Here is a 55502-nt window from a genome sequence, read left to right on the forward strand (position 1 = left end):
ACTCACCCATCCGCCGCTAACATTCAAAGAAGCAAGCTTCAATAAATGTTCGCTCGACTTGCATGTATTAGGCATGCCGCCAGCGTTCGTCCTGAGCCAGGATCAAACTCTCCATAATAGAGAAACTTGAATAGCTCAAATTTCATTTGCTGACTTCGAATCCGAAGATTCGTTTTTGTTTCGAATTAACGAAACGTTATATCTTGACGTTTTGCTGTTCAGTTTTCAAGGTTCATTATATAAGTAAGAACTTCACTTACATATTCGCTTCTGCGTTACCGTCTCGCAACAGCAACTCTTATATCATACCAAACTTGTTTATCCATGTCAACAACTATTTACAATTTCTTTTTCGTTGTTTCTATGGTGAATTTGGCGACATTCATAACTATAACAGGCATGAAACTATAATGCAACACTTTTTTAATACTTTTTTAACATGTTTGTATTACATTACATAAGAAAGCGTGCGAAACCTTAGTTGTTACGGCTTCGCACGTTGGTTTTCACTTTATTAAAACTTACTAAAAGCACTTGCATCTAACAGTTTCGCTTGCGATGAAATGCATTTTTTGTTCAAATTACAGTTCGAGTGCATTGATTGTTTCATCATTACGTTTGATTTAACTCTTTAATGAAGTTAGTCTCTCGGACGCATTTGCGGGAATAGAAGAATGTCCCGGATTGATGGTGCATTCGTTAGCAACATAACTAGACGGTCAATTCCGATCCCGAGTCCTCCCGTTGGCGGTAACCCGTACTCCAATGCTTCAATAAAGTCGTCATCCATATCATGCGCCTCATCGTTTCCTTGTTCCTTTTCCACAAGTTGCGCTTCAAAACGTTGACGTTGATCGATTGGATCATTAAGTTCGGTGAAGGCGTTCGCATGTTCACGACGTACGATAAATAATTCGAATCGGTCCGTGAAACGCTCATCCTTAGGATTCTTTTTCGCAAGCGGGGAAATCTCTACTGGATGCCCGTAGATAAATGTTGGTTGCACCAACTCTTCTTCTACCTTTTGCTCAAAGAATTCATTTAGTACATGACCAACTTCCATCATCACCGTCACTTCAACGCCATGCTCTTTCGCAAGAGCGTGTGCTTCTTCTTTCGTCATTTCTTTCCAGAAATCTACACCCGTATACTCTTTAACAGCATCCGCCATATGAAGTCTTTTCCAGCCCGGCGCTAAATTTATGACATCTTCTCCATAGGTAACTTCTGTAGTGCCAAGTACATCTTGGGCGATATGTGCAATTAAATTTTCTGTAAGAGCCATTATGTCTTCATAATCAGCGTACGCTTCATATAGTTCAATCATTGTAAATTCAGGGTTGTGACGAGTTGAAGTTCCTTCGTTACGGAACACACGTCCAATTTCGTATACTTTCTCAAGACCGCCTACGATTAAACGCTTTAAATGAAGCTCAATTGCGATTCTCATATAAAGTGTCATGTCTAGTGAATTATGGTGAGTAATGAACGGTCGAGCTGAAGCACCACCCGCGATTGCGTGCAACATTGGCGTCTCAACTTCGAGGAATCCTTGATCATCAAGGTAGCGTCGCATCGATTGAATGATTTTACTACGCAAGATGAATGTTTCTTTACTGCCTTCTGTTGAAATTAAATCTAAATAGCGCTGGCGATATCGTTGTTCTATATCCTGCAAACCATGGAATTTCTCAGGCAAAGGGCGAAGGGCCTTTGTGAGGAAGGTAAATTCTTTTACCTTGATTGATAGTTCGCCGACATTTGTTTTGAAGATTGTTCCGGCAACACCGATAATATCGCCGAGGTCAGTACTTGTATATAGTTTGTATGCCTCTTCTCCGATAGCATCTTGCCGTACATAGATTTGAATTTGGCCGCCTAAATCTTGAAGGTGGGCAAATCCTGCTTTTCCTTTTCCACGCTTTGTCATTATACGTCCCGCAATTTTCACTTCATATGAAGCTTCTTCTAATTCTTCTTTCGTGAAGCCATCATACTTTTTACGAATATCCTCAGATAAATGCGTTCGTTCAAATTTCGAACCGAACGGATCGAGTCCGCTTTCCCTTATATCCAACATCTTCTGTCGTCTCACCAGAAGTTGGTCGTTTAGTTCATCGAGATTAGACATTTCATTCACTCCTCCGATAATTTACATTCTTACATTACATGTTTTGATTATATCCCTATTGTACACAAAGAAAAGAGCTACCACAATTCGCGGCAGCTCAAACCTTTAGAATTAGACAGCACTTCCAGCAAGTTCTGCCTGCTCACGCTCCATCACTTCTTCTGCGAAACTGTTCAAAAGACTTCTTAAATCACTTGCAGTCTCTGTTCCATTAATTAATTTCCGAACTTTGGCATTGCCTCGAATGCTTTTCAAATACCACGATGCATGTTTGCGCATTTCTCGCACAGCCACGGATTCACCTTTTAAAGCCATTAGTCGTTCAAAATGAAGTAAACAAACATCAATTTTCTCGCGTGCATTCGGTTCTTCCATTAATTCGCCTGTTTCAAGAAAACGCACTGTACGGTAGATCATCCAAGGATTTCCGAGTGCAGCTCGTCCAATCATGACGCCATCGACATTTGTCTGTTCCAACATTTCTTTCGCATCTTGCGGAGTGTTGACGTCGCCGTTCCCGATTATAGGGATCGAGACTGCTTCTTTCATTTGTCGGATAATATCCCAGTTCGCTTTTCCTTCATACATTTGCAAACGTGTGCGACCGTGAACCGCTACTGCCGAACCGCCAGCACTTTCGACTGCTTTCGCATTTTCAACAGCAAAGATATGTTCGTCGTCCCAACCAATACGCATTTTAACGCTTACTGGTTTATCGACGTTGTCGACAACTGCTGAAACCATTTCATGAATTTTATTCGGGTCCAGAAGCCACTTCGCGCCGGCTTCGCATCGAATGATTTTATTGACAGGGCACCCCATATTAATATCGATGATATCCGCCGCCGTATGCTTATCGACATACTGCGCCGCTTGAACAAGCGTATCTTTTTCGCCTCCGAAAATTTGCAGAGACAATGGATATTCGCGCTCATCGATATGAAGCATGCTCATTGTTCTATCGTTTTTGAAGACAATCCCTTTATCGCTGATCATTTCTGCGTAAACAAGACCCGCCCCGAATTCTTTGACTGTCAGACGAAACGCTGAATTACAAATTCCAGCCATCGGTGCGAGAACAACACGATTGTCCATCGTAATATCGCCGATTTTAAATGGTCTTTCTTTAATATCGTTCATTATATTTCCTTCTTTCGATTGCATCGATATGAAGCTATATAGTTCGGAGACAATTTTTTATCGAATAAATTCTTCGACCCCGTTCACTTTTTGCCTAAGTAAAACACCTGGTTCATTGACTGCCGCCTCATTTGAATAAAATCGACCGGTCACTGGATGAACGGCTTCCGGTGCGATTTCAAGAAGCGGTATAAGTACAAATGCCCGTTCATGCATTCGCGGATGCGGAATGATCAAGTTCTCCGCTTTAATATTGTCGTTATTATAGAGCAATATGTCAAGGTCTACTATTCTTGGACCCCACCTTACTGTGCGGACACGGCCTAATTCTTGTTCAATCTCTTGACAAACGATTAACAAGTCATAGGCGTCTAACGAAGTTCTTACTTCAATGACTATATTTAAGAAGTCCGCTTGATCCGTATACCCAACTGGCGCTGTTTCATAAACGGATGACACCGACAAAACCGACACTCCACCATGCGAATGAAGGGCATGCACTGCGCCTTTCAAATGGAGTAAACGCTCGCCGATATTTGATCCGATCGAGATGAATGCACTGTTCACTTGAAATTTCCTCGTGTAATATCTACAGAAACGGATGCATAATGTCCGGCAATCGGCGGGTCAGGTTTAATGAGAACTACACGCACTCCCGTTACTTTATTCGAATAACAGTTTAATAGATTTCCCGCGATATTTTCTGCGACTGCTTCAATTAGTTTTTTGGGCTCACCTTCTACGATTTCCTTACAAAGCTGATAAACTTCTGCGTAATTCACCGTCTTATCCAGGTCATCGGTTTTCCCCGCTTCTTCAAGGTTGGTCGCGAGCGATACTGTCACACGAAAACGTTGACCGAGCTCTGTCTCTTCCGGCAATGCGCCGTGGTAACCGTAAAACTCCATTTCGTTCAAATGAATATAATCCAATTGGCATTCTCCTATCCCTTATATGTAGACTTACCTGTTAATACATCCATCATTTTAACTGCACGCCCAATTTCTTTTACATCGTGAACTCGTATGATATGGCAACCTCTTTCGATCCCATAACAAACCGTTGCACTTGTTCCTTCAAGACGTTCTTCAACAGGCAAATCTAAAACATTGCCAATCATTGATTTCCGCGAAGTTCCAAGTAATTGTGGGTAGCCTAAATCAGCGATCTTCTGTAGTCCCTGCATGACCGCTATATTTTGTTCCGTATCTTTTGCAAATCCGATACCAGGGTCTAACCAAATGTTTTCCTTAGCGACTCCTGCATTCTTTGCAATGTCAATGCTTTCAATCAAGTCAGCAATTACTTCATCCATTAACGGATCTTTATAATCCACTTGCTCTCGATTATGCATTAATATGATTGGTGAGTTGTGGAAAGCAGCAACCTTCGCAATTTCCTGTTCGCGTTTCGCACCCCAAATATCATTAATAATGTGCGCGCCGGCTTTCATTGCCGCATCCGCAACCGCTGCTTTATATGTATCGATTGAAACTCCGCAATTTAACTCACGAGTGATTGCCTCGATAATTGGCACAGTTCTCTCAAGCTCTTCTTCAATTGAAACGGGTTCGTGTCCTGGACGGGTTGATTCACCGCCGATATCGATAATTTTCGCGCCGTTTCGTATCATTTCTTCTGCATGCTTAAGGGCACTATCAACTCGTCCGTACTTTCCGCCATCGGAAAATGAATCAGGTGTCACGTTTAATATTCCCATAACCACCGTTTCTGTTCGGAAGTCAATTTCGATTTCTCCGAAACGGTAGATTGCTTTGGCATTTGCTAATTCCATTAGTCGATTCCTTCTTTCATATTTTCAATGGCTCCACTATATAAGTTGCGCAATTTTTGATAATAAGCTCCAGTTGCTCCCGGTAATGATTTACCCCCGATACTGGCTAATGGCACAATTTCTTGAATTGAGTTTGTGACGAATAATTCGTCTGCCGCTTCAACGTCTTTTAAGGTGTAAAACCCTTCATTCACGCTAATTCCATCCTTTTCAGCGATTTCCATAACGAATGCTCGGGTTGTTCCGGGTAAAATTCCTGTTTCAATCGCTGGCGTGAATAGCTCTCCATCTTTTATCCAAAACACATTGGACGTCACGCCTTCCGCGACAAAACCGTCTTTGTTAAGAAACAATCCTTCATGTTCTCTTAATGAAGGGAGCTCGAGTCTTCCACGGACGTTGTTGAGGAAGTTATGTGATTTATGGCGAATGGCACTTTCCGGATTATTGCGTATTGTATCCAGCCAAACACCCTTTTTTTCAGTGCCAGCAGCAGTTTCGGGTAATTCTTTTCTAAATAGAATAACAGTCGGTGCTGTATACGATGAAGGTGCAAGGCCGATATCGTGAACCCCCGCCGATACATTCAGCCGAAAATAACCATCTGAACCGCCAGCGGCATCATTTAGCTTCTCAACAGCAGCTATTATATTCTCATTTTCATAGGGCATCGAAATCTGGTATTCGGAGAGCGAAGTTTTTAACCGATCCATATGCGCTTGAAATAAAAACAAATTGCCGTTATATGTACGAAACGTTTCAAAAAAACCGACGCCGTATAAAAATCCGTGATCGAAAGGAGAGATTTTCAAATCTTCAGCTTGCACAAATTCACCGTTCATCCAGCACAACATCAGCTAGACCTCCTTTATTTTTCAGCCATCGCTTTCGCTTGCCATAGCGCTTTTCCTTTTGCTAACGACTCGATATATTCTTTTTTCGGGATCGAATCTGCTACTAGTCCAGCGCCTGCTTGAATATGCACGACTCCATCTTTAATAAAAGCCGTGCGAATGACTACGTTTAATTCAAAATCTCCATTGAAACCGAACCAGCCAATCGATCCTGTGTATAAACCTCTTCGCTCCGGCTCGAGTTCTTCGATAATCTCCATTGTGCGCAGTTTCGGTGCACCTGTAATTGTGCCGCCGGGAAAAACGCCTTTAATAATATCGGCATTTGACAGTTTCTCATCTGCTACTCCGCGAACATTCGATACGAGGTGCATGACATGAGAATAGCGTTCAACGGCCATGAATTCGTTTGTTTCTACTGTGCCAGAACTGCATACTCGTTCTAAATCTTCTTTTTCCAACTCTACAAGCATGAGATGTTCGCCTTTTTCTTTATCATCCGATAAAAGGTCCTGTTCGAAGGCGGCATCTTCATCCGATGTCGTCCCTCTCGGTCTCGTACCGCCAATTGGGCGCGTATTCAACTCATTTCCGCGTTTTTTCAACAGTAATTCCGGCGAACTTGATACAACCGAAAATTCAGGCGCGCCGATTGAGGCCATATATGGTGACGGGTTGACAGAACGAAGCGCTTCGTACATCGCAAGCGGATGAGCGTTTAACGCTTTCGATTGCCGAACTGAAAGATTCACCTGGATTACATCGCCTTTTGCAATGTATTTTTGTACGTCTTCCACCATTTTCTCAAATTGCGGACCTGTCACAGATACTTCTAGATTATCTGACGGTTCTGCTTCGCATGTTGCGAATTCAACTTTAAATTCAGCTGCTTCCATCCATTTAGCCATAACATCTGCGGGATTTATCCCGCTTCCTGGAAGCGTTATGAAATAGGCTGTTTCTTTATGGATATCAAAAACTGCCCACTCATCGAATAGATAAAAGAATAAATCTGGTGTTTTTAAGATATCTATCGCGTCATTCGGTATCGCTTCATACCTTCGAACGTAGTCATAGCTTATAAATCCCGCTACACCGCCTTGAAATTCGGGGAGCTCTGGAATGAAATCCACTTCATAATCAACAACAAACTGAGTGAGGAGTTCCAGCGGGTCTCCTTGTTTAATTTCTTCGGTGCCATCTCGCCATGTTATTTTTAAATTGTCGCCTTCTAACGCTTGAAATGTTGCCATTGGATTAATTCCAGCAATTGATAAGTTGCCGCCGCGTCCGCTTTCCAGAAGGACGTGTTCCTCATTTTTATGTGCAAGTTGTTTATAAGCCGTGAAGAACTGATCTTTAGTCATTGTTTTAGCCGTGTAGGCCGGTACATGTTGTGTCATATTCTGCTTTCCTCCTGGTACCGATTGATACTCCTATCTTAACGCACATTTCTTGTTTTGTGCATAAAAAAAGAAGGAGTGCATGTGCTCCTTCTTCCTGTGACTTATTGGTCTTCGAATTGATAAAGCGGTGTACTTAAGTACCGTTCTCCGTTTGATGGAAGAATGGCGACTACTTTCTTTCCTTTTCCAAGCTTTTTTGCGACTTGAAGGGCTGCAAAAATAGCAGCTCCAGAGGAAACGCCTCCGAGAATTCCTTCTTCTCTTGCCGCGCGTCTCGCCGTTTCGTATGATTCATCATTTGTTACGAGTATTATTTCATCGTAAATGTCTGTATCAAGCACCTTTGGCACAAAACCTGCGCCAATTCCTTGAATTTTATGTGGACCCGGTTTTCCGCCAGACAAAACAGGAGAGTCTGTCGGTTCAACAGCTACAATTTTCACATCGGGAAAACGTTCTTTTAATACGCCTCCTGCACCGGTAATTGTACCACCCGTTCCAATTCCCGAAATAAACGCATCTACACGGTCCAGCGCATCTGCAATTTCAGGACCAGTCGTTAGACGGTGAATTTCAGGATTCGCTTCATTGTTGAATTGTTGAGGCATGAACCAGTCGTTTTCTTTTGCCAGTTCTTCTGCTTTTCCAATAGCGCCTTTCATGCCTTCAGCGCCTGGCGTCAATACCAGATCTGCACCATATGCACGTAATAGGTTTCGGCGTTCGGTACTCATCGTATCCGGCATGACTAAAACTGCTTTGTAACCTTTGGCCGCTGCAATCATCGCCAAACCAATTCCAGTATTGCCGCTTGTCGGTTCGATAATTGTGCCGTTTTTTTGTAACTCTCCAGATCTTTCAGCTGCTTCAATCATAGCAAGTGCAATTCGATCCTTTACGCTAGAGCCCGGGTTAAAATACTCCAACTTCAAATAAACATCTGCGTCATCGGAACCTGTCATTCGATTCATTTTAACGAGTGGCGTTTTCCCAACTAAATCCGCAACGGAATTTCCTACGATAGTCATAGTACCCTCTCCCAATCCCTACTATTTTGATATGCTTTATGATATTAATCCTACTACTATAGTGTGCATGGTGTCAAATGTTTTATCTACCTATTTCTTCCCCTTTCTTCGAGTATGTAATCCCTGAAACAACAAAAACCATCTAGTAGATGGTTTTGTTAGTTTAGTAGTTTTTATTCGCGGTAAAACCAGCTTGTGTCGAATTCCTTCCAAAACGATTCAATGCTGACTGTTTCAGTTAGTTGTTCCATTGCTAGTTTACGTTTGATATATTCTTTTACTTCCTTTAATTTAAATGTCTTCCCTTTTATGATGTCATTTACTTGTATAATCGCAAAGTTTCCATTTGAAAGGGAGATGACACCACTCGTTGTATTCGGTTTTAACGAGGATGCTGACTTAATGACAGCCGAATCAATAGAATCTTTTTCTTCACTGATATACCCAAGATCGCCACCGAGACTTGCAGATGATGCATCAATTGAACGTTCTCTCGCCAATATATTAAAGCTCGAGCCTTCAGCTAATTCATTTAGTGCATTCTCAGCCTCTTCTTTTGATGAAAGAACTATAATTGCGGTTCGGTACGCATTCACTGTGTTGTACAACGAGGCATTGTTATGATAATTTGCTTTTATCGCCTCATCACTAACAACAATATCTTTTGTCAGTATTTTTTCTAATACAATCGAGGTGCTGATTTTTTCTCGTTCTTTTTCGGTAGTCATACCCGTGAATATTTGATCGTCTACCGAATGAATTAGCGCAAGTTCCAAGTCAATTTCTTTATCGGAAACTTTTATATCATACTTTTTCGCCGCGGCTTCCATCACTTTGTTGTTCACAAGTTCCAATAGAGTTTCACGACCGATTTTTTCTTCCATTGCGGCCATCCAGGTTTCGCGCTTAATCGACTTGCCATCAACTGAAGCAACTACTTCTCCAGTTTCCCACGACTTATCCGTTACTTTCCATGCGATGAACCATAGCAAATTACTGAATAACAGAATACCAATTACAATCAAAAGAGGTTTTGCTTTTAATCTTCTCGTTCCCTTTTTTGCTTGCTCTTCTTTATGGCCGCGATTGTATTTCATGGATGAACCCTTCTAAATCCTCTTTATCATAAACATAAGACTCTAAGCAAAAATGACAGTTTGCTTCGGCCTGGCCGTCTTCTTCAATCATTTCGCGAATTTCTTTTTCACCGAGACCAATAATCGCATCGCCAAAACGCTCTTTTGAACAATTGCATTTGAATGCAACATCCATTTTATCGAGGATTTCTACATTTTCAGCGCCAAGCACCGTATGCAATACTTCTTCAGGTGCGAGTCCTTTATCAATCATTTTCGATATCGGTTCCATGGTCGCGATTCGTTCTTCCAAGATATCAATTGTTTCATCAGTTGCACCTGGCATAACCTGAATGATAAATCCACCTGCCGCTTTTATTGTCTTATCCGGATTAACGAGTACGCCTAGCGCAACTGCAGACGGAACTTGTTCGGATGTGACAAAATACTCCGTAAAGTCTTCGGCAATTTCACCAGAAACAATAGGAACTTGGCCTGTAAAGAATTCACGCAGTCCCAAATCCTTCACGACCGTTAGCATTCCCGAAGTCCCAACTGCTCGTTTGACATCAAGTTTGCCCGATTCATTCAATTCAAAGTGAACAGCGGGATTTGTTGCGTAGCCGCGTACTTCACCATGAGCATTAGAATCGATCACCATCGGGCCAATGGGTCCATCACCTTCAATTTTTATCGTTAATTTATCTTCACCTTTTAACATCGCACCCATCATGACCGCCGCCGACATCGAGCGACCGAGGGCTGCACTTGCTGTAGGCCAAATATCATGACGTGTTTGCACTTCAGAAATTGTATCTGTCGAACGGACAGCATATGCCCGGATTGTTCCATCAAACGCTAATGCTTTTACTAAATAATCTTTCATTACGATCTGCTCCTTTAAAATCGGTTTAATATCTTATATGTTTCGTTGATAAATTAGGTGCAGTCCCTTAAGTGTCAAGAAATTATCGACTACATCAATTACCGTTGTTTCGCTAGCTATCAGATCAGCTAAACCTCCCGTTGCAATAACAGTAGGCTCTTCTTTACTTTGTGCTTTTATGCGGGCAACAATACCTTCAACTTGTCCGACATAACCGAATACAATTCCTGCCTGCATTGCGGTGACTGTATTTTTCCCGATTACGTTGTCAGGACGCGTTAATTCAATTCTCGGCAGTTTAGAAGCGCGGTCAAATAAGGCCTCCATCGATATGCCAATACCGGGCGCGATTGCCCCGCCCATATAGCCCCCATCGCTATTTACATAACAATATGTCGTTGCCGTTCCAAAATCGACTATTATTAGAGGGCTTCCATATTCCTCGATGGCTGCAACAGCATTCACGATTCGATCTGCACCTACTTCGCGCGGGTTTTCGTATTTAATGTTCAATCCTGTTTTTATCCCTGGGCCAACAATGAGCGGTTTTAGGTTGAAATATTTACTGCACATTTGTTCAAGAGGAAACATTACTGGCGGCACAACGGACGAAATGATAATTCCATGAATATCTTCAAACGTTAAGCCGACATGCGTAAAGAGCGATTTTACTTGCATCGCATATTCATCTTCTGTTTTTTGCCGGTATGTTTCCATGCGCCAATGGTATTTGAGTTTTCCTTGGTCATAAACACCGAGGACGATATTTGTATTTCCTGTATCCATCACTAAGATCATTTTTAAGTTCCTCGCTAACTTCGACATTTTTCAACATATCATACCACAAACAGAAGAATAAAAAAAAGCTGACCGCTTCAAAAAGGGCCAGCTTTATTTTTAATCTCTTCGTTTTTCGTCAAATGGATTTGGCGGGCTTTCATACTCCCGTTCTTTTGGCAAATTGGCAATTGACGGATCTGACGGTGCGCCTACTGAGTCTGAGATGACATTGTTATCTTCTTTGTCAGTTGACTCCGTTTTATTTTGTTCTTTTCCATTATTGTCATATGGACGATCTGGTAATGTCCCATGATCTTTCAAATGGTTGATTTGCTCAGCGTCAAGTGTTTCTACTTCTAGAAGAGTTGTAGCAATTAAATCAAGCAATGCACGATTTTCTGTCAGTATTTTCTTCGTACGCTCATATTCTTCTTTAACTATGCGTTGCATTTCTTGATCGATTTCATAAGCAATCGACTCGGAGTAGTTCTGTTCAGAACTAAAGTCTCTTCCAAGGAACACTTGACCTTGTGATTGACCGAACTGTAGCGGGCCGAGTTTTTCGCTCATTCCGTACTCCGTCACCATTGACCTTGCAATTCCTGTGGCACGTTGGAAGTCATTATGCGCACCGGTCGAAACTTCGCCGAGTGCAATTTCTTCTGCAACACGTCCGCCGAGAAGTCCGGAAATCTTATCAAGCAGTTCCGGCTTCGTCATAAAGTAACGATCTTCTTTCGGAAGCATGACGGCATAACCGCCAGCTTGGCCTCGAGGTACAATCGTGACTTTATGCACAATATCCGCTTCATCAAGCATGAGTCCGACAACGACGTGTCCTGCTTCGTGGAATGCGACAATATTTCTTTCTTTATCAGAGATGACACGGCTTGTTTTAGCAGGACCAGCAATTACTCGATCCGTTGCTTCATCAATATCCGACATGTCAATTTTCTTTTTATCGCGTCTTGCAGCGACCAGTGCAGCCTCGTTCAACAAGTTTTCTAAATCCGCTCCAGAGAAACCTGGTGTACGTTGAGCAAGTGCTTTTATGTTCACCGTATCGTCCAATGGCTTATTTCGCGCGTGAACTCGGAGAACTGCTTCTCTTCCTTTTACATCTGGACGACCAACTGTAATTTGCCTGTCAAACCGACCCGGACGCAGAAGTGCTGGGTCTAAAATGTCTGGGCGGTTCGTAGCTGCAATGATAATGATTCCTTCGTTTTCGCCGAAACCATCCATTTCAACAAGTAATTGGTTAAGCGTTTGTTCACGTTCATCATGTCCGCCGCCAAGTCCCGCGCCACGTTGACGTCCAACCGCGTCAATTTCATCTATAAAAATAATACACGGGGCATTCTTTTTCGCATTTTCGAATAAATCACGTACACGCGATGCTCCGACCCCAACAAACATCTCAACGAAATCAGAACCTGATATTGAGAAGAATGGTACGCCAGCTTCACCTGCAACTGCACGCGCAAGTAATGTTTTACCTGTTCCTGGCGGTCCTACAAGGAGAATCCCTTGCGGTATGCGTGCGCCGACTTCGATAAACTTACGCGCATCTTTAAGGAAATCAACAACTTCAACAAGTTCTGCTTTTTCCTCATCTGCTCCCGCAACGTCATCGAAACTAACTTTCTCTTTATCATCCGTATGAAGCTTCGCCTTACTTTTACCAAAATTCATTACTTTACCGCCGCCGCCGCCCTGCGACTGATTCAACAGGAAGAAGAACAGAATAATAATAATGATAAATGGAACGAGTCCGGTGAAAAATGATACGAGTGCGCTCGTCTCCGGTGCTTTTAAATATTCGATCTTAACAGACGTCGATGCTGCAACCTCATCAATATAATTTAGCAGTGTTTCATGTGACTGCGGAATATTCGTTATAAAGGTTTCGCCTTCTTCATAACCTTTCATCTCACCTTTAACTTCATAGATGAGTTGGTCAGGCTGAATTGTTGCGCTTTTTACTTTTCCTTCTTCAAGTGCCTGCCGAAATTCATTGTATGTTATCGGCTTTACTTTCGGGTTTGTTTTATTCAGTGAACCAAATATCCCCATAAGAGCCAGGAAGATTAGTCCATATAGTAGAAAGTATCGAAGTATTCGATTCATCCCTAGGCCTCCTCATTTCATTAAACAGAAAACTATTGTAAATCTTACCATAAGTAATCTTCAATCTACAAAGAAAACGCCTTATAATTGTTACGCAAAAAAAGCTTTCCTTTACCCCCTATTTGGGGGAGATTCGGAAAGCTTCAAAAAGAATAAATTTCTTTTTTCAATACTCCGATATAAGATAGATTTCTATATTTCTCCATGTAATCTAAACCGTACCCTACTACGAAAGCGTCCGGAACATTAAAACCGATATAATCAGCTTCCAGATCCACTTTCCGTCCAGTTGGCTTGTCGAGTAGCGTGACGATTTTTATGGAGTTTGCTTTTCGATATTTCATCAGGTCAACGAGATAGCTCAATGTTTTTCCACTATCAATAATATCTTCAATGATTAATACATCTCGCCCTTCGACGCTCGTATTTAAATCTTTCACGATTTTCACTTCGCCAGATGATACAGTCGCGTTCCCGTAACTTGAAACGTCCATAAAATCAAGTTCGATATAAGCATCGATGCGTTTGATAAGGTCACTCATGAATGGGAGAGCGCCTTTTAGCACGCCAATCGCGAGCGGAAACTTATCTTGGTATTCTTCCGTAAGCGCGGCACCTAGCTCATCAATCTTTTGTTGTATTTCTTCTTCCGTAATCAGTACTTCTTCAATGTCTTTGGCGAGCATCGAAATTCCTCCTCAGTAATGGAATTATAATTCCCTAAAATAAATATGTACCGGCTCGTCGTTAGCCTGTTTTTGGAAAACGAGGCGCCGTAACGCAAACCTGGCACTGCACATACTTCATCATTATTCGTAACGATAACCGGCAACTCGTCGCGTAAAGACAATTTCACTTTTTCATCGATAAACAACCTTGATAACCGTTTAGGATTCGCCATGCCTGCTAACAACATCCGGTCGCCTTCTTTTCTTTGCCTGACCGAAAGTGGCAATGAATCATCGAGCACATTAAAATACCTGATTTCCTTAGCCTGCTCGAGAATATCCGGTCGTGCCTCATCGATCTCCGCCCAATATATCCAACCATTATTTAACCAATCCGTTTTTTCACCTTGTGGCATGATTTTTATCATCGCAGAGGGATTTGACAGGCTATCTTCTTTCACAAATGTTAACTTGTCATATTCTCTAACAAACCGATAACCTAATGGGAGATGAATCGAGACGTTTCCATCCTCGGAATTGAGATGATGTAACAACTGTTCGATGAGTGTATATTTATAACGAACGAGGACTTTATTATTATCATAAAGATAATCTAATAGTAGTTTAATCATTCGCCTTTGTAAAGCAGTTGGCATGCTTCCAAATGATTGTTTGCTTATTGTGGGCAGACCTTCTTCTGTAAACCCAATAATCTTGCCTAATTGTTCTTCCGCCGACGCCCATAGAAATGCCTCGTCCTCTTGTAGATTCCCGACCATTGCGGCAACTCTTTCGGGAGCTTTTGGATTTTCTTGAATTATATGAGGAATAACATCTCTTCTGAAGCGATTGCGCATATAAGCATCGCTTTTATTGCTAGGGTCTTCGGAAAATTGCACGTCGTTTTCTTTTACATACGCATAGAGCGTTTCTTTTATTGCAGGGAGAAAAGGACGAATGAGCATACCTTCGCCTATTTCCCTTTTAATCGGGATTCCTGAAGGTACTGAACCCTTCGTCAGTTGCATTAAAACCGTCTCTAGTTGATCTTCCGCGTGATGTGCCGTAGCCAATACATTATATTCTTTTAAACGCAGCGTTTCTTCGAAAAAATCATATCTTCCTGCACGACATACCGCTTGCACATTTCCTCCTTCATTTTCAAGGATTTTAGGCACTGGCACCTGTCCTCCGTAGAAAGGAACCTTGAGTCGTCTGCATAGATCGCTAACTAAGTCGCCTTCTAAAGCCGATTCTTTTCCTCGTAGCATATGGTCTACATGGACGGCAGCAACTTCGATAGCTAGTTTCTCGCGATGCACTGCAAGAAAGTGGAGAAGTGCAATCGAATCCACCCCTCCTGAACATGCAACAAGTACGCGATCTTGTGCTTTTAAGAGACGGTTCTCATTAATAAATTGAAGAATCGTATCACTAAAACTTTCCAACACTCCACCTACTTTCAGCTATCATCGAGCAGCAACCTGCGAATAGGGGGTAAAACTCGACCATTCAGGAAGAACGTGGTCGATTTTCATAACCAGCACTGTTCGATCGTCTTCGACGGCTTTAAACCGTCTTTCTAATTCATTGACGATTCGGTTGGCCACATCATCGCAATGCAAATGTCCGTATTTCCCAAGTATACCGTAAAGCGCCTTTTCTTGTAACTCGAGAGAAACATCTCCCTGGAACATTCCATCTGTCATCATTACTAACATATCACCCGCTTTTAGTTTTACTTGTTTAGCTTTGACGGAAAATGACGGGAGAAAGCCAACCGGGACAGACATGCTATCAATTCTGAAATACTCATCTCCACGTTTAATATAAGTGCTCATGGAGCCTGCTTTCCATGCCCATAACTTTCCTTCTTGCAAATCAATCAAAGCAAGATCAATTGTTGCGTACATATCGTCCAACCCATTTAATGACATCATGTAATGAAGTGTATGCATTGCAGTTTCAGGGTCCATTTTACGATTAAGACATTCTCTCATCAACCGAATCACTTTTCGACTTTCACGATAAGCATTAATGTCTTGCCCCATGCCATCTGAAAGAAGAACCGCGGCTAACCCTTCATGAATTTGAAATACCTCATAGGCATCCCCGGCACGAAATGATTTTTCACCAGATGTTGCAACGATTCCGTAATCAAAGGAATATCGAACTGCTGATGTCAGCGTGACGCGAATATGCGTAAACGGTTCATGTTTTACAACAGATTTAAGAACTTGAAAAGGTTCTTCATACATATTCTCTAAAATAGGCAAAATCAAGCGTTCAGCGACCATGGTGTCGGTTTCGAAATCCGATTTTGTTTCTGGAAGACTGAAAACGATTTTACGCGCCCCTCGTTCTTCTGATATAACGTCTATTTGAAAATGTTCAATTCCTTGTCGATCCAATTGTTTTCCCAATTCTTCTTCCGCTGTTATATGAACGGACAAATCACCTTTTATCTCCTTCATCAGTTTATCTAGATGGGTACTTAAATCTCTTAATTGAAGCGCAAGCATTTTCCTGCCATGTTGCAATTGCCCGCTCAACAGTCGATTTGCTGATGTTTCTTCTAATTCAACGGCAAGCCCAGCAAAGCGAATACATTTATATTTCATTTTTTCTTCAACGCGATGGCGAGCAGACTTTTTCGTTAGCGAATAGGACGCCTCCCACTCACCAATTAGCCGTGCCATATCAGCCTCGTCGCTTTCCCAACACTTCGAATAGCGGAAACAAGAGTTGCAAACAGATGGCGTTTTTATTTCTATATTATTCGAATTTCCATTTCCCAATTCTCTTTCTTCGACAAGCGACGACATAAACTCCGTAAACTGCTGAAAATCATTCAGTTGTTCATCAAGTCGTTCAGAAACCCACTCCTGTCTTTTCTTTGAATTATCGATAACTTCCGGGAACAGCGTTTTTTTGAGCGGTTGTGTTTTGCTCGTCGGAATTAACAAAAAGATCATTGTAGCCAGTCCGATGGTATAAAAATGTGTACTATCAATCGGTAAGGTCAGGTCGTACAAGTAGAAAAAGAGTGAAACAAATCCGCCGCCAACAGCAATCCCAAGTTTTCCAAATCGCTTTAGCGCGCCTGAGAAAAATCCAGTCATACCATATACCGCAATCATTCCGGCGAACGACAATTCCGCGATTCCTATAATCGCTGCAATTATCATTGCCACCGTCGTTGAAAATAAAAGTCCACCCGTAGAGGCAGCTAGAAGTATCGTTAAATGAATGAGAACCCCCGCGATTGAAATATAACCAATCACTACTCCTTTCATGCCAGTTAACGCCATCGCTCCGATCACACAAGCAGCGCCTAATCGTTCATTTGACCATTGTCCAAAAAAAATACGGTTCTCCGGCGGAAAAGCGACAAATAAAAAGAATGTCATAAATAAGGCTAGAATCACTTCATAACCGATCACCAGCTGAATCTCCAGTGGTATCTGACCTACATACATGATTAACTGCCAGCCGAACTGGACTAGAAGAATACATAAGGCAACAGTTAGTTGTACATATTTTCGGGAAATCTGATACCGAATAACAGTGGTGAAAAGTCCAAGTTGGAATAAATGAATAACCGCTTGTCCAATCCCCAGAAATGCACTCCCCGCCATTCCCCCGATAAAGACCCAGATTAAATATTTCCTGAAACGCGCAGCCGCCAATGCCCAAACTGGCAAGAAAAAAGGAACCGCCGCATCGAACAACACTGCCTGTGCCAAGAAAAATGAACCGAATAAAAATAGGGTCGCCATCATGATTTGCGTTTTTCTTTTCTTAAGTTCCTCAACATTCATCCTCACTGCCTGAGTAATTGGTCTTTCAATATTACCTGCTAACTTCATTTTCCATCCCCCCTATGCCGACGTATGTTTGAGTATACATAGGTAATGGAAAAGAATTTGTCTGTTCATGGCAGCAAAATAGAGAAACTTTTCGACTCTTTCCGAACTCTTTTTCTATTTCAACGCGTCTTGACATTTATCCCCGGGACAGGTAAGATACAAGATGTTGTGAAAAAAGGCGGCGTAGCTCAGCTGGCTAGAGCGTCCGGTTCATACCCGTAAGGTCGTGGGTTCGACTCCCTCCGCCGCCATTAAAGAAAAATCGGCGAACTTAGCCGAATTTTCTACCCTAAAGCACTTGTCGAAACGAAGTTTCGACATTGAGGCATATTTTCGAGGCACTTATCGAAAATAGTCCTGCCGGAAAAGATTTTACGCGTCTACCAAAAAAAATCTTAATAAAACGCCAATCACACATCTCACCAAGGCCCCTTGGTCAAGCGGTTAAGACACCGCCCTTTCACGGCGGTATCACGGGTTCGAATCCCGTAGGGGTCATAAAAGAAATTTGAAACGCAAAAAAGCACTTGAACGCATACTTTGCGTTCATAGTTTCCACCTTAAACCTCTTGTCAAAACAAAGTTTTGACCCTGAGGCATATTTTCGAGGATCCTATCGAAAATAGCACTGCCGGAAAAACCTTGTACATTCTACTCTCCCCGTAGCGTAATGTATCGAACAAATTGACAGACATATTCTAAAAACCATCAACGCGACCTCCAGAATCAAATGGAAGTCGCGTTGTTTTTCATTTAACGATAACAAAAAGTGGCATATCAGATAGAATCTAACACGCCACTAACATATATGAATCATTTTTCTTATTGTAAAAAAGCTAGCAAGTTACCCTCTTCTTGCACCTCGACCGCCGCGTTTAGATTCTGTTGCCCGTTTCAAAGTTGATAGACGCTCTTCACTATCTTTCATGAAACGTGCCATTTTCTGTTCGAAGTTTTCCGGACGAACAGCGCTTGGGCGTCCTCCACCACCTGGACGTCCTCCTTGGCGTGGGCGTTGCGGACGTTGTGGGCGTTCAGATTCTGGTTTTGCTCGTCTGATCGACAATCCAATTTTACCATCTGCCCCAACATTCATCACTTTTACTTCAACCATATCGCCGACTTTAAAATGTTCGTTAATGTCCTTAACATAGCTGTCCGCGACTTCACTAATGTGAACAAGGCCTGTCGAACCGTTCGGCAGTTCAACGAACGCTCCGAAATTTGTAATCCCCGTTACCTTACCCTGTAACTTGCTATCTACTTCTATTGACATAAAAAAAATGCTCCTCCTTAAGATTTAAGCGGGCTTCGCAAAAAGCCTTCCAACCATATTCACAAGTCCTGAAAATAAACAATATACTACCTTCTACTATAACGAATAAAAAAAAGAGTGTCAATAAGACTACTCTTTTTCCTCTGTTTTCTTTTTATCTTCAGCTTTTTGATTTGGCATTGAAAAAATAATTTCATTTTTATCGGATAGAAAATATTCTTGCCTTGCAAGTTTGGCGATATACTCATCATCTTCTAGTTTTGCCAGTTGGTTCATCAACATTTCTTGTTCGTCTTCTATTTCCTTTAATTCGGCAAGCATTTCAGCTTTTTCTTGTTCTTTTAACGCCAAAATCTTTTTCTGTTCAAAAAACGAATGCGTTAAATACCCGAGAATTAAGAGTGCAGCAACCGCGAAAACTGTTAATCTACGATACAAACGGATCTTGCGTGCTTTCTTCCGATCAATTTTTTGCTGAAGGGATTGGACATATTCTTTATTAATGGCAGCGATTGTAGCAGGTGATTTTCTATTTTGTTTTTGTACCATGTCCAGCACTTCCTTTCCAAATAGAACCCACTTCGATAGTCCATCGATTATATATCATTTCTCTTGACTTTTAAAGAGCTTTCTTTGAAACCGATGGAATATTGCAAACAGGGGACTAAATAGAAAGTCAATAATCCTGATGAAGAGACGAATAACCCATGCAATAATCATAAAAATTCCACGGATTATAAACCCCAAAGGCTTTAAAAATAAAATTAATAGAATTCTCCCGAAAAAGCGGAAAGGTTTATGAAAAAAACTGGCGTACAAAAGTATTCCGCTCAGTTGGGCAAATGGATCATAAATGCGCCACTCGCCGTCCCGGACGACATATAAAACATAAAATGACCAACATCCAACCACTACCCAACCAATCACTTCAAGTAGCACCGCACGCCTTCGAATAATCGACTTTTTCCCGGCGTGCGATGTTCCAGTACCAATCATATCAATGAATCCAGCCGCCACAATGCCCGTTCCAATCATTGCCAGGAGGCTAAGAAACTGTACGGATAAACTCATCCAAATAATTTATGGAGGAAATTCCGCGATTCTGATTCATTCTCATCGTATTGAATAAGACCGACTGTCCCCTCCAACGTAAGAAGACCCTTGTCGACATCTAGATGTACGATGCGCAATTCCTCACCACGTATTTGCAGGAGCCCTTGAGATGTTCGAACGAGAAACTCTTCATGGTCAAATCGGTCGATAGACTTTACCGAGGTTAAGTCCATCCTTTTACGATTGCGCATTGTTACAACATGATCACCTGATGGAATTGTATACGTTGGACTGTCTGTTTGAATATGCATATGCTTCCCCCTTTGCTTGTACGTTCACAGCATCTTATGCAACGGGATAAAAAAACATACCAATCTACAGACTTACTTACCTGAATTTGTTATTGACTGTTGTTCACAAGTTCTGCGATTAATTCCTCATCCAAACCACGTATCTCTACATCTGTTATGATACCATCCGGATTTATGATATACGTTGTCGGATAGGCCATGACTTGATATAGCTTCATCACATCACCAGCTTCATCCAATAAGATTGGAAAGGTTAGTTCGAGTTCGTCGACAAACCCCTGTACTTTTCCAATCTTGTCGCCTCCGCCTCTTTCCGTTTTCGTCATATTTACGGCAAGTATTTCTACATTCTCAGAATCCTTATTTTCCTCGTAGTAATTCTCCATGTACGGCATTTCAACCCTGCAAGGCGGGCACCAGGATGCCCAGAAATTAAGAATGACTGTCTTCCCTTTATAATCCGATAAACTTACAGTCTCGCCAGTTAATGTGGTCAGTTTAAAGTCCGGCGCTAACTTATTTTTATCAAGGCCAGACTCGGTATCTATATTTTCGTCTATTAGATCGCTTGGAAGATCTTCTATTAATCCGCTTGGGTACTCTTCTAGGTCATTTGAATGGTTTTTCGCACCAAAATTCATGTTTATCATGATAACAATCATAGAAACAATAATTAAAACTGAAATAACCATTCCGATAACTCTAAATTTCCTCATATTACTCAACTACCTTTTCCTCTAACAAAGTATACATTGACTCGGCTTCATCTTTTTTCGTCGTATTTTTAAGCATGTCGACTTTTACAGTGACTATTTTTTGTCCGAAGCGAATAGCTACTTCATCGCCTTCTTTCAAGGTTGAGGATGCTTTCGCGACTTGACCGTTTATCTCGATTCTGCCTTGGTCGGCAACTTGTTTCGCCAATGTTCTTCGTCTGATTAACCGAGAAACCTTTAAAAATTTATCTATCCTCATTATTCTCTTCCCTCCTTTTTGCTAATTGCCAAAATGACTCAAGTTCATCTAATGTATAGTCGACAAAATTCCCCCGATCTTTTAGTACGCATTTTTCAACATAATTGAAACGAGATTTGAATTTTTGATTTGCATGAATCATCGCTTCCTCTGGTGAGAGCTTTAAAAATCTAGCAAGGTTGACAAGCGTAAAAAGAACGTCTCCGAGTTCATCGGTTTGGCTACTTTTCGTTCCACTTTTTATTTCCGCACGGAACTCTTGCCATTCCTCTTCAAATTTTTCAATTGCTCCTTCAATATCCGGCCAATCAAATCCAACCTTTGCCGCTTCTTTTTGGTAATTCATTGACGTCAATAACGACGAAGAATAGCTATTTTGATTGTCTAACAATGATTCCGCCTGAGGCTTCTCCTGTTTTTTAATTTCCTGCCAATTTTGAAGCACTTCTTCGGAGTCAATAACATTTTTATCGCCAAAAACATGCGGGTGGCGACGAATCATTTTCGAACCGATTGCTTGCAGGACGTCTTCCATCGAAAAATAGCCGTCGTCTTCTCCAATTTGCGCATGAAGAAAAACTTGTAGTAAAACATCGCCGAGTTCTTCAATGACGCCTTCATCGTCATCATTATTAATCGCTTCCAGAAGTTCATGCGCTTCTTCAATTAAATATTTCTTTAACGATTCATGAGTTTGTTCGCGATCCCATGGGCAACCGTCGGGAGCGCGCAGTTTTCTTATGATTTCCCTAAATGTCGACCATTCTTTCAGCCTTTTTTCCATTGCGTTTACAGGTGGCACATAAACCGTAGTTAAGTTGTCGATTTCAGTAACCCGGTCCAATTCAAACATAGGCACAGTTCTTAGTTTTTCGTTAACCGAACCTGCTGCTGTGACAATTGTTACCGGATGTTCGTAATCATACTTCTCCATAAGTGATAGTTTTACTTCTGACGCGACGAAGGCATCATACACTTGACCAATTAGAATATGCTGCGTCATGTGTATGTCATCCCGTTCCATATCCGTGCCGTCCAGCAGTTGAAACCCTTCAATCGGGTCAATTCGAAGCGACGCAAATATCGGGTCGAGAAAGCTGTTTCCTCCGGCAATATCGAGTTCGATAATGCCCTCTCGTTCTTTCTCCACAAGAAGCTGAATTGTTTTTTCCGCTACGAGCGGATGCCCTGGCACCACGTACGTTACCGGTTGTTCTGCACATAGCATTAGAAGTTTTTCGACAATCTCTTCGTAGACAAGTTGAAAAGAATCATGCCTTTCATAAATTTCATCAAAGCTTGAAATCTCTATTCCTTCTTCTTTTAATTCCGCGATGGCGGGATGTTGGTCCGTACGCGCCACGATAAAACTTGCTTTCTTCAATTTCCGATAGGTTCCTAAAGATAGTTGATCAAGATCTCCGGCGCCGAGGCCGATTATTGTTAACTGGTGCACGTCATTCACCTTTTCTTTTCGTAAGTAGTAATTGCATTGTAGCTAAACGCTTCCCGAACGGAAGCAGGTACCACTCTCTTTCACCCATTATACGCGATTTCATAACGATTAAGAGGAAAATGGCCGCGCCTGCTGCGACAGAGGTGAGGGCAATGACCGTCGAACTCAACCGACTCGGTAATCCGTCGAATATAAACCAATCCGCCAGGACCATCCAAGGTAGCACAACCACTATCATCAGCACAGTTGCGGCCATGACCCAACCGTAGAAACGAGTCTCAGCAAGCCGGATCGGCCAAACTTTTTTAAAATAAAGGACGAGCCCAAGTGTAATTACCGCAAAACCAATATTCCCAGCAATCGCTGCGCCCATAATTCCGTAAAATGGGATGAGGAGAAGGTTAGCAATAATTTTCATAATGAGTCCGCCGATTAGAAAAAGCGCAGGCACTTTGACCTTCCCTGCCCCTTGAAGCATCGCTGTCAACGGCAAAATAAGCGAGAGCCAAAATATTTGCAAGGCAAAAATGATTAGTGCTATCGACCCGGTCCGTGTCTCGAATAGCATTTCATTCACAAACGGGAGAACCAGTGCCAATCCCGCGGCGGCTGCCCAACCAAATAAAAAAGCTGTTCGGAAAGTTAGGCGGATAAACGGCAACGCTCCTTTTCCCTCATTCTTCGTCGTATGATGTGCTATCAGCGGAACGATTGCTAACGACAGTGTCGAGGCTATCAGAATGCCCATTTGCACAAGGGGTTGCCCGCGATCATAAACCCCTTTCGTTTCCATTGCTGTTTCTTCCAATAAACCATTCGATAATAGAATTTGAAAGACTGTAAACGAATCGACGAGCTGAAATAACAGCAAGATCAGCGAACTCGCGCTCACGCTTAAACTAATAACTGTTAATTTCTTCACGATTGGCCAAGGGGCAACTTGTTCTATAGGCCCTTTTAATGTTCTTTGGAAATAAAGAGCAAGAATAATGACACCCGCAAATTCCCCAACAACTGCGCCCCACATGGCGATTTCACCTGCTGTGTAGAGAGATGCTCCGGCTCGTACCGCAATCCATGTTCCAAGAAGGATCACAACGACACGGAAAGCCTGCTCCCCGACTCCGGATACAGCAACAGGCACCATCCGCCCTTCTGATTGAAATGAGCCTTTTAGGACGGCTAGGGCCGGCATCAGCAGAACGATAAAAGCACCTGCTCGGAGTAAGGATACAAGCTCTGGATCACCCATGGAACGGGCGAAAAAAGGAGCGAATACAGTTAATACTATAAAAAAAGATAACGACAATAACAGTAAATAGATGAAAGCAATACGCATCATTGCTCTTGCTTGGCCGCGGCTGTCGCTTTCTGCTAGTAGTTTAGACACTGCGACCGCAAAACCGTACGATGTCCAGACGATAAAAATTCCGATAAACGGATAAACTTGTTGGTAAATGTAAAACCCTTTGTCACCGACAAGATTTTGAAATGGAACCCTATAGACAGCGCCGAGCAACTTGACAATGATTGCCGATATCGTGAGAATCGATGCGCCTTTCATGAACGTTTTCATATTCCAACTAGATGAAGACATGCTCCGCGCCTCTTTCCTATGTAATGCATATAGTATATCATCATCCGGATTTGAAGAAATTCTTAAAGCGGAGCGTTAGCAGGTTTAAAAATCATTCTGATAAATAGGTTTATTATTTAGCAAATGCGGGAAATGTCAGTTAAGAAATGAATTTGGATTTACAAGCCACGTAATGGGTTTATTCCTACTGTTTGTGACAAAATTATTACATTTACTAATTTGTCCATGGTTCGACATTTTTTTCATTAAAGATATTATAAGATGGAAATTGCGTGTGTCAATATACAACTATTTCAATAAAATTCGAGATATGCTTAAAAAAATACAATGGAGGAAAGAGGAACTATGAGCAAAACTGTTTTGTTAGAACGAATAAAGTTAAAACAAAAGGATATGTATATGAAAGCCGAGAATCTCGGCTTTACGCACCCTAGCGTAATCAGATGCAGTCAAGAGTTGGACACTTTACTAAACAGGTACCAAGGATTAAAAGCAATGTGATTATGAAATTCTTCTTCAACACGAAAAGAGAGCCCATGATAATTATGCGGCTCTCTCTTCATTTCATTTTACGAAGCAAATACAGCAAATAAGGCGTGCCGATAAGTGCAACAATTAAACCGCTAGGAATGTCTTTCGGTGCAATGACAATTCGTCCGACAAAATCTGCTGTAACGAGCAGTAATCCGCCTAATAATCCAGAAACGACAATCAATGGCAGATGTCGGAATCCGACTAGCCTACGTGCGATATGCGGTGCAACGAGTCCAACAAAACCGATTGTTCCCACAATAGAAACAGCCGCCGTACTTATCGCGACACCGACAACCAATGCCCAAATACGAGTTGTTTTTACAGATAATCCAAGTCCTGATGCGACATCGTCACCGAAAGTCAACGTGTCTAAGCTGCGCGTCAAATAAATCGCAGGACCGATGAACAAAACAAATAACAGAAAGGCGAGTTGTACATCGTCCCAACCTTTTGCATAGGTGCTCCCCGATAGCCAAACGAGTGCAGCTGCAACAGCGAGCTTTGCTTTCACAACAAACACTTGCGTAGCGGCCGAACCGAACGCGGAAATCGCAATTCCCATTAATGCTACGAGCATCGGTTGAAAATTGTTCTTCCATGAAGTTCCTAAAATGATTCCGAGAGCGATAGCTGCTCCGACGACTGCCCCAAGTGGCATATAGTGGACCGGAAGTGCGGGAAATAACACCAGAAGCATCATCGCGCCCGCGCCGCCCATCGACGTGACCCCTAAAATACTGGCATCCGCCAATGGATTCCGTAATACCCCTTGCAATAAAACACCCGCAACCGCGAGCATAACGCCAATAATAAACGCAGTTAACACACGTGGAATACGAAAATTCCAAACGACAGGCTTCAACCACTCAAATGTCCAAGCAGAACCGTTAAATGATAAAGCGAAAGACATTACAACTATTAGAAGCACAACAACAACCGTTACAACAACTGGAAGTCTCACAGGCTTTAATGTGCCGCCCATTTGACGATCTCCTCGGCTATGCGTTTTCGCAGTTTTCCACGCTAAGTACAATAACCAAGGTCCGCCAATCAACGCAGTCATAGCTCCGACCGGAACTTCTTGCCCTGGTTGAATCAAGCGTCCTAACACATCCGCGCCAATCAACATGACACTTCCCCACAAAAATGATTGCAGGAAAATTTGAAAGTGGCCGCGAACCCCGAGCATCCGAACGATATGCGGCGCCATCAAACCAACAAAGCCGATTGGACCGACAACACTTACTGTTGCGGCTGCAAGTACTATCGCAACAGCCCATGCCAACAACTTAACAAAGCGGACATTTTGACCAAGTGACGACGCGATGTCCTCACCGAGCGATAACGTGTCCATTGGCTTGGACAAAATTAACGACACGATGAAGAAAACCCCGATAATCGGCCCTGCAAATGATACGCCGTCCCAATTCAACTGAACAAGTGTCCCCGATCCCCATAAAAATAAACCGTTCGTCTGATTTTCAAATAATAACTGCAACGATCCGGTTAATGACGCAAACAATAACGAAATAATCATTCCCGTTAGTGCAACGCGTACCGGTTCCATCTGTTTTCCCGCCAGGACCACTACAAGAACAGAGGACAATACAGCGCCCGCTAAAGCCACAATGAACGGAAAATTTCCAAGTACCGCCGGAAAGAAAATCATCGAAATTACTACGAAGAAATACGCGCCTGCATTTATGCCGAGCGTGCTTGCAGACGCTAACGGATTATTCGTCAACGTCTGCAAGACAGCCCCAGCCACCGCGAGTGCTCCGCCCGCCAATAGCCCGATAACTAAGCGCGGGAGACGAAGAGAAAGGACTATATCTTGCACGCGTCCTTCTGTCAATACTTCTTTTACTAGTTGCGAAACTGTATAATCGGCTTGACCTTGGGTTAAATGAATAAAAGAGAGCGCAATCAACAGAAAAAAACCGACAATCATGATATAAAAGGATTTTTTTCCTCCTGCTGTTATGGTCATTATTTTGTTACCATTGAATCCACAACTTTATTCAACAGCGTTTCTGCTGATAGAGGGCCGCCGTATAACCAAGTATCTCCACCCAGGTTGAATAGGCGATCTTCCTTCACGAAGTTCAAATTTTTCCAAACTGCATTCTCTTTTAATTGGTTTTCATAAATATTATCTTCCTCTTGTACAGTATATAAATAGTTCGCATCTTCGTACTTTGTTAACCCTTCAACGTTAAACGTGCTGGATCCGAACATTTCATATTGATCGGGAACATGTATGTTTTTCAAGCCGATTTTCTCAACGATTTGCGAAGCCATTGAGTTCGGCGTCAACACTCGGATTTCCGGCGCTTGAGGGCCCGTATATGCATTCGTTAATAAAATATCTTTTGTCTTCAAATTCGCGTTTTCAATTTTCTCTCTTGCTTCTTCATATTTGGCGTCGAGGTCTGCTAATACTTTTTTTGCTTCATCAGTTTTATTGACTGCCTTTGCAATTTCATTAAATGTATCGATCATCTCTTGATAATGGTCTACACTTTCATCCTCGGGATATGGATTGAAGATAACCGTCGGTGCAATTGCTTCTAATTCTTTGAGCATGTTTTCATGACGGAATTTCACGCCGATTATCAAATCCGGTTCAAGTGCGGCAATTGCTTCCAAGTTCGGTTCTTGGCGACCCCCGACATCTGTTACATCATCACTCAATTCGGCATCGATGTTCACCCAATTATGATACTCTTGAATGTCTGCAACTCCGACAGGCTGAATGCCAACCGCCAATAAATCCTCAACATACGTCCATTCTAGTGCAACAACCCTTTTTGCAGGCTGATCAAGTGTCACTTCACCGTTAATATCCGTGACTGTCACACTTTCTTCTGCATTATCATTCGTTGATACTTTATCCCCTTCTTTTTTAGAAGAACAAGCGGCTAAAAGCACTGCTGCCAGCGCTAAGACCAGTAACGATTTCAATTTATGCTTCATATCAAACACTCCTCTATTTAACATCGGTGATAATCATTATCAATTAGTAGTGTAAACTTTTTTTGGTATGTTTGTAAAGTTTAATTTGAAATTAATGATTATCATTCTCAATTGGGTGAGAATATGATATGCTTATCATTAATTGAAAATAAAATTCGGTAAGATTTACTATAGATATGGAGGCATTCCTATGCACACTTCAATAAAAACTGATAATCTATCGATCGGTTATCAAGATCATCTGCTCTTCGAAAATTTGAACTTGTCGATTCCGCGGGGCGAAATTACTGTCTTCGTCGGAAGTAACGGGTGCGGTAAATCAACACTGCTCCGTTCGATTGCCCGACTTTTGAAACCCGCAGACGGATCTGTTTTGCTGGAGGGAAAGGATATTCACTCGATGTCCTCTCGAAATGTCGCTAAAAAGATGGGAATTCTTCCGCAAGGTCCCGTGTCGCCGGAAGGGCTAACTGTCCATGATCTCGTGAAACAAGGGCGTTACCCGCATCAATCATGGCTGACGAGATGGACTGACGAAGACACGAAAAAAACGGAAGCCGCAATGGCAGCAACCCGAATTAGTGATCTTCGGGACCAAGCGCTTGACACGTTATCGGGCGGCCAACGTCAGCGTGCATGGATTGCGATGACACTTGCTCAAGACACCGATGTCATTCTATTGGATGAACCAACAACTTACCTCGACATGACCCATCAGATTGAAATATTAGATTTGCTGTTCGAGTTGAATGAACAAAAAAACCGAACAATTGTCATGGTATTGCATGATTTGAATTTAGCTTCTCGGTATGCGCATAATATCGTTGCCATAAAAGATGGCGGCGTGTACGCACAAGGAAAACCTGAAGATATCATTAGTTGTGATTTAGTGCGTGCTGTTTTCGGGATGGAGTGCCAAGTTTCGACTGATCCTCTCTTTGGTACACCGCATTGCGTTCCTTATGGTCGCGGTCGTTGCATCGTACCCGAACTAAGGAAAATCGCAGGTGCTTAAGTTACATGCGAAACAACTAAATGACTTAGAACGTTTCAATGTCTTTGTAGACGGGCAGGAAAACACATTTTTATCTGCCGCTGATGCGTTATCCGATTCGGGTAGCAAATTACTGTTTGAGAAAATCCACAGCATGACGGGAACATCGACAAATGCTGTGTCAGCATCTGTGTATTTAAGACGGTATGGTTTCTTTATCGCTGCACAACTTCATATAATGAGTGAACATAATTTACTTTGGACTGGCGAATTGGATGATATATCATTATTCACAAACAGTGACACGATTTTATTTTCTATTCCTTCCAAGGGCTTTCGAAACGTGCAAAATCGAGGAGAAGACATACGCTTTATTTTAGAGAAGTACGGTCACCCTGTCGTTACCTATTTTAGTAAGCAGGCAAAAATTTCAAAATTAATTTTGTGGGAAAATATCTGGGGCTACGTTTTATGGATGTATTCAATGTTGCTTCAGGAGAATTCACCGTCTGCCCAATATGACTTAACTGTTTTATTGGATGATGAAACGTGGAAACCCGCGATGCGTCGTTCCCCGTTTAAGCAGTTTATAAAAAATCAGCCAGCAGTGGATGCCATGGCTAATTATAAAAGAATGACTTGTTGCTTGTATAAAGAATTACCTAGTACTGAACAATGTCCTTATTGCCCATTGGCAAAATAAAACAGCCTACATGAACCCATATGTTCTTGGATTCTTGTCGGCTGTTTTTTTATTGTTCCATTTGTTTAGCTAAAAAATGGGCGGCTGTTTCTGCGGCCTTTTGTTCGGGCTCCCCGATAAAGTGGACTTTAGAGAGTAAATAAACCGCACCAATCATGTCTCCGCCCGAAATGATCGGCGCAATGCAGTAGGACTTGACTTGCTCAATTTGCCCAGGCACCCATTCAACAGACTTCTCGAGTTTTTCTGTTACTATTTTTCGATTAGCAATAATCTCTTCTGCGCTAGGTGATAATTGTCGATTCAAATAATCCTTTTTAGACAGGCCAGAGACTGCAATCATCTCATCTCGATCGCTGATAAGCGCTGGCGTTCCTAGTGTTTCATAAAGCGTCTCTGCGTACTCTTTAGCAAACTGCCCCAACTCAGATATCGGGGAGTACTTTTTCAAAATCACTTCGCCTTCTCGATCCGTGAATATTTCAAGTGGATCACCTTCCCGAATTCGAAGTGTTCTTCGAATTTCCTTTGGAATTACCACCCTTCCTAGATCATCAATTCTTCGAACGATACCGGTTGCTTTCATCATGATGCCTCGCTTTCCACAAAATTGACACTTCTCATTATTACGATATTAGTATGCATCATGTTTGGACAAAATATGCAACATTTCCTTTACACGGATTTTGAAGTAGCAGTTCCCTTTTTCGCAGCCGGCAGTAATTCCATCAACGACTCGAGAACATCGAATCCGGTACGCTTACCTGTATGGCGTTCATCAACCGTTACCAGAAGTTGATCATTCTCCATCGAAAACCCTATTGCACGTCCTAAATGTAGTGAATCTGATACTAGTTTAGCGCCATCTGTTTTAACCGTGCCTTCGGAGGTCAGCTTAACCACAATTTTTGATTGTTGTTTTTTAATTGATTCTACACCTGAAGCTTTTGCCAATGCTTTTATTCGCGCAATGCGAAGAAGAATATCCACTTCTAATGGCATATCTCCAAAGCGGTCAATCATTTCATCAACAAGCTCGGAGTAATCCTCTTCACTATCAACAGCTTTAACGCGTTTATACATTTGAATCTTTTGGAAGCCGTCGCGAATATACTCATCCGGAATATATGCATTCAATTGTAGCGAAATTTCAACATCTGGAATATCTTCTTTCACGATACCTGTTTGTTTCTCTTCAATTGCCTCTTGCAGCATTTGCGAATATAAATCAAAGCCGACAGAGTCGATAAAGCCATGTTGTTGAGAGCCGAGTAAATTTCCAGCCCCGCGGATCGATAAATCTCGCATAGCAATTTTGAATCCAGATCCAAGTTCTGTAAATTCTTTGATGGCCTGCAATCTGCTTTCCGCCACTTCTGTCAATACTTTGTCCCGCTGATAGAGAAAATACCCATATGCCACTCGGTTGGATCGTCCAACACGTCCGCGCAGTTGGTATAACTGTGATAAACCCATTCGGTCAGCATCGTGAACAATCAGCGTATTGACATTTGGTATGTCAATTCCTGTTTCAATTATCGTCGTTGTTACGAGAACATCATATTCACCTTCGAGGAAGCTTAAAATCGTCGATTCAAGAGCAGCTTCGCCCATCTGGCCATTGGCGAATCCTACGCGAGCTTCAGGCACAAGTTGTTTAATCTCCTCAACTTTTTTTGTCATATCCTCCACGCGATTGTATAAATAGAATACTTGCCCGCCTCGGCCCATTTCGCGTTCAATCGCTTCACGAACAAGCGCATAGTTATGTTCCATGACATACGTTTGAACCGGAAAACGATTTGCGGGAGGCGTTTCGATTACAGAGAGATCCCGGACCCCGAGCATCGACATATGAAGCGTCCGAGGAATCGGTGTTGCTGTCAGTGTCAGCACGTCTACGTTTGTTTTAAGCTGCTTTAAACGTTCCTTATGTGTTACACCGAATCTTTGCTCCTCATCCACGACAAGAAGGCCCAAGTCACGGTAAATTACATCCTTTGATAACAGTCTGTGTGTCCCCACGACAATATCAACTGTCCCAGCTTTTAATCCTTTCAATGTGGCAGTCTGTTCCTTTTTAGTTCGGAAACGATTCATTAAGGAAACTTCCACAGGGAACCCCGAAAATCTTTCCTTCATCGTTTCATAATGCTGTTGTGCAAGAATGGTTGTCGGAACAAGAAATGCCACTTGTTTACCATCTAAAACAGCCTTAAATGCTGCCCGAATTGCAACTTCTGTTTTACCATAGCCAACGTCTCCGCAAAGCAGACGATCCATCGGACGAATTCTTTCCATATCTTGTTTTATTTCTTTGATGGAACGAAGTTGATCTTCTGTTTCATCGTAAGGAAAAGCATTTTCAAAAGCTCTTTGCATATCATCGTCTTTAGGAAAAGCATGACCTTCCTCAGATTCCCGCTGTGCGTAAAGTTTGATGAGGTCGTCCGCGATGTCCTTAACGGCTGCCGATACTTTACTTTTCGTACGCTTCCATGCCGCTCCGCCCAGTTTGTGCAATGCAGGTTCTTTTTCTCCGGAAGCTATATATTTTTGAATAAGATCAATTTGATCGGTCGGAACATATAACTTATCTGTCCCTCGATATTCGATATAAAGATAATCTTTATAGACGCCGGCAACTTCAAGTGTCTCAAGTTTTTTATACCGTCCGATTCCATGATGGGCGTGAACGATATAATCGCCCGGTTTGATCTCAGAATAACTTTTAATCCGTTCCGCGTTCGACATTTTTTGCGGGCGCGCTTTTCGTTTCGGTTTGCCTTTAAACAATTCTGCATCGGTGATCACAGCAATCCGATGGAATGGCAATTCGAATCCGGCAGACAAATCGCCATCAATTATTTGCACTCTTCGGCTTGTAGCATCTTCGGTTAAATCAGCATCCATATCATAATCTTTTAATATCGATTGAACCTTTTGCATCCGCTCTTTCCCATCGGCTACGAGGAATACATGGTAACGCCCTTCTCGCCAACGATCCATCTCGTTTTTCAATAAATGCATTTGTCCATGAAATTGTTGCATCGGTTTACATGAAATAGTTATTGTTTTCTTTACAACAATTCCTGGCATTGTTCGAATAAATAATGATAAATAGAGCTTTTGTTGGTTAAGTTGTTTTTTTAAATCATTAAATGTAAATGATATTTTTGCCGCGTGGACAATTTTACCTTCTTCAAGAAGTGATGCGAACCATTGCTCTTCCTCCACTTCAAGAGACTCGAGAACTTCAGTTATCCGACCAATTTCATCAAACACGAGTAACCCATCCTGCGGAAAATAAGCGCCTAATGTTGTTGGTCGATTTTTGGAAAAGGATGCATATTTTAAAATATCATCAGGAACAGTTCCATCTTTCATTTGCGCAATATCTGCCGTCATATTTTGCAGCAATCTCTCTTTTGCTTCGACGTCTTTCATTTTCTTCAAACTTTCCGAAAGTGCTGTTTCGAGTTTTTCAGCTATCGTATATATGTCTTCTTTCGTCCAAACAAATTCAGAAGTCGGTAAAATTGAAAGAGTCTCTAATTTTCCAGTTGAGCGCTGGTTATCTGCGGAAAATGTGCGAATTGAATCTACTTCGGTATCGAATAATTCAATTCGGACGGGATCATCCATATGAATCGGATACAAATCCAAGATTCCTCCGCGGAGAGCGAACTCGCCGGGTGCCGTCACCATTGGTTGTCTTGAATAACCCATAGCAACTAGTTGATTCAACCAATTATCAACGTCGATTGTCGCCCCTTCTTCTACTAACAAACTATTTCTTAGCCAACAATCTTTACCTGGCAATAGCTTTCTCATTCCCGCAATCGGAGTAATATAAATCCCTTTACCGACTCGCGCCATATGATCCAATGTTTCAATTCGTTGTGCTCGTAGCTCATAGCTAGAAATTGAGAAATCGGCCGCGACGAGTTCCTCAGCCGGGTAAAGCCTCACGGAAGAAGCACCGAGCATTTTCACTAAGTCTTCATATGTTCGCTGTGCTTGCAGAAGATTTGGAGAAACGATAAGAATCGGTTTCTCAATAGACTTTTTCAGCGAATCAAAAAATATCGGTTTGGCTCCGCCCGATAATCCCGCAATAAGTTGGCGGTCTTCACCCTTTTTCAACTCTTCTACAAGATTAGTAATCTCGTTATTTTGTAAATATAAATTAACAAGCGCTTCCAATAATACACACCTAACTTTCATTTTAAAGAGGAATTAATCGATAAATTTATTAATCAAAAATTACTTGGTCACTCGAAAATAAAATCAGAAAAAGCTTTGGACGTCTTTTAAACGCCAAAGCGAAAAACCTATTGAATCCATTTAGTAAATGTATAATAATCCGGAAAGCTGCGGAGGGTATGTTCGCATTCTTCACAAATGCAACGAACAGTCATTTCCCCGCCTTTTCCGACCGTTAGAAATCGTTCTTCTTCTTCCTGATCCAATTTTTCCAAGAGACGCAACGTCTCCCTGGCTGATTCAAACGGAAGCGAACCAATTTCTGTTTTGCAATGTCGGCAATGATAACGAATTGTCACTTTGTTCACGCCCCCTTTTCTCAAAGTATAGGCGATAAGCGACGTTATTATTCTCTACTTGCCATTAAAATTATTCATGACATCTAGAAAAGGCGTATCTATCCATTTTTCACAAGCCTCGGCACTTTTTAAGATTGCTTCGCCAATAATGGATTCTTCATCCTTGCGAAAATTCGAAAGTACATAATCCGAAATTTTCATGCCATTCGTCGGCCTTCCAATTCCCATGCGGATTCTGTTGAATTTATCCGTCCCGAGATGCGCGATGAGGGATTTCATGCCATTATGGCCGCCTGCACTGCCTTTTTGACGAAGTCGGATTTCACCTGGAGGAAAATCTAAATCATCATAGATAACGACGATTTGATCAAGCTCCACATTGTAATAATCCATTAAAGGTCGGACGCACTCACCCGATAAGTTCATATAAGTAAGTGGCTTAACAAGAATGATTTTTTCACCAGAATGGTGGATGACCGAATACATGCCATTAAATTTAGACTGCATCGGTGGTGAACTTAACCTTCTGGCAAGTTCATCGATGACATGAAAACCGATATTATGTCTAGTTTTCTCATATTGCTTCCCCGGGTTTCCTAACCCAATTATCATTTTCATTAATTTTCTCTTCCTTTTGCAAGTAATTATGCTTATACTCCATAGAAATAGAAAAGAGGCGTGCGGAGAACCGCACGCCATTTTTATTATTATTCTTCGTCTTTGTCTTCGCCAATTACTTCTGGCTCTGCGCTTACATCCTCAGTAGCTTCATCAAGTGCCTCAAGCTCTTCTTCTGAACGTGGAGCTGAAATTGTAACAAGTGCATAATCATCTTCATTTAAAATTTCATATTTAGATTTTTCACGGATATCTGCTACAGTTAGCGTGTCTCCGATTTCTAGTTCTGAAATATCAATGTCATATGATTCCGGAATATCAGCTGGTTTGACTTTGATATCCAACTCCCAGTTTGGTTGTTGAATAACTCCGCCTTCTTTCTCGCCTTTTGACTCTCCAACGAGATTGATTTGAACGCTGACTTCGAGTTCTTCAGTCATGTTGATAGCCAAGAAATCCGCATGAAGAACTGTGCCTTTTAATGGATCCGCTTGATAATCATTTAACACGACGTTTACTTCATTCCCATCAACTTGGAGTTTCATGACTCCGTTACGTCCAGTTACACGCAATGTTTTTAGCAGGTCGCGCTCATTTACAGAAATCGAAGTTGCCTCCGTATTATAACCGTATACGACAGCTGGAACGAAGCCAGCAGCTCTTAATTCAGTAATTGTTGAGTGTTGTCCTTTTACTCTAAGTTCGGACTGTATTGTTGTACTCATTTTACATAGTCACCTTTCCAAATATGTTAGTATTTTAACTTAAATCTGTATATTTTAGACTGTTCTATAGGTTACAGTATACCCCTTTGGTTGTCAATCAAATAAGATGCTTACTGATTTCTTCTCAAAGACGCGAATGATTGCATTCGCTAGAAGTTTTGCAATTGAAAGTTGTTTTACTTTTTGTGATTGCTTATGTTCTGGAAGCTCAATTGAATTGGTTACAACAAGCTCTTTAATTTGAGAATTATCGATGCGCTCGATTGCAGGTCCTGATAATACAGGATGCGTACAACATGCGTAGACTTCTTTTGCGCCACTTTCAATAAGCGCGTCCGCTGCAACTGTGATTGTACCGGCCGTATCAATAATATCATCAATCAGAATTGCCGTTTTCCCTTCTACATGTCCAACAATGCTCATAACCTCTGCAACGTTCGGACGCGGACGTCGTTTATCGATAATCGCAATTGGCGCCTTCATACGATCCGCCATTTTCCTTGCACGTGTCACGCCACCGTGATCTGGTGATACAATAACGAGTTCATCCTTATTAAAACCTTTTTGCTGGAAGTATTCCGTCAAGATTGGTTCTGCAACTAAATGATCAATTGGAATATCGAAGAACCCTTGAATTTGAGGGGCATGCAAATCGATTGCGATAACTCGAGTCGCTCCTGCTGTTTCAAGCAAATTTGCTACCAATTTTGCTGTGATCGGTTCACGCGGACGTGCTTTTCTATCTTGTCTCGCATAACCATAATATGGATTCACGACGTTGATCGTACGAGCAGAGGCACGTTTGAGTGCATCAATCATAATTAGTAATTCCATCAAGTGTTCGTTGACAGGGTCCGACGTAGATTGGATTACATAGACATCACAGCCGCGGATACTTTCTTCAATATTAATTTGGACTTCACCGTCACTAAATCGTTTAACAGAACATTTTCCAAGCGGACGTCCAATTTCTTCGGAAACCTCCCGTGCAAGCGTTTCGTTGGAATTTAAAGAAAATATCTTTAGTTTGTCATTTGAATAATGATTAGCCATTATGGTCCCCCGTTTAATTGAGATTTAGTTTTGAAACATAACCGTCTTTGTTTTCTTGACGCACTCGAGCTACTGCAAGTGAATCTTCTGGAATATCTTTTGTTATCGTCGAACCGGCGGCGACATAAGCACCTTTTCCGACTTTCACCGGTGAAATGAGATTTGAATTGCATCCAATAAAAGCGTTATCTTCAACTACAGTAGTATGCTTTTTCTTTCCATCGTAGTTAACGACGATGGTACCGCAACCAAAGTTTACATCAGAACCGACTATCGCATCTCCAATATAACTTAAGTGAGCCGATTTACTGCCATCGCCAAACGTTGATTTTTTCACTTCAACGAAGTTTCCAATTCTGACACGGTCCCCTAATTGGGATTCGGGACGGATATGTGCAAATGGACCAACTGATGTATTTGAACCAATGCTACTTTCCTCAATCACAGATGAATGAATCGTCGTCTCATTGCCAATTACACTATTAAAGATTTGACTGTTCGGACCAATGGTACACCCTTCACCGATTTTCGTGGAACCTTCAATCATTGTCCCTGGCTGTAAAATCGTATCACGTCCAATTTCAGCATCCGCGCTAATGTAAGTGTTTTCTGGACTGATAATTGTTACGCCGTTTCGCATATGCATTTCTGCTAGACGATTTCGCATGACACGTTCCGCTTGGGATAATACAACACGATCATTGACGCCAAGAGTTTCGCTGAAGTCATTTGTTACATGGGCTGAGACGCGCGCACCTTCAGCTTGTAAGATTCCAATAACATCTGGAAGATAATACTCGCCTTGAGCATTATCGTTAGTTACTTTTTTTAGTGTTTCAAACAAAGATTTATTATCAAAACAATACGTTCCCGTATTTATTTCTGTTACTAATAGTTCTTCTTCTGTTGCATCTTTATGCTCAATATTACGAAGTACCTGACCATCTTCTCCACGAACGATTCGTCCGTAACCCGTTGGATCGTCGGCATGAGCAGTCAAGATTGTCGCTTTTGCTCCCGACTCATTATGATGGGCAATTAAGGCATCCATCGTTTCTGGACGGATTAGCGGGGTATCTCCGCAAACAACAATCGTTGTGCCTTCGAGATCTCCTAGAGCTCCTTCAGCCTGACTGACCGCATGCGCAGTCCCAAGCTGCTCTTCTTGCAAGACGTATTCACTTTTATTGCCAAGCGTTTGCTCAACTTGTTCGGCCCCATGACCGACAATCGTGACAATCCGTTTTGCTTCAAGCTTTTTAATATTATCTATTACATGTGCGACCATCGGCTTTCCGCAGACAGGATGGAGCACTTTGTATAAATCGGATTTCATTCGCGTACCTTGTCCTGCAGCGAGAACGATGGCATATGTATTCGACATAGACTAGCCTCCAAATTGAAAGGATTTTAAAGAATAATCCTCTTTATTTCGGGATGAAAATCGAGAACAATCCCATTGTATTCACTCTTGACTATAGCGGAAAACCTCCTTTTTTTCAACCGTCTACTATTGACAATTCAATTTAAGTATTTTATCATTGTATTTTTTAATTCAAACAATTTAATTAATAACCTATCGTGAAGATTATGTTTATTTTTAAACAGCGGAAAAACTGCCTATAAATTTATAGGCAGTCACATTAAATAATGGGAAACGTTGATATATATTTTTATAATTGCGTTAGGCATTCGCCTCTTCGAGGACAGTATCTTCTTCAGCCGATAAGTGATACGCGGCCAGTACCGCATCTTGAACTGTTAACCGCATCGCAGAATTTATAGGATGGGCAATATCGCGGAATTCACCATCCGGTGTTCGTTTACTTGGCATCGCGACGAATAGCCCATCATTCCCGTCAATCACCCGGATATCATGCACAACAAATGCTTCCTCAAACGTTATCGATGCGATTGCTCTCATTCTGCCGTCCGTATCTACTCTCCTCAACCTTACATCTGTTACTTTCATCTCTCTCCCCACTCCTTCTTTCTATTTACAGTGCCTTTAGACACTATTCTACAAAAGAAAGAGATACCCTTCTTAAATTAACATAATTATGTAATAAAATTAAAACTTCCGTCCAGATGCATATCTAGACGGAAGTTTTGGTACTTATTCACCTGCAAGTGCGATGACTTCAATTTCAATTTGTGCATCTTTTGGCAATCTGGCAACTTGAACACAAGAACGCGCAGGTGTATGCGTTCCGAAATGTCCTGCGTAAATATCATTTACAGCAACAAAGTTATCCATGTCCGTTAAAAAGACTGTCGCCTTGACAACTTTTTCAAGCGAAGAATTCGCTTCTTCCAATATTGCTTTTAAGTTTGCAAATACTTGGTGCGTTTGCTCTTCAATAGTTCCTTCAACAAGTAGACCATCTGTTGTCACCGGAATCTGACCTGACGTGTAAATGAATCCATTGACATTTACTGCTTGTGCATAAGGGCCAAATGCTGCTGGCGCTTTGTCTGTCGCTACATATTTCATATTATTTTCCACCCTCCGCAAAATAGTTACCCTCGCTAATTTTAATTGTACGATTTTTCTCATTCACTTCGCAAAGTTTCGCAAGTGAAAGGTACTGATCGACAAGGATATCCTCATGGTGTTCAGCCTCTACGAGCACGGCAATTCCAGCGAGTTTACAATCGAATTCCTCGACTAGACTTTTCATGCCCAACATCGTCCCTCCCGCTTTCATGAAGTCATCGGTCAGGAGCACATTTTGTCCGCTGGGCATGCTTCTTTTTGACAAAACCATTGTTTGGATTCGTCGCGTTGAACCTGAAACATAATTAATACTAACAGTGGATCCTTCAGTTACTTTGCTATCGCCACGAACGATGACAACAGGAATATTGAGATGACGCGCAATCGCATTTGCAATCGGAATCCCTTTCGTTGCAACCGTCATAATCACATCTATGTCTTTCTCAGCAAACGCAGATGCGAATACTTTTCCGATTTGATTCATGAGCCTTGGATTTCCAAGAAGGTCCGCCATAAATAAATAACCGCCCGGCAAGAGCCGATCAGAATGGCTTAGTTCGCTCATAAGCACCGCCATTACATTTCGAATATCTTCATCAGCCATTTTCGGTATGTATTTAACGCCGCCTGCAGCGCCAGTCACAGTCATCAATTTTCCCGTGCCCTTTTTTTCAAATGTTTCTTTAATAATCGTCAAGTCTTCGCTTATAGAAGACTTCGCCGATTGATACCGTTCGGAAAAGAATGTAAGTGGAATTAGTTCATGCGGACTGTCCAACAAATGCTGTGTCATATCAACGAGTCTTTCACTTCTTTTCCATTTCATGCAACCAACTCCTCAACACGAATATTTATAGGTAGATTATCATAAACATACGTGTTTAATCAAGAGAATGCCGTTCCCCAATCATTCGTATAGCATATACCTCCCGGCAAAATCCTTTTAATCCATTATAAATACGTGGCACCCTTGATTCATGTTTAACTAAACCAAAAACTGTCGGGCCGCTTCCACTCATTAAAACCGCATCTGCACCGAACTTTTTCATTTGCTCTTTTAGAACAACGACTTCTGGATAAAGCTTCATCGTTATCGGCTCCAACACATTTCCGAGCGTAGCGCACATGCTTTCATAGTTCGCAGTTTCTAGCGCTTCTATCATACCCGCTGTATCCGGATGATGTAGATTATCGATTTTCAAATTACCGTAAATATCGGCTGTTGAAACAGAAATCGACGGTTTAGCTAGAATCACCCAGCAATTCGGCGGCGTGGGCAGGTTTTGAATTACTTCTCCGCGGCCCGTTGCAAGTGCTGTTCCACCGTAAACACAAAACGAAACATCCGAACCAATTTCCGCAGCGTGCTCCGCTAGCCTATCCAAGCTGAGATTCAGCTTCCATAATCGGTTTAGCCCCCGTAATGTCGCTGCGGCATCAGAGCTGCCGCCTGCAAGCCCCGCCGCAACGGGGATGCTTTTTTCAAGAGTGATTTCCACCCCTTCATTAATCTGATACACTCGCTTTAATAATTCCGCGGCTTGATAGGCCAAGTTTTTTCGATCAGTCGGAATAAAAGACTCGGATGTTTTTATCAAAATCCGTCCATCTTCCCTTGAACGAAACCAGACCCTATCCGCCAAATCGACCGTCGTCATCACCATTTCAACTTCGTGAAAACCGTCATCGCGTTTATGTAATACATCGAGCGTCAAGTTTATTTTAGCTGGCGCCTTCTCATAGAGCAGCATCCGGCTCCCTCCAGTATTGAATGTCTTTGTTCCCTATTTTACCATATGATCATAGGAATGTATTAGTTGCATCCTATTTATTTTAAAAAGACTGTCCAATCGTTATCAAGAGATAACGTCTGGACAGTCCTCATTAATTGTCAACCGTTATTGGATTTCGGGAAAGTCATGATGATTCTTTGCCTTCAGAAACGCTTCGTTCCGCCATTTCAATAGCACGCTTCACCATATTACCAGCATCCCTTGCCTTAATGCCGCCCCAACCTTCTTGCTCAACAACATCGTAAAATCCAAGCTCTTTCGCAATTTCCACCTTCAGTTGCTCAGACATTATCCCGCGTTTTCTCGCCATTCGGTTTTCCTCCTTTTCGGCTGACATTTGTAGTATGAGTCTAAACAAGGAAAAAACACCTATCAATGACATCCTGAAATCGAATGCTTGATAGGTGCTCGTACTGTAAAAAATAATCAATTCATGAGTGCTGAAATTATTTGACGATGAATGCTGTTTGATCCGATCCGTCCATTACAGTTATTTCAACCGCATCGGTTAAAATATCCGCATAGCTATAAGACACTCGTTCAAATGCATTTTCTTCCTGGTCCAGTTCCACAACAAATACTGCTCGGTACGTTTCACTCAAGACACCAGTTCTTTCAATCGTTCTTCTCCGGCCACCGTTCACCTTTAAGTGCAAACGTTTTCCAAGATGAGAATCCAATAAATTCTTAATGTCCGCTAATGTTTTTGGCATTTCGCTAACACCTCACTACATACAACTATAACACATTCAAAGATTTCTGTCAATTAAATAGTTCATTTTAACAATGTAGCGAGATCATTGTCAATCTTTTTTTTATAAATAACACAAATTCATCTTTTATTTGATTCTAAATTGAAATCTTCATATAATTCGTTTGACAATTTCGCGAATTCTGCAACCGATAATGTTTCTCCCCTTCTGCCAGGATCAATATTGGCACGTTCCAGCGCTTCGACGATCAAATCTTTTTTCTGCTTTCCATCTAGTAAGGATGATTGCAAATTGTTTAAGATTGTTTTGCGCCGTTGAACAAATGACCCCCGCGAAATACGGAAAAGAAAATCTTCATCAATTACTTCCGCTGGAGGCGATTCTTTTCTAGTAAGCCTAAGAACTGCGGAATCCACATTCGGTTGAGGCATAAAAACTGTTTTCGGGACGATCATTGCCACTTCCGCATCCATATAATATTGAATGGCAATTGACAACGAACCGTATGCCTTAGTTCCAGGATTTGCCGTTATTCGATCTGCGACTTCTTTTTGCATCATGATTACCATGCCTGAAATCGGAATTTTTTCGAGTAAAAACTTCATAATAATTGGGGTTGTTACATAGTACGGAAGGTTTGCCACGACCACAACCTCATCAAAGCCAGCAAAATGTTCTTCCATTGCTTCCATTAAATTCGTTTCAAGTATATCTTGGTGAATAACCGTTACATTGTCATACGGAGACATTGTATCTTCAAGAACAGGCAACAATCGGCCATCGATTTCAAAGGCAACCACTTTTTTAGCAGCCCTAGCCAAATGTTCAGTTAGCGCGCCGATACCCGGTCCAATCTCAATCACTCCCATAGTTTTGGTCAAATGGGCATTGGCAACAATGTTTTCCAATACATTTGGATCAATTAAGAAATTTTGTCCCAAGCTCTTTTTGAATGAAAAGCCGTGGCGTTCCAAAATTTCTTTTGTCCTCATCGGAGTCGCAATATCTTTAGTCATTTTCTTTCTTCCTCCTCATCGAGAACTTTCAATGCATCATCTAATTTCTCTTTGCTTATTCGAAACATCTCGAGCCTTTTTTTCAAACCCTTACCATTTACTTGACCTATTTGCAGCAAATCACTCAGACGATCCCTGCGTTTTCTTGCATTCGGATGACCGATTAGCTTCGCTTCCATCAAGTCAACAAGGGAAATTTGGACAACTTGATATTCTTCCTTAGTATAGACAGACCGAATCGCCTCGCGTATATCTTCATCGCAAGCATGTTCAATTCCAAGTCCTTTGCCGTTTTTTGCAATTGTTTTCTTCTTGGCTAAAAAAGCATGTTTAACCGTTGGAATTCGTTCTTCTATGATTGCACGTATTCTCCTTCCTGGATAGTCGGGGTCAGTGAAGACAATGACACCGCGAACTTCCTCGGCATGTTGAATGCGTATCAGGGTACTTTCATCAATGGCAGATCCATTTGTTTCTATCGTATCTGCACCCGTCGCTCTTTTAACAGCTACAGTATCCGATTTTCCTTCGACAACAATAACCTCTTTTATATTCACAAGCCGTCCTCTTTCCTTACCATTCTTCACATAATTCTACCCTGCATACAAGAAGTTGTAAAAGATAATAGCTAATTTAGGTTACTAAATTAACCTGCTAATTTAGGATACTAAATTAACCTGCTATATTTCCTTGAATGCAAAATAATCCGCAGGACAGTATATCGTCCTACGGATATCTTTAATCAATAATTTTTATTTTCACTTGCTTGCGGCCAAATTTGTACGCAGATTCTTTCGTAGGGAAATGAAGATCGATTTTCTTCCCTTTAATAGCTCCGCCTGTATCCCCGGCAATCGCATGGCCATAACCTTCAACCCAAACCTTAGAACCTAATGGTATGACGGATGGGTCAACAGCAATGACTTTCAAGTTCGGATTGTTTTTCAAGTTAATGCCCGTCGCTGTAATGCCAGAACAACCATTACAGTAGGCCGTATAAGCTGTTGCCGACACATAAAACTCTTTACTGCTCGAAGGTGCGGCTGATTTGCTCCTCGATACACCAACACTAGAGCTAGTGCTACTTTTTGTTTTGGAATTTGAACTTTTAACAGTCGGCGCAGCACTTGCGACAATTACTTTGGTTCCAACCGCTACAACCTTTTTAACCGGTTCTTTGAGCGTTTTTTCGCTAGTCATTTTCCTGGAAACTTCTTTACCGTTTTCCATGACAACTTCAAATTCCCGTGCAATTTTCCCTTTTTCGCCTTCTTGAACGACTTTTTCGCGTCCTTTAAGCATGCTTTGATCATTACGTGTTTCAACAGCAAAATCTGCTGATTCTTCCACTACATCGGTGACTTTTTCTACTCGTACAATTTCAACAGTTGATCCCGGTCGAATAATATCATCTTTATTATTACCTTCCAAGCGGTCAAACTCGTTCAATTGGATATCTTCACTCTTTAAAAAGTCAGCGACAGTAGTCGAAGTCGACCAATATTTTTTCTTGTCTTTTCCATCGATTAACGTAAAGTCATACGCTTTTTCAACAGAAATACTACTACTCTCGTTTAGCTGCGCATCTAAACTCGGACTAACTTTATCAAACTCAGACAATTCTATATCGGCTTCTTCCAATACATTGCCTACCGTTTTTTCCGTCGTCCATATATATATATCTTCTTTATTATCAACTTGTATTGCGACTTTCTTTGCCTGTTCCCATTTGATCAGTGAACCATTTTCGATCGGGGATTCAATTGAGGGACTAACACGATCATGTTCTGAAAATACTAATTCACTTTCAGATAGCAGTTTGCCAACGGTCGATGCGTGTGTCTTAATTTCTTCTGTCTCACCATTTACGACAAGCGTTACCGATTTTTTATTTCCTTCATATAGCGCTAGGGAAATAACCGTAACAAATACCGCAGGAATGATGATAAATGTTGCGATTTGTTGACTCCTCAATGATTTTAAGAATAGGCTTTTCATAATACTACTTAGCATGAAAAAAACTCCTCCTCTATCACCTGTGTGATTATATAGGTTACTATTTTGCATGTCAACCAATAGAGATTCATTTATTAGTAGAATAAGGAAGTGCCTTATATGCAAAGTATGGAAATAATATTGCCATTTTATTCATTTATATTAAATATTTTCAACGCATTTTCCGTTGTCGCTTTTGCAATCGCCTCAATCGGCAACCCTTTTAGTCTTGCAATTTCTTCTGCTACTAGTTTTACGTATACGGGTTCATTGCGTTTTCCGCGGTATGGATGCGGCGCCAAATACGGTGCATCTGTTTCAATTAATAACTTGTCCAAAGGAATTTCTGTCGCGACTTCTTTTGGTGTTTTCGCATTTTTAAATGTTACAGGACCACCCAGTGAAATCATGAAGTTCATTGCAATACATTCTTTTGCAGTTTCAACACTTCCGGCAAAACAATGCATAATGCCGCCCGTCGTTTCCGCCTTTTCTTCTTTTAAAATGCGAACAACATCTGCAGTTGCATCTCGATTATGAATAATAATTGGCAGATCAACCTTTTTAGCGAGCTGAATTTGCTTCCTGAAGACTTCTTGTTGAACATCTTTTGGAGACTTGTCCCAATGATAGTCAAGTCCGGTTTCTCCAATTCCGATAACCTTGGAATGCCCTGCAAGCGACTCGATCCACTTCAAGTCTTCTTCTGTACAATCGATTGCATCAACCGGATGCCAACCGACAACAGCATATATGAACGGGTAGCGCTCTGTTAGCTCCATTGCCCGATTAATTGTTTTACGATCGAATCCGATGACAACCATCTTCGATACACCAGCGTCAAGTGCTCGTGTAATCACTTCGTCAACATCTTCATCATATTGATCTGCGTTTAAATGGACATGCGTATCTATATACATAGTTCTCTCTCCTCGCAACATAATAATCATAGTCTAGCCAATTGTTTCTTTCTTCACATTAATATTACATTTATATTACAATGTTTAAAAACGCTTGTATCATCGTCACATTTCTTATCGATAAAAAAACGGCGACCTCTCCATATGGAAAAGCCGCCATTTTATTATAAGTCATTTATTTATTTAACTGTAGCGCCATTTTCAAGCGCCGGATCGACTGTAGCAAGTTTTAAAACACCATCGGATTTTCCTGCTAAAATCATCCCTTGAGACAATTCACCGCGTAATTTAACAGGTTTTAAGTTGGCCACGACAATTACTTTCTCGCCAATCAATGCTTCTGGCTCGTAATGTTCGGCAATGCCCGAAACGACTTGGCGTTGTTCAAAACCAAGATCAAGTTGCAGTTTCAATAATTTATCCGTTTTCGGAATTTTTTCGCATGCCGTCACCGTAGCAACACGCAAATCCACATTCATAAAATCTTCGAAAGTGATTTCGTCGCTAACTTCTTGATAATCAACTTCTTTTGTTTCTTTCACTTCTTTTGGAGCCGTAACAGCCATCTGTTCGCGGATATACTCAATTTCCACATCTGCATCAAGCCTCGGGAAAATCGGAACACCTTTTTCAACGACTTTCAAGCCGTCTTTAACATAATTGAAATCTCCAAGCGTTTCCCATTTAAGCGAATCCGCATCAAGACCTAGTTGCTCGATAATCTTCTTGGGGGAATTTGTCATAAATGGTTGTAATAGAACCGCAATATGTCGCAATGAAGATACAAGATGGTACATGACTGACGCAAGTTTCCCGCGTTCATTTTCATCCCTAGCCAATACCCACGGCGTTGTTTCATCGATGTATTTATTCGTCCGAGATACTAGCGCCCACAAGTCGCCAAGCACAGTGCTAAATTGCATCTCTTCCATAGAAGCTTCGTATTTTTCTACCGTTAACGTCATAAATTCAGTCAGTGATTGATCATAATCCGTTTCGTTCAACCCTTCAGTCGGAATATTTCCGCCCAAGTATTGATTGATCATCGATACTGTTCGATTTAACAAATTCCCTAAATCGTTCGCAAGATCATAATTCGTTCGTTCAACGAATGACTCTGGTGAAAAAACGCCGTCTTGGCCGAATGGCAACTCGCGTAAAAGGAAATAACGTGTCGCATCCAGTCCATATCGTTCAACAAGCATCTCAGGATAAACAACATTTCCTTTAGACTTGGACATTTTTCCATCTTTCATCATAATAAAGCCGTGCGCAAAAACTTTTTTCGGCAATGGCAAATCGAGCGCCATTAAAAAGATCGGCCAATAAATCGTATGGAATCGAACGATATCTTTTCCAACAACATGTACATCTGCAGGCCAGTATTTATTGAATAGAGAATCGTCATCTGAAGCATAACCAAGCGTGGTAATATAGTTCGTGAGCGCATCAACCCATACATATATAACATGTTTTGGATCGCCAGGAACTTTGATGCCCCAATCGAATGACATTCGGGAAACCGATAAATCTTCAAGCCCCGGTTTAATAAAGTTATTGATCATTTCATTTTTCCGAGACTCCGGTTCGATAAAATGAGGGTTCTCGTTATAATAATCCAATAGTCGATTTGCATATTTTTTCATATTGAAGAAATAAGACTCTTCTTTAACTCTTTGAACGGGACGGCCGCAATCTGGACAATTCCCATCTTCTAATTGCGCTTCAGCAAAATAGGATTCACAAGGCGTGCAATGCCACCCCTCATATTCCCCTTTATAAATATCCCCATTGTCCAAAAATTTCTGGAAAATCTTTTCAACGCTTGCCTTATGTCTTTCTTCTGTTGTCCGGATAAAATCATCATAGGAAATATCCATGAGACTCCAAACTTTTTTGGCTCCTTCTGCGATTCCGTCTACAAACTCTTGCGGCGGTAGTCCCGCTGCTTCAGCAACCTCTTGAATTTTCTGGCCATGCTCGTCCATTCCTGTTAAAAAACGAACATCATACCCGCGCAATCGCTTATAACGCGCCATCGCATCGGAAGCAACTGTGGTATATGCCGTGCCGATATGGAATTTTCCACTTGGATAATAAATAGGTGTTGTAATATAAAATGTTTCTTTTTGTTTAACCACGAAAATTCCTCCAGTAATATAGTATGTAATTCTATTCTATCGAAATAATTAAATTGACACAACGTTCTCATTTAAAAACAGATGAAGCGCTCCCTAATTATTATTAAAAGAATAATAATTTATTAAAAAAATAGTTCAAATTCAAGTTTTTTTGATTGACGATATTTAAATGAATTGTTATGATTAATGACAGACAATAACATATGCAGAATTGTCAAAAAGTGGTTCAAACTAACTGTCGGGGAAGGAGTTCTTCTAATGAAATCCACTGGTATCGTAAGAAAGGTCGATGAACTCGGGCGCGTAGTTATCCCTATCGAATTACGTCGAACACTTGGAATCGCACAAAAAGATGCCCTAGAAATATACGTCGATGAAGATAAAATTGTTTTAAAAAAGTATATGCCGAATATGACTTGCTCGATTACCGGTACTGTATCAGATGATAATTTAAGTCTTCTTGATGGAAACTTGATTTTAAGCCCTGAAGGCGCAGAAAAGCTTATGGAACAGATTCAAGAAAACATGAAAAAATAACGTAATTAGCCGAGACGGGAACCCGTTTCGGATTTTTTATTTAATCCTTTTCCACGTGATACGCTTGATACACATCACGCTTGCTCATCATGCGCTCAGTCGCCACTTCCCGAATGGCTTCTTTCGAACGAATCCCTTTTCTTTCAATTAAATCTGAGACGTGATCTGATATACTTAGTCCTTCCCACCAAGCCTCTTCAAAATCCACCGCGTTCGCGCCATCATATCCTTCAAGAACGATACAAAATTCACCTCGTATATTGTTTGATTGTACCCAATCGATAGCCTCTTCAAGCGTTCCGCGTAAAAATTCCTCAAACCGCTTTGTTAATTCACGTGCTAAAACAACTTTTCGTGTTCCCTCAATTTGTTCACTTAAAGCCTGCAATGTTTCCTTTAGCCGGTGAGGCGCTTCATATAATAGTATAGTTTCTTCACGTTCCTTAAATCCTTCAATTTGCAGACGGCGTTCTTTTTTACTGCGCGATAAAAAACCAAAAAACATAAATGGTTGAGAAGTTAACCCAGAAGCCACTAGTGCGCTAATTGCAGCATTAGCCCCAGGAACAGGGACAACATCGAATCCGGCATGAATGGCTTTTGTTGCAATATCCGCCCCTGGATCAGAGATGCACGGCATACCGGCATCGCTAACCAACGCAACTGATTGCCCGCTTGAAAGCATCGCCAATATCCTTTCTCCCCCCGCTTCTAAATTATGTTCATGATAACTTATTAATGGTGTTTTTATCTCAAAATGATTGCATAATTTAATCGTATTTCGCGTATCTTCTGCAGCAATGGCATCCACTTCGTTTAATATGCGAATTGCTCTGAATGTTATATCTTCGAGATTTCCGATCGGCGTACCAACTAAAAATAATTTCCCGCCATTCAATTCAGCGCTTTTTTGTGATTTCATTGCCAGCGACCTCCCTTTCAATATAACGTTCCTTCGCATCTCTTGTTAACTGTTTAAACTGATATTCTGCTCGCATTGCCGCGCTCTTTGACTCAAACTTTTCAAAATAAATGCAACGTACGGGACGTTTAGCTCTCGTGTATTTAGCACCTTTTCCTTCATTATGCATATGGACCCGACGCTCTAAGTTATTTGTATAGCCCGCATAGTACGAGCCGTCTTTACATTCAAGCACATAAAAAAGATGTTCAGCTGTTTTCTCCATAAAGTAAAAGCCTCACTTCTTCAGTATAATTGCCATCTTGGTCATAAACATAGAGCGGTGGAAGGATTTTCAAATCTGGCTTCCCGTCTTTTGTACCTTCGATTAATAAAGTATTTGCATCTTTCCCCGCTTTTGAATAAACCAACTGAATTCGTTTCGGTTCAATGCGATGAGAACGCATCGATGTAACGATATCAAGCAAACGACCCGGTCGATGGACAAATGCTGCCCGTCCCCCTTGTTTCAAAAGCGCGCTTGCGGACTGAATTGCTTGGTCTAATGTCAAATAAATTTCATGTCGCGCAATTGCAATCGGTTCGAGAAGATTTTTATCGCTTGCTTCATGTGCAGGAAAATAAGGAGGATTGCACGTCACCAAGTCATATTTATCATACCCGATTTTTTCAGCAATGCCGATAACATCATCATTTATTATTTTTATTTGCGATTCAAGTCCATTATAAAGAACACTTCTTTCCGCCATCCCCGCCAATCGTTCTTGTAACTCGACAGCCGTAATATGCGCTTTTGTACGCGCACTTAAGAATAGCGGTATAGCACCATTTCCGGCACAGAGATCAACCACTTTTCCCAATCGGCCTGGAACATGCGCAAATCTTGCCAGTAACACTGCATCAAGTGAAAATGAAAAAACCGACGGACTTTGAATAATCCTCAAATTTTCCGCCAATAAATAATCCAGCCGTTCATCACCTTTTAATACCGTCAAACTCCAACGCCCTCCAAAAGAAAAAGCCGATGCCTACGTTGCGATAGGACCGGCTAGTTTCATACATTTTGTTTATTTAAAAACGACAGACAGAACAGGCAGTCTTCTCCTTTGCGAATGCTTCCATAATGAACATTGCAAACATGAAACCCTTCATTATAAAGCCGCGCTAAGTTATCAACGCCTTCGCCCACATCAACTGAAGTGGTCTTTTTAGCATGTTGTTGTTTTTGCAAATTCTTTTCACTTTGTCTATCCATATCTTCAAGCCGTTTTCGTAGATGATGGTTTTCAAGTTGAAGCGAATGGTTCTCTTCCGTCATCTCAGCGATGAATCCCATCAATTCGCGGAATTGTATACTCATGGAGTCCAACTGTTGCTCAAACTCCATCACTCTGTCCAGAAAATTCCTTTCTTTCAACTATTCCACCTCCATCATTTTATTAATTGAACCATCTTATTTTTCGGATCCATAATTTCTTCCAAAGTGTATTCAAGAACATGCTCTTCATCTAATAGCCTAACTTGCAGTAGACGTTCAAGTAAGTTCAAGCCGACAACCCTTCCAGGTCCTTCCGGCGTATCAATACGAGCCCCGATATCGGGCATTAGTTTTTTTGCTTCTTCATAATCATCATTTTCATATTTCAAGCAACACATAAGACGTCCACATAATCCAGAGATTTTCGAAGGATTAAGTGATAAGTTTTGATCTTTTGCCATCTTGATTGAAACCGGTTCAAAATCTCCGAGAAACGTTGAGCAGCAAAGCATCCGACCACAAGGACCAATACCGCCAAGCATTTTCGCTTCATCTCTTACACCGATTTGCCGCAATTCGATACGGGTTCGGAATATAGATGCGAGATCTTTAACAAGATTTCGAAAATCGACCCGACCTTCTGCCGTGAAATAAAAGACAATCTTATTGCGGTCGAAAGTAAATTCAACATCAACGAGTTTCATTTCCAGATTATGTTCGGAAATCTTACTGACACCTATGTGAAAAGCTTTTTCAGCTTCTAGCTGGTTTTCATCTACTTTTTCGATGTCTTCCTCCAAAGCTGGGCGAACAACTCTCCGTAGCGGCAAGACAACATCATTTTCTCCAACTTCTCTTATAGGTATAACTATTTTTCCGTATTCGACTCCACGTGCTGTTTCAACAATGACATAGTCGTTTATATTCAGTTCAAAATCTAGTGGATCGAAATAATATATTTTACCCGCTTTTTTAAAACGGACTCCTACTACTTTATACAACGAGTAACCCCTCCTGCATATTGAGCACCAGTTGTTCCATAAGAAGCATTCGATTCATATTGCCATGCATCTGCCTCTTCGCCTGTAGAATGGCTTCCATCTTGACAGAAAGTTCGTTATACGTCATTTTCATCGCCAGGCCTTTTAAAAATTCTTGTTGGTCCGGATACGTCGGGATTGATTGCAGTCCCGTCTTAAATACAACAATATCTCGATATGCATATAACAATAAATCAAGCGCACGGTCTGTATCATCTTTTTCTTTTATATGACGAGACCACTCCGATTGGATGAACAACAACGCCTCATGAACATTTCGTTCTGATGCTGTAATCAATTTTAACACTGTTTTTCGCATATGCGCAAATGCATCATCTTGGGCGATGAGAATAGCTTCCTCTATATCGGCAGTAACCATCGTAACAGTAGCCGCCATCGAAGTTGTTATTCCTTTTTCAACAAGTTCTGAAATCATCATTTCCCGAGAAGGCGGAAGAAATGAAATACGCTGGCAACGAGACCGTATTGTTGGCAGTACTGACTGATAAGAGTCAGTCAATAAAATTGCCGTGACATCGCCATCTGGTTCTTCCAGAAATTTCAATAGCGTATTTGCTGATGAACTATTCATCCGGTCTGCACGTGAAACGATGTAAATTTTTCTGCCTTGTTCATAACCTTTTTTCGTCATTTCCATAATTAGCTCATCTATCTGATCTTTTTTAATTTGTTGTCCATCGGGTCGAGTAATTTTTACATTTGGGTGGTTTCCAGTCGAAATTCTTCTGCATGAATTACAGTTTTCGCATGGGCGGTAATCTTCCGGATGTTTACATAAAAGCAGCTTGGCGAAATAGGTTGCGGTTGCTTCTTTCCCAGTCCCATGCTTGCCATCAAAAAGATATGCATGTCCAATTCTGTTGTTTTTATAAGACGCACTAAGCCTCTCGACGACAAGTCTTTGACGGTTGAATATTTGATCGTGCTCTTTGTTTTCCAATGTGAATCACACCTCCGTGTTTCAAAGAACCGTGTTAAATCATGAATACACGGATAAATATAGAACTCTGGTAAACACCATCACTTATCAAGCAAATTACGCGACATCCAGATAGATGAAGTCGAATATCACCTAAAAGTCTCGTAATTTGCCCATTTAAGTTATAGGATTTTAAAAGTTTTTAAAAATGATGAAAGTGTTCAATTGGCAGGACAAACACAGTCGCTCCTCCAACTTCCACTTCAACAGGATAAGGTATATAGGAATCTGCATTGCCGCCCATTGGAGATACCGGCGCAACCATCTGATCCCGTGAACGACAATTTTCTCGGATTAGTTCTAAGGCTTTTTCAACCAGACTGTCATCTGTACCGATTAGGAATGTCGTATTCCCTGACCTCAGAAAGCCACCTGTACTCGCAAGTTTAGTCGCCCGAAAGTCATTTTTCGTCAATGCTGCTGACAAACGGTTACTATCCTGATCCTGAACAACTGCTACTATTAATTTCACGGTCATCTCTCCTTTTTTCCCTCTTTCCTTTTATTATACCATGAATCCATACATTACATCAGTTGAGACCTAACAATTTTCCAAACATTCTCTATTACATCTTTTTCCGCAAGCCGTGCATCCGTCTTTACAATTCTATTCGGATAACGTTGAATCAGTTCTTTATAGCCTTCATAAACCTTTTCATGAAAACTGATATTTTCTTTATCTAGTCTATTCATTTCACGCTCATTATTTTGGGCAATGCGCGAAAGACCTTCCGCTGGATTAATATCAAAAAATACGGTCAAATCCGGCATCGTGTCTCCAATTGCGAATTGATTAATCTGAAGAACTTCGTCAATTCCCAATCCGCGTGCATATCCTTGATACGCAAGCGAACTGTCAATAAACCGATCGCATAAAACAATTGCACCTTCTTCGAGGGCAGGTATCACTTTTTCAACCAGATGTTGTCTTCTTGCGGCAGCATATAGAAGAGCTTCTGTCTTCGCATCCATTTCTATATTGTCCGTATCGAGAATGACCGTCCGAATCTTTTCAGCTATTCGAATTCCTCCAGGCTCGCGCGTGAGAACTACTTGTCTACCATCCGCTTTCAATCGATCATATAATTTTGATATGACCGTCGTCTTACCAGCCCCCTCTGGTCCTTCAAAGGTGATAAATAACCCGTTCTGTTTCATTTTATTCCTCCGCCTCGTTAGTTACGACAAAAATTTGTTTTTCATGTAATCGTATTGCTCCTTGAAATCTTGCTCCTGTTGCTAGTAATGACATAAGAGACTGTATGTGATATTCAGTTATCGTTTCGCCAGCCAGTAGTAACGGGATGCCTGGCGGATAAGGGATTAGTGAAGCCGCCGCTATCTTTCCGATTGCCTTGTCATATGGAATCCATTCTGCATCTAGTTGTTCAAGTTCTTTCATTCTATAGGAAGGCATTGAAATAACCTCATCGAAAATCGGTAATTCAAGAAGCTGGATTTTCAACTTTGATGTAGTCAAGTAATCAATAGCTACTTCAATTCTATTGGCCGTTTCTTCGAAAGGATATTCCTGTTCTTTTTTAAGAAGAGGCAGTATTAAAAGCACCTGATACAAATCAGCTAATTCCACATAAACTCCAACTTGGTCCATCGCTGTTTGTATATCATATCCCGAGTACCCATTCACCCGCAGCATAAGCTTTAATGGATCATCTGTTTCTATTGCTTGTAAATTTGCTATTCGACTTAATCGTGCTAAAAAATCGTCTCTTCTATTCATAAAACCTATTATATCTTCTGCATGATAGGCTTCCGCGTACGCTCTTGCATCATCAAGCGAAGCCATCAGAAGATATGAAGGACTGCTTGACTGTAACATTCGCAAATAACGTGCGACTTTTTCCGGAGCAATTAGATTTGAACGCACATGCAAAAAGGAGGCCATCGTCATCGCTGGCAAAGTTTTATGCGCAGAATGTACTACGATATCTGCTCCTAAATCAAGCGCCGACGGAGGAAATGGTTCCCCTATAATAAAGTGGGCACCGTGTGCTTCATCTACAAGTACTGGAATTTTTCTTTCATGACAAAGCTGAATCGCGTCTTTTAACTCCCCGCCCGTTATCCCATAATACGTTGGATAGGTCAGTATGACTGCTTTCGCCTCCGGAAAGCTTGTCAATGCATTTTCAACTTGTTTCGCGGTTACCGTCCCCGCGGTCTTTGTAACACTATCCCATTCCGGGCTAATAAACACTGCCCTTGCTCCCCTCAATTCAATCGCATTAAAAATTGATTTGTGTGCATTTCGCTGCACGATCACTGTGTCACCTTCAGCGCATGTCGCATAAACCATCGCTAAATTTCCAACAGTTGAACCGTTTATGAGAAAAAAACTTTTATCCGAACGATAAAAATCAGTTAGCTTTTGTTCTGCTTCTTCAATTACGCCTTCGGGTTGATGTAAATCATCAAGCCCTTCAAGTTCCGTAAGGTCATAAGCGAGCGCTGTGCGCAACTCAGTTGGCAACCCCGATAACGTACCATTTTTATGTCCCGGTACATGAAAGGAAACGGGATCCGCTTCTTTAAACTTCATTAATTTATCGAGAAGTGGTCGATTTGCATAATCCATTTGAATACTCACTTCCTTTTCATATTTCTATTATAAGGGCAGCAACTCGATTAATCGAGAAGATCCCGTCGCCCAAAGCTAAATAACCTCTTCTTGAGGATAGAGAATTACAGGTTTTCTACTTTTCGTAGAGCAGTCTATTCACTTTTAAAATTGTCTTTGGTCGTTTGAGAGGATGTATTAGTCGCTTAGTCGAGGGGGTTAGTCATTTCGAAGTCGTCATTAGTCGTTTACATGCAAAGTTTAGTCGTTTCCAGGTAGTTATTGGTCGTTTGATGGTTTTTAACTTCTTGAATCACCGTTAATAAATCTACAAACAAAAAAAGCCACTACCATTAAGGTAATGACTCTTTAAGTGCCTAGCAACGTCCTACTCTTGCAGGGGGAAGCCCCCAACTACCATCGGCGCTGAAGAGCTTAACTTCCGTGTTCGGTATGGGAACGGGTGTGACCTCTTCGCTATCGCCACTAGACT

The 55502-nt window shown here is 41.4% G+C and carries 56 protein-coding genes, 2 tRNA genes and 2 rRNA genes; 6 read left to right on the forward strand and 54 right to left on the reverse strand.

Going from position 1 to position 55502, the window contains the following annotated elements; translation table 11 throughout:
- The 16 genes from G8782_RS17480 to G8782_RS17555 all read right to left on the reverse strand — a co-directional run.
- Window positions 1-118: ribosomal RNA gene (locus G8782_RS17480) — 16S ribosomal RNA — on the reverse strand; the annotation flags it as partial.
- Between the two features lie 522 nt (window positions 119-640).
- Window positions 641-2131, reverse strand: coding sequence for a lysine--tRNA ligase (lysS, locus tag G8782_RS17485; protein ID WP_172373628.1), 1491 nt, complete (start codon window positions 2129-2131; stop codon window positions 641-643).
- A 111-nt stretch (window positions 2132-2242) separates the two neighbouring features.
- Window positions 2243-3271: a tRNA dihydrouridine synthase DusB gene (dusB, locus tag G8782_RS17490; protein WP_172373629.1), complete on the reverse strand. Its 1029-nt coding sequence runs from the start codon at window positions 3269-3271 to the stop codon at window positions 2243-2245.
- Between the two features lie 57 nt (window positions 3272-3328).
- Complete coding sequence (gene folK, locus G8782_RS17495) at window positions 3329-3838, reverse strand: 2-amino-4-hydroxy-6-hydroxymethyldihydropteridine diphosphokinase (protein ID WP_172373631.1); 510 nt, start codon at window positions 3836-3838, stop codon at window positions 3329-3331.
- On the reverse strand, window positions 3835-4203 hold the full coding sequence (folB, locus tag G8782_RS17500; RefSeq protein ID WP_172373633.1) for a dihydroneopterin aldolase: 369 nt from the start codon (window positions 4201-4203) through the stop codon (window positions 3835-3837). The genes folK and folB overlap by 4 nt, the downstream gene beginning before the upstream one ends.
- An 11-nt stretch (window positions 4204-4214) precedes the next feature.
- Complete coding sequence (gene folP, locus G8782_RS17505) at window positions 4215-5066, reverse strand: dihydropteroate synthase (RefSeq protein WP_172373635.1); 852 nt, start codon at window positions 5064-5066, stop codon at window positions 4215-4217.
- Window positions 5066-5920, reverse strand: coding sequence for an aminodeoxychorismate lyase (gene pabC, locus G8782_RS17510; RefSeq protein WP_172373637.1), 855 nt, complete (start codon window positions 5918-5920; stop codon window positions 5066-5068). Before pabC ends, folP begins: the two co-directional genes overlap by 1 nt.
- Before the next feature lie 14 nt (window positions 5921-5934).
- On the reverse strand, window positions 5935-7323 hold the full coding sequence (locus tag G8782_RS17515; RefSeq protein ID WP_246231746.1) for an anthranilate synthase component I family protein: 1389 nt from the start codon (window positions 7321-7323) through the stop codon (window positions 5935-5937).
- A 104-nt stretch (window positions 7324-7427) separates the two neighbouring features.
- Window positions 7428-8354 carry a cysteine synthase A gene (cysK, locus tag G8782_RS17520; protein ID WP_172373639.1) on the reverse strand — a complete coding sequence of 309 codons (927 nt, stop codon included), beginning with the start codon at window positions 8352-8354 and terminating at the stop codon, window positions 7428-7430.
- A gap of 173 nt (window positions 8355-8527) precedes the next feature.
- The gene (locus G8782_RS17525; protein ID WP_172373641.1) at window positions 8528-9451 is read right to left on the reverse strand and encodes a peptidylprolyl isomerase; all 924 of its coding nucleotides are present in this window, start codon (window positions 9449-9451) and stop codon (window positions 8528-8530) included.
- The gene (hslO, locus tag G8782_RS17530) at window positions 9429-10316 is read right to left on the reverse strand and encodes an Hsp33 family molecular chaperone HslO (protein WP_172373643.1); all 888 of its coding nucleotides are present in this window, start codon (window positions 10314-10316) and stop codon (window positions 9429-9431) included. Before hslO ends, G8782_RS17525 begins: the two co-directional genes overlap by 23 nt.
- Window positions 10317-10349: 33 nt before the next feature.
- Window positions 10350-11114, reverse strand: a complete 765-nt coding sequence (locus G8782_RS17535) for a type III pantothenate kinase (protein ID WP_172373645.1) — start codon at window positions 11112-11114, stop codon at window positions 10350-10352.
- Between the two features lie 99 nt (window positions 11115-11213).
- Window positions 11214-13226: an ATP-dependent zinc metalloprotease FtsH gene (ftsH, locus tag G8782_RS17540; protein WP_172373647.1), complete on the reverse strand. Its 2013-nt coding sequence runs from the start codon at window positions 13224-13226 to the stop codon at window positions 11214-11216.
- Between the two features lie 143 nt (window positions 13227-13369).
- The gene (gene hpt, locus G8782_RS17545; RefSeq protein WP_172373649.1) at window positions 13370-13912 is read right to left on the reverse strand and encodes a hypoxanthine phosphoribosyltransferase; all 543 of its coding nucleotides are present in this window, start codon (window positions 13910-13912) and stop codon (window positions 13370-13372) included.
- Window positions 13882-15342 carry a tRNA lysidine(34) synthetase TilS gene (tilS, locus tag G8782_RS17550; RefSeq protein ID WP_172373656.1) on the reverse strand — a complete coding sequence of 487 codons (1461 nt, stop codon included), beginning with the start codon at window positions 15340-15342 and terminating at the stop codon, window positions 13882-13884. The genes hpt and tilS overlap by 31 nt, the downstream gene beginning before the upstream one ends.
- A 21-nt stretch (window positions 15343-15363) precedes the next feature.
- Window positions 15364-17763, reverse strand: a complete 2400-nt coding sequence (locus tag G8782_RS17555; protein WP_172373657.1) for a SpoIIE family protein phosphatase — start codon at window positions 17761-17763, stop codon at window positions 15364-15366.
- A 177-nt stretch (window positions 17764-17940) separates the two neighbouring features.
- Between G8782_RS17555 and G8782_RS17560 the strand changes: the two genes are divergently transcribed.
- Window positions 17941-18014 (forward strand) — tRNA-Met (locus tag G8782_RS17560).
- A 175-nt stretch (window positions 18015-18189) separates the two neighbouring features.
- Window positions 18190-18261, forward strand: a tRNA-Glu gene (locus tag G8782_RS17565).
- 346 nt (window positions 18262-18607) lie between these two features.
- Here G8782_RS17565 and G8782_RS17570 read toward each other — a convergent pair.
- From G8782_RS17570 to G8782_RS17605, 8 genes are all read right to left on the reverse strand, one after another.
- Window positions 18608-19039 carry a S1 domain-containing RNA-binding protein gene (locus G8782_RS17570; RefSeq protein WP_172373658.1) on the reverse strand — a complete coding sequence of 144 codons (432 nt, stop codon included), beginning with the start codon at window positions 19037-19039 and terminating at the stop codon, window positions 18608-18610.
- 129 nt (window positions 19040-19168) lie between these two features.
- Window positions 19169-19588 (reverse strand): FtsB family cell division protein, encoded by a 420-nt coding sequence (locus tag G8782_RS17575; protein WP_172373660.1) that lies wholly within the window; start codon window positions 19586-19588, stop codon window positions 19169-19171.
- A 54-nt stretch (window positions 19589-19642) separates the two neighbouring features.
- Window positions 19643-20110, reverse strand: a complete 468-nt coding sequence (yabQ, locus tag G8782_RS17580) for a spore cortex biosynthesis protein YabQ (RefSeq protein WP_172373663.1) — start codon at window positions 20108-20110, stop codon at window positions 19643-19645.
- Complete coding sequence (gene yabP, locus G8782_RS17585) at window positions 20107-20403, reverse strand: sporulation protein YabP (protein ID WP_172373666.1); 297 nt, start codon at window positions 20401-20403, stop codon at window positions 20107-20109. The genes yabQ and yabP overlap by 4 nt, the downstream gene beginning before the upstream one ends.
- An 89-nt stretch (window positions 20404-20492) precedes the next feature.
- Window positions 20493-21119, reverse strand: coding sequence for a peroxiredoxin family protein (locus tag G8782_RS17590; protein ID WP_172373668.1), 627 nt, complete (start codon window positions 21117-21119; stop codon window positions 20493-20495).
- 1 nt (window position 21120) lies between these two features.
- Window positions 21121-21378: an RNA-binding S4 domain-containing protein gene (locus tag G8782_RS17595; protein ID WP_172373669.1), complete on the reverse strand. Its 258-nt coding sequence runs from the start codon at window positions 21376-21378 to the stop codon at window positions 21121-21123.
- Window positions 21365-22834 carry a bifunctional methyltransferase/pyrophosphohydrolase YabN gene (yabN, locus tag G8782_RS17600; RefSeq protein WP_425505502.1) on the reverse strand — a complete coding sequence of 490 codons (1470 nt, stop codon included), beginning with the start codon at window positions 22832-22834 and terminating at the stop codon, window positions 21365-21367. The genes G8782_RS17595 and yabN overlap by 14 nt, the downstream gene beginning before the upstream one ends.
- Window position 22835: 1 nt before the next feature.
- On the reverse strand, window positions 22836-24431 hold the full coding sequence (locus tag G8782_RS17605; RefSeq protein ID WP_172373671.1) for a putative polysaccharide biosynthesis protein: 1596 nt from the start codon (window positions 24429-24431) through the stop codon (window positions 22836-22838).
- A gap of 345 nt (window positions 24432-24776) precedes the next feature.
- On the opposite strand from G8782_RS17605, the gene G8782_RS17610 reads away from it, so the two are divergent.
- Entirely contained in the window at window positions 24777-24932 is a 156-nt protein-coding gene (locus G8782_RS17610; RefSeq protein WP_246231747.1) for an aspartyl-phosphate phosphatase Spo0E family protein, read from the forward strand.
- Window positions 24933-24990: 58 nt separating this feature from the next.
- Here the strand turns inward: G8782_RS17610 and G8782_RS17615 are convergent, their stop codons facing one another.
- Together G8782_RS17615 and G8782_RS17620 are read right to left on the reverse strand one after the other, a co-directional pair.
- Window positions 24991-26955, reverse strand: coding sequence for an iron ABC transporter permease (locus tag G8782_RS17615; protein ID WP_172373673.1), 1965 nt, complete (start codon window positions 26953-26955; stop codon window positions 24991-24993).
- Complete coding sequence (locus tag G8782_RS17620; protein WP_172373674.1) at window positions 26955-27941, reverse strand: ABC transporter substrate-binding protein; 987 nt, start codon at window positions 27939-27941, stop codon at window positions 26955-26957. Before G8782_RS17620 ends, G8782_RS17615 begins: the two co-directional genes overlap by 1 nt.
- Window positions 27942-28131: 190 nt before the next feature.
- On the opposite strand from G8782_RS17620, the gene G8782_RS17625 reads away from it, so the two are divergent.
- Together G8782_RS17625 and G8782_RS17630 are read left to right on the forward strand one after the other, a co-directional pair.
- The gene (locus G8782_RS17625; RefSeq protein WP_172373676.1) at window positions 28132-28956 is read left to right on the forward strand and encodes an ABC transporter ATP-binding protein; all 825 of its coding nucleotides are present in this window, start codon (window positions 28132-28134) and stop codon (window positions 28954-28956) included.
- Window positions 28949-29638, forward strand: coding sequence for a hypothetical protein (locus G8782_RS17630; RefSeq protein ID WP_172373677.1), 690 nt, complete (start codon window positions 28949-28951; stop codon window positions 29636-29638). Before G8782_RS17625 ends, G8782_RS17630 begins: the two co-directional genes overlap by 8 nt.
- A gap of 49 nt (window positions 29639-29687) precedes the next feature.
- On the opposite strand, the gene spoVT is transcribed toward G8782_RS17630, so the two are convergent.
- The 18 genes from spoVT to metG all read right to left on the reverse strand — a co-directional run bounded on the left by spoVT (window position 29688) and on the right by metG (window position 47674).
- Window positions 29688-30224, reverse strand: a complete 537-nt coding sequence (gene spoVT, locus G8782_RS17635; protein WP_172373680.1) for a stage V sporulation protein T — start codon at window positions 30222-30224, stop codon at window positions 29688-29690.
- A gap of 89 nt (window positions 30225-30313) precedes the next feature.
- Entirely contained in the window at window positions 30314-33844 is a 3531-nt protein-coding gene (gene mfd / locus G8782_RS17640; RefSeq protein WP_246231751.1) for a transcription-repair coupling factor, read from the reverse strand.
- 128 nt (window positions 33845-33972) lie between these two features.
- On the reverse strand, window positions 33973-34203 hold the full coding sequence (locus tag G8782_RS17645) for an anti-sigma-F factor Fin (protein ID WP_172373685.1): 231 nt from the start codon (window positions 34201-34203) through the stop codon (window positions 33973-33975).
- 54 nt (window positions 34204-34257) lie between these two features.
- A complete protein-coding gene (pth, locus tag G8782_RS17650; RefSeq protein ID WP_172373687.1) occupies window positions 34258-34821 on the reverse strand; it encodes an aminoacyl-tRNA hydrolase in 564 nt (187 codons plus the stop codon).
- Between the two features lie 89 nt (window positions 34822-34910).
- On the reverse strand, window positions 34911-35546 hold the full coding sequence (locus tag G8782_RS17655) for a 50S ribosomal protein L25/general stress protein Ctc (RefSeq protein WP_172373689.1): 636 nt from the start codon (window positions 35544-35546) through the stop codon (window positions 34911-34913).
- Window positions 35547-35639: 93 nt separating this feature from the next.
- Window positions 35640-36599, reverse strand: coding sequence for a ribose-phosphate diphosphokinase (locus tag G8782_RS17660; protein WP_172373694.1), 960 nt, complete (start codon window positions 36597-36599; stop codon window positions 35640-35642).
- Between the two features lie 13 nt (window positions 36600-36612).
- Entirely contained in the window at window positions 36613-37983 is a 1371-nt protein-coding gene (gene glmU, locus G8782_RS17665) for a bifunctional UDP-N-acetylglucosamine diphosphorylase/glucosamine-1-phosphate N-acetyltransferase GlmU (RefSeq protein WP_172373696.1), read from the reverse strand.
- A gap of 300 nt (window positions 37984-38283) precedes the next feature.
- On the reverse strand, window positions 38284-38571 hold the full coding sequence (gene spoVG / locus G8782_RS17670; protein WP_172373698.1) for a septation regulator SpoVG: 288 nt from the start codon (window positions 38569-38571) through the stop codon (window positions 38284-38286).
- A 144-nt stretch (window positions 38572-38715) separates the two neighbouring features.
- On the reverse strand, window positions 38716-39093 hold the full coding sequence (locus tag G8782_RS17675; RefSeq protein WP_172373701.1) for a RidA family protein: 378 nt from the start codon (window positions 39091-39093) through the stop codon (window positions 38716-38718).
- 1 nt (window position 39094) lies between these two features.
- Window positions 39095-39922: a pur operon repressor gene (gene purR / locus G8782_RS17680; protein ID WP_172373703.1), complete on the reverse strand. Its 828-nt coding sequence runs from the start codon at window positions 39920-39922 to the stop codon at window positions 39095-39097.
- A 55-nt stretch (window positions 39923-39977) separates the two neighbouring features.
- Entirely contained in the window at window positions 39978-40844 is an 867-nt protein-coding gene (gene ispE, locus G8782_RS17685; RefSeq protein ID WP_281357957.1) for a 4-(cytidine 5'-diphospho)-2-C-methyl-D-erythritol kinase, read from the reverse strand.
- A 169-nt stretch (window positions 40845-41013) separates the two neighbouring features.
- Window positions 41014-41199 (reverse strand): small, acid-soluble spore protein, alpha/beta type, encoded by a 186-nt coding sequence (locus G8782_RS17690; protein ID WP_172373710.1) that lies wholly within the window; start codon window positions 41197-41199, stop codon window positions 41014-41016.
- A gap of 136 nt (window positions 41200-41335) precedes the next feature.
- Window positions 41336-41602, reverse strand: coding sequence for a biofilm formation stimulator Veg (gene veg, locus G8782_RS17695; RefSeq protein ID WP_172373713.1), 267 nt, complete (start codon window positions 41600-41602; stop codon window positions 41336-41338).
- Window positions 41603-41721: 119 nt separating this feature from the next.
- A complete protein-coding gene (gene rsmA, locus G8782_RS17700) occupies window positions 41722-42618 on the reverse strand; it encodes a 16S rRNA (adenine(1518)-N(6)/adenine(1519)-N(6))-dimethyltransferase RsmA (RefSeq protein WP_172373716.1) in 897 nt (298 codons plus the stop codon).
- Window positions 42615-43175, reverse strand: a complete 561-nt coding sequence (gene rnmV, locus G8782_RS17705) for a ribonuclease M5 (protein WP_172373759.1) — start codon at window positions 43173-43175, stop codon at window positions 42615-42617. The genes rsmA and rnmV overlap by 4 nt, the downstream gene beginning before the upstream one ends.
- 181 nt (window positions 43176-43356) lie before the next feature.
- Complete coding sequence (locus tag G8782_RS17710; RefSeq protein ID WP_172373725.1) at window positions 43357-44631, reverse strand: resuscitation-promoting factor; 1275 nt, start codon at window positions 44629-44631, stop codon at window positions 43357-43359.
- A gap of 131 nt (window positions 44632-44762) precedes the next feature.
- On the reverse strand, window positions 44763-45533 hold the full coding sequence (locus G8782_RS17715) for a TatD family hydrolase (protein ID WP_172373729.1): 771 nt from the start codon (window positions 45531-45533) through the stop codon (window positions 44763-44765).
- Between the two features lie 179 nt (window positions 45534-45712).
- Complete coding sequence (metG, locus tag G8782_RS17720; protein WP_172373731.1) at window positions 45713-47674, reverse strand: methionine--tRNA ligase; 1962 nt, start codon at window positions 47672-47674, stop codon at window positions 45713-45715.
- A gap of 258 nt (window positions 47675-47932) precedes the next feature.
- Between metG and abrB the strand changes: the two genes are divergently transcribed.
- Window positions 47933-48211 carry a transition state genes transcriptional regulator AbrB gene (abrB, locus tag G8782_RS17725; RefSeq protein ID WP_172373737.1) on the forward strand — a complete coding sequence of 93 codons (279 nt, stop codon included), beginning with the start codon at window positions 47933-47935 and terminating at the stop codon, window positions 48209-48211.
- A 40-nt stretch (window positions 48212-48251) separates the two neighbouring features.
- Here abrB and rsmI read toward each other — a convergent pair whose 3' ends face one another.
- The 10 genes from rsmI to rrf form a co-directional block, all read right to left on the reverse strand.
- Complete coding sequence (rsmI, locus tag G8782_RS17730) at window positions 48252-49133, reverse strand: 16S rRNA (cytidine(1402)-2'-O)-methyltransferase (RefSeq protein WP_172373739.1); 882 nt, start codon at window positions 49131-49133, stop codon at window positions 48252-48254.
- The gene (locus tag G8782_RS17735) at window positions 49111-49398 is read right to left on the reverse strand and encodes a GIY-YIG nuclease family protein (RefSeq protein ID WP_172373741.1); all 288 of its coding nucleotides are present in this window, start codon (window positions 49396-49398) and stop codon (window positions 49111-49113) included. The genes rsmI and G8782_RS17735 overlap by 23 nt, the downstream gene beginning before the upstream one ends.
- Window positions 49382-50128, reverse strand: coding sequence for a tRNA1(Val) (adenine(37)-N6)-methyltransferase (locus G8782_RS17740; RefSeq protein ID WP_172373743.1), 747 nt, complete (start codon window positions 50126-50128; stop codon window positions 49382-49384). The genes G8782_RS17735 and G8782_RS17740 overlap by 17 nt, the downstream gene beginning before the upstream one ends.
- A 59-nt stretch (window positions 50129-50187) precedes the next feature.
- A complete protein-coding gene (yabA, locus tag G8782_RS17745) occupies window positions 50188-50550 on the reverse strand; it encodes a DNA replication initiation control protein YabA (RefSeq protein WP_172373745.1) in 363 nt (120 codons plus the stop codon).
- 14 nt (window positions 50551-50564) lie between these two features.
- A complete protein-coding gene (locus G8782_RS17750) occupies window positions 50565-51392 on the reverse strand; it encodes a PSP1 domain-containing protein (protein WP_172373747.1) in 828 nt (275 codons plus the stop codon).
- The gene (holB, locus tag G8782_RS17755) at window positions 51385-52392 is read right to left on the reverse strand and encodes a DNA polymerase III subunit delta' (protein ID WP_172373749.1); all 1008 of its coding nucleotides are present in this window, start codon (window positions 52390-52392) and stop codon (window positions 51385-51387) included. Before holB ends, G8782_RS17750 begins: the two co-directional genes overlap by 8 nt.
- Before the next feature lie 181 nt (window positions 52393-52573).
- On the reverse strand, window positions 52574-52903 hold the full coding sequence (locus tag G8782_RS17760) for a cyclic-di-AMP receptor (RefSeq protein ID WP_172373751.1): 330 nt from the start codon (window positions 52901-52903) through the stop codon (window positions 52574-52576).
- A 53-nt stretch (window positions 52904-52956) separates the two neighbouring features.
- The gene (gene tmk, locus G8782_RS17765; RefSeq protein ID WP_172373753.1) at window positions 52957-53589 is read right to left on the reverse strand and encodes a dTMP kinase; all 633 of its coding nucleotides are present in this window, start codon (window positions 53587-53589) and stop codon (window positions 52957-52959) included.
- Window position 53590: 1 nt separating this feature from the next.
- Window positions 53591-55027 carry an aminotransferase class I/II-fold pyridoxal phosphate-dependent enzyme gene (locus tag G8782_RS17770; RefSeq protein WP_172373755.1) on the reverse strand — a complete coding sequence of 479 codons (1437 nt, stop codon included), beginning with the start codon at window positions 55025-55027 and terminating at the stop codon, window positions 53591-53593.
- A gap of 357 nt (window positions 55028-55384) precedes the next feature.
- Window positions 55385-55500, reverse strand: a 5S ribosomal RNA gene (gene rrf / locus G8782_RS17775).
- Window positions 55501-55502 lie beyond the last annotated feature (2 nt).

The sequence above is a fragment of the Sporosarcina jiandibaonis genome, from assembly GCF_013184495.1.
Taxonomy (GTDB): Bacteria; Bacillota; Bacilli; order Bacillales_A; family Planococcaceae; genus Sporosarcina; species Sporosarcina jiandibaonis.

Bases quoted from the DNA above. Each gene is read 5' to 3' on its own strand.
- spoVG (WP_172373698.1), bottom strand. From the start codon at position 38,571: ATGAAAGTAACAGATGTAAGGTTGAGGAGAGTAGATACGGACGGCAGA.
- pth (WP_172373687.1), bottom strand. From the start codon at position 34,821: ATGAAAATGATAATTGGGTTAGGAAACCCGGGGAAGCAATATGAGAAA.
- G8782_RS17595 (WP_172373669.1), bottom strand. From the start codon at position 21,378: ATGAGGATAGATAAATTTTTAAAGGTTTCTCGGTTAATCAGACGAAGA.
- G8782_RS17675 (WP_172373701.1), bottom strand. From the start codon at position 39,093: ATGAAATATGTAGCGACAGACAAAGCGCCAGCAGCATTTGGCCCTTAT.
- rsmI (WP_172373739.1), bottom strand. From the start codon at position 49,133: ATGAAATCACAAAAAAGCGCTGAATTGAATGGCGGGAAATTATTTTTA.
- veg (WP_172373713.1), bottom strand. From the start codon at position 41,602: ATGCCAAAAACATTAGCGGACATTAAGAATTTATTGGATTCTCATCTT.
- G8782_RS17525 (WP_172373641.1), bottom strand. From the start codon at position 9,451: ATGAAATACAATCGCGGCCATAAAGAAGAGCAAGCAAAAAAGGGAACG.
- glmU (WP_172373696.1), bottom strand. From the start codon at position 37,983: ATGTCGAATACATATGCCATCGTTCTCGCTGCAGGACAAGGTACGCGA.
- G8782_RS17515 (WP_246231746.1), bottom strand. From the start codon at position 7,323: ATGACACAACATGTACCGGCCTACACGGCTAAAACAATGACTAAAGAT.
- G8782_RS17715 (WP_172373729.1), bottom strand. From the start codon at position 45,533: ATGTATATAGATACGCATGTCCATTTAAACGCAGATCAATATGATGAA.
- G8782_RS17575 (WP_172373660.1), bottom strand. From the start codon at position 19,588: ATGGTACAAAAACAAAATAGAAAATCACCTGCTACAATCGCTGCCATT.
- cysK (WP_172373639.1), bottom strand. From the start codon at position 8,354: ATGACTATCGTAGGAAATTCCGTTGCGGATTTAGTTGGGAAAACGCCA.
- G8782_RS17770 (WP_172373755.1), bottom strand. From the start codon at position 55,027: ATGGATTATGCAAATCGACCACTTCTCGATAAATTAATGAAGTTTAAA.
- G8782_RS17735 (WP_172373741.1), bottom strand. From the start codon at position 49,398: ATGGAGAAAACAGCTGAACATCTTTTTTATGTGCTTGAATGTAAAGAC.
- G8782_RS17555 (WP_172373657.1), bottom strand. From the start codon at position 17,763: ATGAAGTTAGCAGGTAATATTGAAAGACCAATTACTCAGGCAGTGAGG.
- purR (WP_172373703.1), bottom strand. From the start codon at position 39,922: ATGAAATGGAAAAGAAGTGAAAGACTCGTTGATATGACACAGCATTTG.
- G8782_RS17605 (WP_172373671.1), bottom strand. From the start codon at position 24,431: ATGTCTTCATCTAGTTGGAATATGAAAACGTTCATGAAAGGCGCATCG.
- G8782_RS17690 (WP_172373710.1), bottom strand. From the start codon at position 41,199: ATGGCGAGAAAACGCGGGATAATGTCTGAGCAACTGAAGGTGGAAATT.
- G8782_RS17615 (WP_172373673.1), bottom strand. From the start codon at position 26,955: ATGACCATAACAGCAGGAGGAAAAAAATCCTTTTATATCATGATTGTC.
- lysS (WP_172373628.1), bottom strand. From the start codon at position 2,131: ATGTCTAATCTCGATGAACTAAACGACCAACTTCTGGTGAGACGACAG.
- G8782_RS17710 (WP_172373725.1), bottom strand. From the start codon at position 44,631: ATGCTAAGTAGTATTATGAAAAGCCTATTCTTAAAATCATTGAGGAGT.
- G8782_RS17535 (WP_172373645.1), bottom strand. From the start codon at position 11,114: ATGATCTTAGTGATGGATACAGGAAATACAAATATCGTCCTCGGTGTT.
- hslO (WP_172373643.1), bottom strand. From the start codon at position 10,316: ATGAAAGATTATTTAGTAAAAGCATTAGCGTTTGATGGAACAATCCGG.
- yabQ (WP_172373663.1), bottom strand. From the start codon at position 20,110: ATGAGTTTATCCGTACAGTTTCTTAGCCTCCTGGCAATGATTGGAACG.
- G8782_RS17590 (WP_172373668.1), bottom strand. From the start codon at position 21,119: ATGAGGAAATTTAGAGTTATCGGAATGGTTATTTCAGTTTTAATTATT.
- yabP (WP_172373666.1), bottom strand. From the start codon at position 20,403: ATGCATATTCAAACAGACAGTCCAACGTATACAATTCCATCAGGTGAT.
- hpt (WP_172373649.1), bottom strand. From the start codon at position 13,912: ATGCTCGCCAAAGACATTGAAGAAGTACTGATTACGGAAGAAGAAATA.
- abrB (WP_172373737.1), top strand. From the start codon at position 47,933: ATGAAATCCACTGGTATCGTAAGAAAGGTCGATGAACTCGGGCGCGTA.
- rsmA (WP_172373716.1), bottom strand. From the start codon at position 42,618: ATGACTAAAGATATTGCGACTCCGATGAGGACAAAAGAAATTTTGGAA.
- G8782_RS17620 (WP_172373674.1), bottom strand. From the start codon at position 27,941: ATGAAGCATAAATTGAAATCGTTACTGGTCTTAGCGCTGGCAGCAGTG.
- G8782_RS17655 (WP_172373689.1), bottom strand. From the start codon at position 35,546: ATGAGTACAACAATACAGTCCGAACTTAGAGTAAAAGGACAACACTCA.
- G8782_RS17625 (WP_172373676.1), top strand. From the start codon at position 28,132: ATGCACACTTCAATAAAAACTGATAATCTATCGATCGGTTATCAAGAT.
- G8782_RS17570 (WP_172373658.1), bottom strand. From the start codon at position 19,039: ATGTCAATAGAAGTAGATAGCAAGTTACAGGGTAAGGTAACGGGGATT.
- spoVT (WP_172373680.1), bottom strand. From the start codon at position 30,224: ATGAAAGCAACCGGTATCGTTCGAAGAATTGATGATCTAGGAAGGGTG.
- dusB (WP_172373629.1), bottom strand. From the start codon at position 3,271: ATGAACGATATTAAAGAAAGACCATTTAAAATCGGCGATATTACGATG.
- G8782_RS17660 (WP_172373694.1), bottom strand. From the start codon at position 36,599: ATGGCTAATCATTATTCAAATGACAAACTAAAGATATTTTCTTTAAAT.
- tmk (WP_172373753.1), bottom strand. From the start codon at position 53,589: ATGAAACAGAACGGGTTATTTATCACCTTTGAAGGACCAGAGGGGGCT.
- folP (WP_172373635.1), bottom strand. From the start codon at position 5,066: ATGGAATTAGCAAATGCCAAAGCAATCTACCGTTTCGGAGAAATCGAA.
- pabC (WP_172373637.1), bottom strand. From the start codon at position 5,920: ATGTTGTGCTGGATGAACGGTGAATTTGTGCAAGCTGAAGATTTGAAA.
- ftsH (WP_172373647.1), bottom strand. From the start codon at position 13,226: ATGAATCGAATACTTCGATACTTTCTACTATATGGACTAATCTTCCTG.
- G8782_RS17610 (WP_246231747.1), top strand. From the start codon at position 24,777: ATGAGCAAAACTGTTTTGTTAGAACGAATAAAGTTAAAACAAAAGGAT.